The following is a 56,234-nucleotide window of genomic DNA, read 5'->3' as shown; positions in this document are numbered from 1 at the left end:
CGCGGCTCGTTCGAACTGTTGGCCCTCAAATGCTCCGCCGAGAGCGGAGAACATTCGGGCAGATCGACGGTAAATCCACCGACGTGGCGGACCTGAGCTGCTACATCGGCCTTATCCTCCTGCTCGAGGTTGAAGCCCGGCCGTGCGGCGTGTCTTCTTAAGGCATCCCTGATCCAGTCATGCTGCTTATCCGCCCATTCCAAAAGTCCAACTTCGGCCATTCCTGTCCCCCGAATCTTGTTATCATTATACTTGTTGATCTGTTCCGATTCTGTAAATTCGCGCGTCGGGACAAACTTTCCTCGCGATGGCGCATAGGGTGCTGAAGATGCTCCAGGTAAATGAGCTGCCTCACCCCGCCACGTCAGCAAACAGCCGGAATGCTTTTGGCAGCCGGCGACGCGCACGGGGGAATAGAGCTGGAAGTGCGTACCTTTTGACAGTTTATGGGCGGACTTCGACCGCCACTCACCGATAGGCCTATAGAGGCTCGCCGTCCTTGTCGGGCTAGGCCCCGAGTCCGCGATAGGCGCCACGACCGACAGTCTGAAACGCGGCAGAGACGCATCGTCATCGAGCTGCGATGGCACTCGCGCAGGCGCGTAGCGCTTTGTCCATGGCGACCCTTATCTGGGCGGTACCATTTTTAGAAATCCATGCCGCTGGGCATAAGCAGCGACCATACCAAGAATTTACTTTCAAATTCTGGCCGCAAAGTTCTATCGTAAATGAAATAGGGGACGGGGCATGGAAACGAGTTCGGAGACTGGCGATGCCGCCGGTATATCAGCCGCGCCCGTAATAGAAGTCGTGGCCGACATCGCCGTCAGCTTTACATATGCATCCTTCCAAAATGCTATTCCGGTGATCCGGTCTATCGCGCTCAACAACCCAACCCAGCAGAGTTTCGAAAAATGCACTCTCGAGCTGACATCAAACCCGCCATTTTTGCGCGCCAAGAGCTGGACGATTGATCGAATCGTTGCTGGCGACCGGCTTCCCTTAAGCGACCGAAAAATCGATCTCGACGCCAGCTATCTGGCTGGCCTCAACGAGGCTGAGCGCGGGGAGATAACGATGCGCCTGACCTCAGGAGGCGCAGTGCTGGCCGAACAGCGCGTTGCGGTGCGCCTGCTTGCTCGCGACGAATGGGGCGGCGTCATCGATATGGCGCAACTGCTGCCTGCATTCGTCATGCCGAACGACCCCGCAATCGCAGGACTGCTGCGTTCCGCAGCGGAGCGGCTCGCAGCGCATGGTCATGCCTCCAGCCTCGATGGCTATCAAAGCGGCAATCCGCAACGCGCATTCATGCTGGCGGCCGCAATTTATTCGGCCGTTGCTGGTCTATCCCTGCATTATGCAGAGCCTCCTGCAAGCTTCGAAAGCCGAGGCCAAAAAATCCGACGTCCCTCAACAATTACGGCGGAGAGGCTGGCTACCTGTCTCGATGCCAGTCTGTTGTTCGCCTCTGCCCTGGAGGCGACAGGCCTGCACCCAGTCGTGCTTATGTTCCAGGGCCACGCTGCCGTCGGCGTCTGGATGACACAAAAGACGCTCGCCAACGCCATCGAGACCGATGCCATGGAGATCCGCAAGGCGCTGGCATCGCGCGAACTGATCGTGTTTGAGACGACCGGCGTAACGCATCGGCCAGCGATGACGCTGGAGGCTGCGCAACGGGCAATCGAGCAGCGGCTCGATGAAACGGAGGTAGGCACCTTTGTCGCCGCTATCGATATCCGCCGCTCGCGCAGCGGCGGCATTACGCCGCTTGCCTCGCACGAACCGATGCGTCGCAGCGCGGATACCGAAGTGGCAACCGAGATCGCGCTGCCGCTGCCAGCGGCACCGGCCGTGACAGCCCTGCCTGCCGACATCGCCGAGGTGAAGCCGACGACAGCTGCCGGGCGGATCGACCGCTGGCAGAAAAAGCTCCTTGATTTGACACTGCGGAACCGCCTGCTCAGTTTTCCGGACTCCAAGAAGACAATTCCATTTCTTTGCACTGACGTCGGCTATCTCGAGGATCGCCTGATGGCGGGCGCTTCGATCAGGCTCATATCACTGCCCGAACAGAATCCATTGGGCGAGCGTGATGCTGCCCTCTATCGCGAAGTCCATGGACGTGACCTGCAGCGCGGTTTTGCAGCAGAAGCGCTCCTGCGCGACGAGCTCCCCTCGACGCTCGATGGACACCAATTGGAATCCCGCCTGATCGATCTTTACCGCCAAGTTCGCAACGACTTTGCCGAGGGTGGCGCGAATACGCTTTTCCTGGCGGTCGGCTTCCTGCGCTGGAAGAAAAAGCCGGAGGACGAGCGCAGCTATCGCGCGCCATTGTTGCTCGTACCGGTCAAAATCGAGCGCCGCAGCGCAACATCGCGGTTTACCTTGCGCTTTCATGAAGATGAGCCGCGGTTCAATGCGACCTTGTTGCAGTTTCTCGAGCGCGACTTCGAGCTCAAACTGCCACAGTTCTCCGGTGAGCTGCCCGAAGACGAAAGCGGCGTTGATGTGCCGCGTCTGCTAAGTCTCATGCGTCAGGCAGTGCGCGACGTTCCCGGCATGGAGGTGGTGGACGAGACGGCGCTCTCGACCTTTTCCTTCGCCAAGTTTCTCATGTGGAAGGATCTGGTCGAGCGTACCGATGCGCTGCGCGAAAACCGCGTCGTACGACATCTGATCGATACGCCGGAGATAGCGTTCGAGGGCAGTGGCGCATCATTCCGGGACGAGCGCGAACTCGACCGGCACTATGCCCCGTCCGATATCGTTTCGCTACTGCCGGCCGACTCTTCACAGACCGCCGCGAGTCTTGCCGCCGCTGAGGGCCGCGACTTTGTCATCATCGGTCCTCCCGGCACTGGCAAGAGCCAGACCATTGCCAACATGATTGCCAACTGCCTTTCAGTTGGCAAAACCGTGCTGTTTGTGGCCGAGAAGACGGCGGCGCTTGATGTGGTGTACCGCCGCCTGCGCGAACATGGCCTGGGCGCGCACTGCCTCGAACTCCATTCCAGCAAGGCGGACCGACGCAACTTTCTCAACCAGATCAGGATCAGCTGGGAAAGCGGCGTGCGCGTGGACGGAGCGGAGTGGATTGCGATCAACGAGCGGCTTCGCGTCCGTCGCGACGAACTGAATGCCTATGTCGAAGCGCTGCATCGGCGCCATATCAATGGTCTCACGCCCTATCTGGCGCTCGGCATCGCTCTCAAGAACAAGCAACAGCACGCTCCGGGATTATCGTGGCCATCGCGCGATGGCCATGACGAGGCAAGCCGGCTGGTGCTGGAGCATATCGCCGCCGAAACAGGTCTCGCGTTTCAGTCAGTGGAGATGCGACCGGTCTTGCGTCTCATAGATGTCATCGAGTGGACGTCAGGCTGGCAGGATAATTTGCTCGAAGGGGCAAAGACCCTCAAGAGTGCGTCCGAGGTTCTAGCGACCGCACTTGACGCCTTCCTGGTGAGCATCGGCCTGCGCGCAAAAGGCGATGCGTCAACAGCAGAGCTCGAAGCGCTGCGAAAACTAGCAGGGGCACTCCAGGACAGTGCCGGCTATGACCTTAGCATCGCCTTTGATCGAGATTTCGCCCAGTTACGGGGAGCCCTCGCGACTCTAAATGATGCAATCGGGGACTATCGCACGTCTCGTACAGGCCTGTCGGCACACTATGACGAGGCTGCTGTTGCGCTCATACTGGTAGAGGACATAGACCAGCAATGGCAACAGGCCGCTTCTGCGTTCTGGCCAAACAGTCAGTTGGGCAAACGCAAAGTCCAGAAGCTGCTTCAAGGCCATGTGACAGAGGGCGTGGCCGATCCTCAGCACGACTTGCCGCTGTTGCGCATGATGCAGGACCGCCGCGCCACTGTCGAAGCCAATATCCTATCTGGCAAGTCGATCGGATTTGCCGCACTTGATACCGACACCCACCGTATCGATCAGATACTCTCGATCGCCGAAAGGCTTCGACAGACGCTACGCCTGCCCGGCCTCGGCACGGAGGATCTCAGAGCGCTCCTCCAAGCAACGGCCCCGAGCCTGCGAAGTGGTGCAACAGATAGCACGATGCGCAATGGGGCAGCCCGCTTCCTTGCGGCTTCTGCTGCATTCGAGGCTGCGAGGACCCAATTTGCGATCGTTGCTGGAAAAACGCCTTCGTGGGCAGGACATGATAACCCGCTGACCGAATTGACGACCGCGATGGGAGATTTGCTCAATGCCCGCCATCTTCTGCGGGACTGGACTTCGTGGTGCGGCATACGTCGCAGAGCTGTCAGTCAGAATCTGGGAGCGTTGGTCGACGATATCGAGGCGGGTCTAGTTCGACCAACCGAAGCTCAATCCGCGTTCCGCCTGGCCTATGTACGCTGGTGGCTGCCGGCCACGCTGGACGCCGATCCGGTGCTGCGAGATTTCCGTCGCTTCCAGCACGAGCACGCCATCGAAGATTTCCGGGAGATCGACGATCTTGTCCGCGCTCAAGCAAGCCTTCGCGTCATCAGTGCCATCGCTCATGGTTTGCCGGCTGTGCAAAGCGTCCCGCGCAATTCCGAGTTGGGCCTGTTGCGCCATCAGATGGAATTGCAGCGGCCCAGCAAGTCAATCCGCGAGATGATCGGCGCTATGCCGTCGAGCTTTGCGAAGCTCGCGCCCTGCATGCTGATGTCGCCTCTTTCCATCGCTCAATACCTACCTCCCGACCAGGCGCTGTTCGACGTGGTGATTTTCGACGAAGCATCGCAGATCACCACTTGGGACGCCGTCGGTGCTATCGCGCGAGCCCATCAAACCATTATCGTAGGCGATCCCAAGCAGTTGCCGCCCACCAATTTCTTTGGCCGCAACGAGGAGGACGAGGAAGTCGTCGAGCATGAAAAGGATCTCGAAAGCATTCTCGACGAAGCCAAAGCGGCCGGCATCCCCGTGCGTGACCTGCGCTGGCATTATCGTAGCCGCAATGAGTCGTTGATCGCCTTTTCCAACCATCACTACTATCAGAATCGGCTCATTACCTTCCCTTCCCCAACGGTGGAAGATCGGGCAGTGCAGCTGCGAAAAATCACGACCGGCATCTACGACCGAGGAAAAAGTCGCACCAACCGCATCGAAGCCCAAGCGGTCACCGACGAGGCAGTCAGCAGGATGCGGCGTTGGCTGGCCCTTCCAGAAAGGGACCGACCCACGCTCGGAGTCATCACCTTCAACGCTCAACAGCAGTCGCTCATCCTCGACCTTTTCGACAAGGCGCGACAGATGGAGCCGGAGCTTGAATGGTTCTTTGCCGACGATCGTATTGAACCCGCCATCGTCAAGAATCTGGAAAATGTCCAGGGCGACGAGCGCGACATAATCCTGTTTTCGATCACTTTCTCGCAAGATAACGCCGGCAAGCGCTCCATGGATTTCGGCGCGCTGAATCGGGACGGCGGCGAACGCCGGCTGAATGTCGCGGTGACGCGTGCGCGGCAGGAACTGATCGTATTTTCAGGTTTTACCGCCGACCAGATCGACCCCAACCGGACCAAGGCAATCGGTGTACAGCATCTTAAAACCTTCCTCGATTTTGCCGAGCGCGGCGCCGTGGCATTGCCAGCGCAGGAACGCGGATCGGTCGGGGCCTTGGAATCCCCTTTCGAGGAGGCTGTAGCCGCCGAGCTTGAGAAGCGCGGATGGACCATCGTTCCGCAAGTTGGCATTTCTGGCTTTCGAGTGGATATTGGGATTCGGCATCCCGATCTCGCCGGCGCCTATCTGGCTGGGGTCGAGTGTGACGGCGCGACCTATCACAGTTCTGCCACGGCGCGAGATCGAGACAAGGTCCGCGAGCAGGTCCTGCGAGGCCTCGGGTGGAACATCGTCCGGGTATGGTCAACCGATTGGTGGTTTGATCTCGAAGGTTGTACCGAGAGGCTTCATGCCAGCCTGGCCGCGCTGCTCGAGGAAAGCCGTCGCAAACAGGCTGAACAACAGGAAAGTGAAGCGACGATCCAATGGGACATGGGACATAAGGTCGACCCCATAGACCCATTGCCAGCCGAAGAGTTTGCCTCGATCAGCGAACCTGAAGACTTGTCGGTGAAATTAGAGCCAGAACTTGTCGCCGCTCCCGTGGCAACGATAGAGCACCCATCAGCATCTGGAGCAATTTTGCCTGCTGCCGCGAATTCGACGCATAATTCAGAACCGTCGGACGATCGTTATCGCCTCACTGACCTATCAGCATTCGCTACCAGCCCGGATCATTTTTACGACTTCGCCTACCGAGGCACCTTGCGGACCATGGTCGACGCAGTGATCCAACAGGAAGGTCCGCTGCGAGAAGACGTCCTTGCGCAGCGCATCGCACGGGCGCATGGCTGGCTCAGAACGGGCAACAAGATTCGGGAGCGTATCGACCTGCATCTGCGCGATTTCGATAGAACTGAAGAATCCAGCGGCAGCTTCCTATGGAAGAAGGCGGCAGTGGTCGATCTGCTTAATTATCGCATGCCGATTGACGCCCATGCCCGCCGGTCCATTGCCGACATTCCAATCGCCGAGCTAGCCGCTGTCGTTGTCGTGAACAAAGACGTTCTGGAACAGTCCGACCCCGCTCTCGACCTTGCACGTCTGCTCGGTGTCGAGCGACTTGCGGCGATATCACGCTCCCGGCTGGATGAAGCCATCGATCGCGCCCGGCGCAACCTGGCATCGACATAGTCTCGGAGACTCCATGTTTCGATTCATCCACAGCTCCGATCTTCATATCGGCAAGCGGTTCGGCAACATGCCGGAGGATCTGCGCGGGCGGCTCCGTGAAGCGCGCCATGGCGCGATCAGCCGGCTGGCAGAGCAGGCACGCGTCCATGGTGCATCTACGATACTTCTGGCCGGCGATACGTTCGATACCGAAACGCCCACTCCAGCGATGTTGCGGCAGGCCATAGCCGAGATGAGCCATAGCGCGCCCCTGCGCTGGATATTGCTGCCCGGCAACCATGATTCCCTGTTGGCTGATCAATTGTGGAGTGCAGCGGGCAGCGTTGTGCCGGACAATGTCCTGCTGGCGATCCGGCCCGAAGTCTCGACCATTGCCGCAGGCGTGGCGCTGCTGCCTGCCCCGTGCACGACCCGCCGGCCCGGTCGCGACCTCACCGAGTGGATGGACAGCGCCGTGACGCCGCAAGGCGCCGTCCGGCTTGGCCTTGCTCATGGCGCCATTCAGAACTTTTCCGAGGATTCAGCAGCGTCCGACATCATTGCACCAGATCGCGCGGCCAAGGCCGGCCTCGATTACCTGGCGCTGGGCGACTGGCACGGCCCTGTCGCCATCAATGAGCGCAGCCGCTATAGCGGTGCGCCAGAACCTGACCGTTTCAAACATGACACACCCGGCCAGGCCCTTGTCGTTTCCATTGCCGGGCCCGGCGCCATGCCCGAGATCGCGGCCGTCGAGACAGCCAGCTTTTCCTGGAAAACCGCTCCCCTGCATCTGCTGTCTGGTGACGACAGCGCGACGGCATTTGAAGCGTTGCTTCCACCGGCAGACTTGCGGCGTCAGACCTTGCTGCGAATTGTCGCGGCCGGCCGGGTACGGGTAAGCGGACGAACCGCCCTCGAAGCGGCGGTCGCGGCAGCCGCGCCTGACTACGCCTATCTGGAGCTGCAAGGGGACGGGCTCGCGACCGACTGCACAAGCGGCGACTTGGATCGGATCGATCTCTCGGGTGCCCTTCGCGAGGCAGCGCAGGCACTGTTGGATGAGAGCACCGACGAAACCCGGTCGGCTGTCGAACGCGACATATCGCGAGAAGCACTGGTTCGGCTGTTCAGCTATTGCGAGGCGATGGGATCATGAAACTTACGGCCCTTCGGCTCCACAACGTCAAACGGTTCGCCGGGCAGGGCGTCGCCATCGAAAACATCGGCGACGGCGTCAACGTGCTTTGCGCGGTCAATGAGTTCGGCAAATCAACCTTCTTCGAAGCGCTGCACGCACTCTTTTTCCAGCCCCACACGGGAACGCCCGAAGGCGTGAGACTGCTACGACCTTATAGTGGGGGCAATCCGGTGGTGGAGGCCGACATCACCACTTCAGAAGGACGCTATCGGCTTACCAAGCAGTTTTATGGAGGCAAGCTGGCCAGCGTTATCGACCTCGATCGGGGGCGACTGTTGGCTCAAGCGGACGAGGCCGAAGGGTTTATCGGCAAACTAATCCATGGCGGAACCGCGGGGCCGGCAGGATTGCTCTGGGTTCGCCAAGGGGTCACCGGCATCGAAAAGCGCAGCAAAAGCGAGGAGGATGGCGAAAAACGCGTGCGCGAAAGCCTACTGTCCTCGGTTCAGGGGGAAGTTGAAGCCCTGACCGGCGGGCGACGCATGGCCGAAATCGCCGCCGCATGTGAAGAAGAACTCTATAGCCTGGTTACGTCAACGCTGCGTCCCAAGAGCGGCGGTCTCTATGCGGCGGCGCTCGATGAGCGTGACAAACTGCTGAAAGAGGAACTGCGCCTCAGCGCCGAAGTTGCCGGTCTGCGCGATGCGCTCGACAAGCGGCGCATGGCGCTGGCGCGTCTGTCCGAGCTTGAAAACCCCGAAGAAGGCGCTACCCGGCGGGAAGGCATCTCGGCCGCCGAAGCCGCGGTCGAGGCCGCCAAATCGCACAGCGAAGCCCTGAAGGCTGCTGAAGCGGAAGCTGCGCTGGCGGCAATTCACCACGACGCGGCGAAGCAGGCCCTCGATAGTTTTCGGACCGCGCTCAAACGAGCCGCCGATTTGCGCGAGCAGTCGACGATTGCGCAGCTTCGCCGCAGTGAGGTTCTCGATCGTCGCGCTTCTGCCATAGCCGAAAACGAACAAGCGATGGCCGAAGTTCAAGCAGCCGAGCAGGAAGAGCGCGAAGCTCGCGAACTGCTGGCGCGGCTGGATGCGACCCTCTTGGCGCGCGACGCAGCCGAACAACTGGCCAGCCTACACAACCGGTTGAAACAAGCCGAAGTCGCCAGAACCCAGATCGCAGACGGAGAGGCAGCGCTGGCGATGCTGGCGGTGCCGGAACAGGCTGTCGAGCAGCTGCAAGCGCTCGAAATCGAGATCACCAGCCTTCGTGCAGCTCACCTGGCAACCCTGCCGACGCTATGCATGGAATACCGGGACGGCGCCGCCGATTTGGTGACCATCGATGCCAAGCCTTTGGCCCATGCAGAAGACCGAAGCTTTGCTGGCACCGTGCGCCTGGATATTGCCGGCATCGGAGCTTTGACCCTGCGCTCAAATCGGCCGCAGCAAGCCGACCGGACCATCGAAGAAACCGAAGCGAAGCACCGCAGTCTGCTTGCGGCCCTTGGTGTCGACAGCCTCATGACGGCACGCCAGCGCCTGGTTGAAGCGCGCGACAAGGCCGCCGAAGTGGGCTTGGCGCGTCAGCGGCTCGGCGATCTCGCGCCCAAGGGAATTCAGCAATTGCACGAGGAGCTTGCCCGACTGAGCGCCCTCGCCGCCGGGGACCTCGAACTTAAGGTCGATTCGCAACAAATCCGGCAACACCATGCAGCTGCCCAGCAGCGTGTGACGACAACACGCAACAATGTGCGCGAGGCCCTGCCCTTGCGCAGCCATGCCGACGAGGCCGTCATGGCCGCGGAGACGGCTTACGTGACCATCCAAGCGGAACTGACCAGCCTCGAGGTCATATTGGGACCTGATGCAGCACGCGAGGAAAGGGAGCGCTTGCTCCTCACCGAAGCCACCGCCCGACAAACTCTGCGCGAAGCGGCCGAAATGCGCGCTGCGCCCCTGCGCGGAGTCGCTCACGATCTCACCAGCGCCGAAGCCGTTCTGCGCCGTGCCCGCTCGGTTCAGGATGCCGCCACGCAGGAGGCAGGTCAGTTGCGTGTAACTCTTGCCGATCTCAACGGCCATATTCGCACCCGGTCCGAGGACGCGGTGGAAGAAGCTTGGCGCGAGGCCGGAGAAAAATTGGAAATCGCTGAAGAACGAGTGAGACGCTTCGAAAGCGAAAAGGCCGTCCTCGACAGGCTGCGCACGACGCTGGTCGCTGCGCGCTCGACGGCACGCGATCTTTATCTGAAGCCGGTCATGTCCGAGCTGCGACCGCTGCTTGGATTGCTATTCGATGACATCTCCATTGTGTTCGACGAGAATACACTGTTGCCGCAGACCGTTCGTCGCAATGGTCAGGACGAGGATGTCGAGAGGTTGAGTGGCGGCATGCGAGAACAGCTTTCGGTTCTGACCCGGCTGGCTTTCGCCCGTCTGCTGGCCAGCGACGGCCGACCCACACCGGTTATTCTTGATGACGCGTTGGTTTATTCCGATGACGACCGCATTGAGCGCATGTTCGACGCATTGCATCGTCAATCACGCGATCAACAGATTCTCGTTTTCTCCTGCCGCCAGCGCGCGTTCGCAAAACTCGGCGGAAACATTTTGCGGATGAGCGACTGGCAACCGGATCGATCATAAGTGGAGATCGCGCAGCCTCAGCTAGGGCGACGGCAACTCGTATCGTGTTACGATGGCATTGCCGTTTTCGATCTCGATTTCGATGACCTCATTAATCAGGAATTCCTCTGGGCCAAAATCTTCGAGGAGAGCATCGAAGAGCTCTCTCTGCTTTTCAGGCCCGACCTGAGGGACGACGATGATCAGGCCGGCGTGAACCTGTTCTTTGGCATAGAGCTTCCTGAAGTCCTTGGCATTGTTGGTGACGAAGGTGAAATCCTCCTCGACAATGAGGGGCATGAGGTCCCAGTCGGTTTCGCCGCTTAGCCCAAGCCAGTTAACGTGGTTTGCTTCATGGCCTCGTTCTTGGGCTACCGCAACCAGAGACGTGTGCAGGCATTCATCGATCAGAAACCTCACGAGGTCACACGCGTCTGGACCTGGCCGAAGGACGTGGGTCGCCCTTCAAGACCACGCGCTTCGACGACTTGATTTTCACGTCCTTCTCGAACAGCTTCTTGGGGCGCCCACGAACCGGGTGCGCGGCGACCCACATCCTGGCGAGCTCTATCACGCGCGGCGTGAGCTTTGGATATCCCTCCAGAACCTCCGCTTCATCTGCGCCTTGCGCTAGCATCGTCGTGATCATGCGAACAGGGATGCGGGTTCCTTTGAACACAGGCTCTCCGCCCATCACCCCTTTAACGCGGCCGATGGCAGCCTCTGCCTCATCGAGATCGACAATGCGCGCTTTCAGTTGTTTACGCGCCTCGGCGACGTCGACGATCAGCAGGTCGTCGGCCCTTACGGTCTTGGCCTTTGGGGCAGCTTTGATTTCCTCGAACAGGCGGTGGCGACGATCAGCGGGCAATGTCGCACCCACGCCATACCAAAGCTTGAGCCGCAGCAAATCCTCGCCGGTCAACGCCCGTCGAACCACCCCACCGACGCGCCGAGCAGTGCTCGGCACAGTATCGACAATGCGTTTGTCGATCGCATTGTGTACCGCCTTGATGCCGATCCCGCTGACGGCGGCAGCTTCTGCGGGGGTATAGATGCGAGCAAGCGCGCCCATTATTCTTCTCCTTGCAAAGAATAATATAGGCCGTTCGACTTCCTTCGTAAAGGCACGCGTCTTTGGAACCACGGGGGTTAGCAAAGGCGGCGGCGAGCCAAGAGGCCTCACAAACCCGTAAGGCTCGAGGCGCAGATCAAGTCTTCAGAATTCAAAGTTCCCCACTACCAGCGCCTCCCGATCTTCCAGCGCTTCTTGATGCCTACCGCGTATCGTGAATGCTAATTGCGCCTGCGCCATGGCAGCGTCAGATACGCGATCGCATTGGCCTGATCCGTCTCAGTTTGCATCCAATGAACCAATTGCAGTCGATGTTCCGCAAACTCCATCCGATTGGGGACAGTTTTTTGAAATACGCTCTCTCTTTTAATTCTATGGAATCGATAGAGTTAAGTGGCGCTGATCGCTTTGAGGAGCCAGAAATGTCGAAAAAGTTCGTGATAGGGGTGTCGGGCAATCTTACTCGTCCTTCGAAGACGAGAGCATTCGTCGGCCACATAGTCGGGCAGGTAGCGAAGAAGATCGGCGCATCTTCGGCTACTTTCGATATCGAGAATTTCGGCCCCTCCTTCGCACAGGCCAGGCGGCTTAGCGATCTCGATCCATCGGCCCGAAACATCGTCGAACAATTGACGGGCGCCGCTGTCCTGGTGATCGGCTCGCCGACGTTCAAAGGCAGCTACACTGGGCTATTCAAGCATTTCTTCGATCTGCTCGAGCCGACCTCGCTTAAGGGAAAGCCAATCATCCTCGCGGCGACTGGGGGCGGCGAACGTCATTCCCTCGTCGTGGAACATCAGCTTCGGCCGCTCTTCGGCTTCTTCGAGGCGTTGACCATCCCGACAGGAATCTACGCCTCTGACCGGGACTTCGCCGATGGCGTCATCATATCCGAAGCCATCCGCAACCGCACGGAACAAGCCGTGGTCGAGGCATGTCGGCTGGTTGGAGAGACGGGCAGCATCAGCCTGGCCGCCTAGGCATTGTACGGCCGAAAGACGACTCCGGCAACTTGTTGGCCGACAGCAACGCCGCCGAAATCCTGACAGATCGCACACTCCCGTAAAGCGTCGTCCTCATCGTGAATTTCTATTGTTGACTGAAAAGGAGACTGAAGGTGAGCAAGGTTGGAAAGCTGCGGCTTGGCGCCTTTATGTATCCAGCTGGCCACCATGTGGCGGCATGGCGCCACCCGGACACGGCCGCGGATGCGACGACGAGCCTCAGGCAGCGCATCGCATTTGCCCAGGCGGCAGAGCGCGCGAAATTCGACCTGATCTTCCTGGCTGATGGGGTCGCGGCCCATACGGATGATCTCAAATCCCTCTCCCGGACTGATGAATGGGCGGTCGGCTTCGAGCCTTTGACGCTGCTGTCGGCGCTCGCCGTAGTGACGGAACGCATCGGCCTGGTGGCAACAGCCTCCACCACGTTCAATGAGCCGTTCAACCTGGCACGCAAATTCGCCTCGCTCGATCAGATCAGTGACGGCAGGGCCGGCTGGAACCTCGTGACCTCATCCAATCCGCTCGAATTGCAGAATTTCGGCAACATCAGCCAGTTCGCCCATCAGGACCGCTATTCAAGGGCGGAAGAGTTCGCCGATGTCGTGCTCGGCCTATGGAACAGCTGGGAGGATGATGCCTTCCTGCGCGACAAGGATAGCGGCCTGTTCTTCGATCCGGAGAAACTGCATGTCCTCGGGCACCGCGGAAGGCATTTCCGAGTACGCGGGCCGCTGACGGTCTCGCGCTCGCCGCAGGGTCACCCGATTGTCGTCCAGGCGGGCTCCTCGGAGGCGGGCAAGGAGCTGGCGGCCCGCACCGCGGAGGTTGTCTTCACCGCCCAGCGGACACTACCGGAGGCACAGAGCTTCTATGCCGACCTCAAGGGCCGCCTCGAAAAGTATGGTCGCCGTCCCGATGATTTGAAGATCATGCCGGGCGTCTTTCCGGTGGTAGGACGAACCGAAGCTGAGGCGCGCGAAAAGTTCGAGGAGATCCAGTCGCTGATCCATCCCGACGTCGGGCTGGAGCTGCTGTCAAACCTCTCTGGCGGGGTCGATCTTTCCGCCTATCCCCTCGACGGGCCGCTACCGGACTTGAGCGAGACCGAGCGCGGCAAGAGCCGCCAGCAATTGATCATCGATCTCGCCCGGCGGGAAAATCTCACCATCCGTCAGCTCTACGAGACCATCGCCGGGGCACGCGGCCATTGGCAGCTTGTCGGAACGGCTGAGACCATCGCAAACGAGCTCGAAGAGCGCTTCAACAAAGGCGGTGCCGACGGCTTCAACATTATGCCGCCGACCGTGCCCGGCGGGCTCGACGATTTCATCGAGCTGGTCGTCCCCGAGCTGCGGCGCCGCGGACTGTTCCGCACCGAATATGAGGGCCGTACCCTTCGCGAGAACCTCGGGTTGAAGCATCCCGCTCATCGTGCCGCTCACCGCGAGCCTGACAGTCAGGCGGCCGAGTAACCCCCATTCCCAGTCAACGAACCCGGCAAAGGGCCGAGCCACGCCGGCGGCCCAACCAAGGAGCAGTCCATCATGACCACATCAACCCAAGCCACCGCATATACATCCTCGCTGACGATCAAACCGGTCGCCGGCCGGATCGGCGCCGAGATCGCCGGCATCAAGCTTTCGGGCGACCTTTCCGACGAGACGATAGCAGCCGTCAATGCCGCTCTGCTACAGCACAAGGTGATCTTCTTCCGCGACCAGGATCAACTGACCGATGCCGAGCAGGAGCGCTTTTCCAAGCGACTCGGCAATCTCGTTCCACATCCGACCGAGCATGTACGCAACGGCACGACGTCGATCCTTGAACTTGACGCGTCACGAGGTGGCCGCGCCGATGCCTGGCACACCGACGTCACCTTCGTCGACGCCTATCCCAAGATCTCGATCCTGCGCGGCGTGACCATTCCCGAGGTCGGCGGCGATACGGTTTGGTCCAACACCGTGGCCGCCTACGAGAGCCTGCCACCAGCGCTCAAGGCGACCGCTGAACAGCTGTGGGCAACCCATAGCAATGCCTATGACTATGCCGCACAGCGCCCGCATGCCAGCGAGGCCGATCGCCGCCACTATGAAGAGGTTTTTGCTTCCACCGTCTACGAGACCGACCATCCCGTGGTGCGCGTCCATCCGGAGACCGGCGAGCGCTCGCTCATCCTCGGCTCTTTCGTGCAGCGTTTCGTGGGCTATTCGAAGAGCGATTCCGAGCAGCTCTACGCCCTCCTCCAGTCTCATGTCCTGCGGATTGAAAACACGGTGCGCTGGCGCTGGCGAGCGAACGACGTCGCCATTTGGGACAACCGTGCCACCCAGCATTACGCCGTCAACGACTATGGCGACCGCGCCCGTGTCGTGCGCCGCACCACTCTCGACGGCGACGTACCGGTGAGCGTCGACGGCCGCCGCAGCGTCACCCGCAAGAAGCTAGTTCGCGACGCCGTCGCCAACGCCGCCTGACGCTTCCCTCCAGCAAGGATCCTCGCTCATGAAATTCGCGCATATCGCAGCCCTGATCGCCGGCCTTCTCGCCACCGCTCCCGCGTCGGCCGAGACCCTCATCCGCATCGGCTATCCTGGAACCGGCATCGACGACCGGCCCTATGCCTATGGCGACTACGTCGCCGTGGCCAATGTGCAGCAGCTTGTCGAGGCCGAGTTCAAGGACGTGCCGGACACAAAGATCACCTGGACCTTCTTCCGCGGCGCCGGCCCGGCCCTCAACGAGTCGCTCGCTGCTGGACAGCTCGATTTCGCCGCCGGCCTCGGCGACCTGCCTTCGATCGTCGGCCGCTCGCGCGGCCTGCAGACGAAATATCTGGCCTCAGCCGGCAGCCACGATGCGCTGTATCTCGCAGTGCCCCCGGATTCGCAACTCAAGACAGTGGAAGATCTGAAGGGCCATAAGGTGGCGCAATTCCGCGGCACCAATTTGCAGATCGCCACCGACCGCGTTCTCGAAAAGCACGGCCTCACCGAAAAGGACATCCGCTTCGTCAGCCTCGACTCGAATGCCGCCACGGCCGCGCTCGTGTCGGGCAATGTGGAGGCTTCCTTCGGCGGCTCGGAATATCTCGACCTCGCCAAGCGCGGCGCGGTCAAGATCATCTACTCGACCAAGAACGACGACCCGACGCTTGGGCGCAACTCCGGGCTCCTCGTCACCGCGGAGTTCGAGAAGGCCCACCCGGAATTCACCGCCAAGGTCGTGCGCGCCTTCGTCAAGGCCGCGCGGTTCGGCTCAGACGAGGCCAATCGCCAGGCAGTCTTCGAGCTCTGGTCGAAGGCCGGCCTGCCAGTCGAAAGCTTCGAAGCCGATTTCAAGGACGAACGCCTGGCCCATCGCCTGTCGCCGATCGTCGATGACTTCATCATCGCGCGCTACAAGGACCAGGCCGAGCGCGCCAAAGCCTATGGCCTGGTCAAGAAGGACGTCGACATCGACAGTTGGTTCGAGACCAAGTACCTCAAGCAGGCCCTGCTAGATCTCAAACTCGAAAACTATTGGTCCACCTTTGACGCAAAGGGCCAGAAAGTGGCCGAGGGTGAGGTCGAACACACAAAAGCGGCGAGCAATTAAGATGAGCGGCGGCCAAGCCGCGGTCCAGACCGGGCATGAGGACAGCACCAGTGCTGCCCCCACTCGCCGGCGCATTCTCCCGGCCGCTGGCGTCCTGGCTCTCGGCCTCGTAGTGCCGCTAGGGCTTCTGACGGCTTGGACCGTCGCCGCTCTGCTCGACCAATTGCCAGAGCAGATCCTGCCGCCTCCGTGGATCGTGTTCGACACTTTGTTGGAAGGCCTCCAGGACGGCTCGCTGCTTTCCAGCACGGTGACGAGCCTTGAGCGCGTTGCGGAGGGATTTGCTGCCGGTGCGCTGGCGGGCCTCGTCTTCGGCACGGCGGTTGGCCTGTCGAAGACCCTTCGCGAATTCGTCGACCCGCTGTTCCTGACCCTCAGCCAGGTCCCAACCCTCGGCTGGATGCCGATCGTCATTCTCATCGTCGGCATTGACGAAGGCTTGAAGATCATCGTCATCGGATGGTCAGCTTTCATTCCAGTGGTACTGAACACATCTCAGGGCGTGCGCGACGTTCCGGAGGCTTATGTGGAGCTTAGCCGTGTCCTTTCGTTCAGCCGCTGGTCGAAACTCACGATGATCGTGCTGCCCTCCGCCGTCCCGTCGATCTTTACAGGGCTGCGAGAAGGCCTTGCCAACGGCTGGCAAACCTTGGTTGCGGTTGAACTCATCGCATCGTTCGAAGGGCTCGGATACCTGATGGCCTATGGCCGCCAGCTCTTTCAATTGGAACTCGTTCTTTCGGCCATGATCGTGGTCGGCCTGATCGGATTGGTGATCCATGGCCTGCTCACGCTTGCCGAAAACCATCTGCAACGTTGGCGTCCGGAGACCCCACAATGAGCCTGATCGCGATTGCGGGTCGGGAGCGGCTGTCGCACATCGCACCGCCGCCCCTCCGCTTCATCGGCCGACATTTGCGGCCGCTTGCGGTACCAATCGCGCTGCTTGTGATTTGGGAGTTGCTCGCCCGTGCCGGCGCTGCTGACCCGCGGTTTCTACCGTCACTGGAGGAGGTGGTGGCCCGCGGCGTGGCAGAGTTCAGCCGCGGTGGCCTGGGGTTCAATCTTCTGGCGAGCCTGGAGCGTGACCTGATCGGTTTCGTGTGTGGAAGCGTGGCCGGAATCGCGCTTGGTCTGGCGATCGGATTTTCCCGCCTCATCGAACGCCTGCTCGGGCCGGTGCTGCTGGTACATCGCCAGATCGCCCTCTTCGCTTGGGTTCCCCTGATCTCGATGTGGTTCGGCGGAGGTGAGGCCGGCAAGATCGTCTTCATCGCGCTCGCGGCGTTCCAGCCGACCTTGATCAACACCTGGCAGGGCGTGTCCGGCATCCCACGCAGCTATCGCGAGCTTGCCGACGTGCTGACCTTCAGCTGGTTCGATTTCGCCCGGATCATCGCCCTTCCGGGTGCGTTGCCGCAAATCTTCACCGGCCTTCATGCCGCGCTGATCTACGCCTGGACCGCGACGGTGGGGGCCGAGCTTTTGCTCAACATCGCACCAGGTATCGGCGGGCGCATGAACGAGGGCCAGCACCTGTTCCACATGGATCTATTGCTGCTGTGCGTTCTCCTCCTCGGTGGCGTCGGCGTGGTCTTCAATGTCATCGCCGGCTCCCTGGAGCGTCGTCTTCTGCGCTGGAGGATCCCATGAGCCGCCCTGTCGCCATTTCCGAACGGGGACGTGGCCAAAGCCACGCATTGGAGATTGCCGACGTCAGCAAGAGGTTCAGTGTCGCCGGCCGTCAGGTTCAGGCGCTGTCCCATATCCATCTTGCCGTCGACAAAGGGGAGTTCGTCAGCATCGTGGGAGCCTCGGGTTGCGGCAAGTCCACCTTGCTGCGGCTCGTGCTTGGCCTCGACACTGATTACGACGGCGACATCCGGGTCGATGGACAGAGGGTGGAACGGCCGGGTCTCGACCGCTCGATCGTTTTCCAGGAGCATAGGCTATTGCCCTGGCTCAATGTCGAGGCCAATGTCGCGGCCGCGCTGCGCCAAAGCCGGTTGGGCGCTGCCGAGAGAGGCGAACTCGTTCGCGATCATCTGCATCTCGTCGGCCTCGATCAATTCGCCAAAGCCTATCCTGCCCAATTGTCGGGCGGAATGGCACAGCGTGTGGCAATCGCCCGTGCGCTCGTGACGAAGCCGCGCTTTCTGCTGCTTGACGAGCCGCTGGGGGCCCTTGACGCGCTGACCCGGCTGCGCTTGCAGGACGAGCTTCAGCGGATCGTCCGGCACGAGGGCACGACCGCCGTGCTCGTCACGCACGACGTCGATGAAGCGGTCTATCTCGGAGATCGGATCGTCATCATGCATCCCCACCCTGGGCGGATCGCCACGATTCTGCCCGTGACCGAGGCCGTGTCTCGCGACCGCTCCGATCCGAATTTCATTCGGCTTCGCGACGAGGTTTTGTCCTGGCTTGGCGTGGCGCGGACTGGAAACGATGCTGACGCCGAACTCGCTCGCCGCAGTGCCTGACCGTCGACATGGCTTCAAGCAGCGCCTCAGCCTCGTTGACCTCCGGGCTATCGCAGCCCTAGCCGGCAACTGCCCTTGTGCGGATCCTTCCAGACGACCGCATAGATCTCGGTCGGACAGGAGTACATCGCATTCTCGGCCGACTTCTTATGATGTCAGGCCGCGCAAGCAAAGGCTTCGACATTCCTCATCCTACGACAGGTATTGGCCTATCGGCCCAAGCTGTAATCTTGGCCAATTTTAAGGACGGATACGGAGCCCACAGATTCCCGAGTTCATGAACCGTTGAGGTTCGCCCGGATGGCGACTGTCAAGACTGCCTCGACACTCACTCACAAGCCCAAGGGAGAAAGCCGGGGCAAAGTATCCGCTCGTCTGTCACTGTGAAGCAGATGCAGGCAATGCTGTTTCAGGCGCATGAACTCGCCCGAGGCGATGATCTCGGTCATGCGCGGCCTCTCGAAAGGCACGGTGATTTCCTCGTGGATCCGGCCGGGCTGGGCCTGCATGACGATGATCCGGTCGGCGAGCAGCAGAGCTTCGTCGATATCATGGGTGACGAATAGGATCGTCTTGCGGAATTGCTCCCAGATATCGAGCAGCAATTCCTGCATTCGAAGCCGTGTCAGGGCATCGAGCGCCCCGAAGGGCTCGTCCATCAGCAGCAGCCGTGGCTGATTGACGAGAACACGCGCGATCTCGACGCGTTGCTGCATGCCGCCGGACAGCTGGCTTGGATAGCGCCCAGCAAAGCCGTTCAGACCGACGAGATCGAGCATTTTCTCCGCCTCGAGACGCCGTTGCCCGCGCTTGACGCCGCGCATCTTGAGGCCGAAAGCGACGTTGTCGCGCGCATTCTTCCACGGAAAGAGCGTGTGGTGCTGGAAAACGATGCCGCGTTCCGGATGGGGGTCTTTTACGGGCTCTCCATCGACCGAAAGGACGCCGGCAGCTGGCTTGATGTGTCCCGCCAAGGCGCCGAGCAGGGTCGACTTCCCGCAGCCGGATGGCCCCAGAAGACAGACGAATTCGCCGGGAGAGACTTCGAAGCTCGCATCAGTGACGGCTTCGAACGCACTGCTGCCGCGACCGAGCCGGATCGAAACATGATTGGCCTCGATACGGCCGGTTGCCGCGCGAAAGCTGCGCTGATGGGTCGTCATTTGCTGTCCTTCGTGTACCATGGAAGAAGTGCCGCCCCTGCCGCTCGCAAGAGGGCGCTGCTTCCCATGCCGAACAGCCCGATCAGGATCATGCCGACGATGATTTCAGGATAGTTTTGCAGCGTGTAGGATTCCCAGGTGTAGTAACCGATACCGAACTGGCCGGCGATCATCTCGGCGGTGACGAGACAAAACCAGGACGTGCCCATGCCGATGACCAGGCCCGTGACGATGTTCGGCGCGGCGCCTGGAATAATGACTTCCAACAGCATCGCCGTCCGGGTGCTCCCAAGGCTGCGCGCGGAGGCGATCAACCTTGGATCGACGCTTTCCACGCCATGGACGGTGTTGAGCAGGATCGGAAACAACGCGCCCGTGAAGGTGATGAAAATCATCGAGAGTTCCGACGACGGAAACATCAGAACCGCAAGCGGAATCCAGGCGACGGCCGGGATCGGCCGCAGGAGCTCGAGCGGAGCTTGCAGGAAATCTCCGAGCCACCGCGAGCGACCGATGACGAGGCCGAGGCCGATACCGATCACGGCGGCGATGCCATAGCCCGCCAGAACCCTTTCCAGGCTGCTCGAAATATGGGCAAAGAACTTGGGCGAGCGCAGGAAATCCAATGCTGCCGACCCGACATCCACGGGCAATGGCACATTCTCGAACGTGACAATGCCGAGATTCAGTCTGAGGCTCGATGCCATCTGCCAGAGAATGAGGCAGATGGCGAGGGATCCGGCCCGGCGCAACCAGCGCCCAAGGTGGAAACGCGTCATGGCCAGCCTCAGTTGCTGGCTATGATCGAGGCCTTGGCGGCAGCGAAATCCAGCACCTTGCCACCATGATCCCTGGCCCATTTCTCGGCGTTTTCCTTTAGCAGGAAGGCGCTGACTTCACCGCCGTCGGCACGCACGAACCAGGCCTGATTGCCGAGCAGCTTGATGCCGCTTTCACGGTCCTGCGCATAAAAAACCCGGACCGGTTTCCCCTCGCCTTCAATGGCCTTGAGCGCCTTGAATGCGTTCTGCGGCGACGCATAGTGTCGGACGAGCGGCTCACCCTGGACCCAGATCTCAGCAACGCGCTTGGGATCGCTGATCGCCTCACCGGTGGCAGCATCCTTGGCGTTCAAAGGCAGTTGGGCATAGTTCGTGAGCGAGGCATCATAGTCGAGCCCAGACGCCTTGAATGCGGCCTTTATGAACCGGTCATCGACAAAGCTGTTCACGTCGAGCGACTGGTCGGTCTTTTTCAGGAGCCTCAAGGTGTCGATCGCAGTGGCGACAGCCTGGCGGTATTCCGGCTTCCAGGTGAGATCCCGGGTCTGAAGCCCGAGCGGTCCATGGAACAGGTATTCGACCTCGGCTTCGACGCCCGTCACCCTGGCGATCAGCTCACTGTATTTCTCCGGCTCCTTGGCGATCAACTGATTGGCCTCGATTGCGGCGCGAAGATAGGCAACAACGATCTCGGGATATTTTTCGGCATAGTTGCCATCGACCAGGGCACCGTGGAAAGTGGGCGTCTTTGCCTGCGATCCGTCATAGATCTTGCGGGCGAAGCCGCGCCAGGGGAAGAGTTCGGCAAAGGGGACAAAATCGGCATGCGCCTCGATCTGGTTTGCCTGGAGGGCCGCGCCGGCAACTTCAGGCGCCTGGGTGATGATCTTCACGTCGCTTTCGGCGTCCCAGCCCTGTGCCTTGACGGCACGCAGCAGCATGCCGTGTGAGGTCGATGCGAATGGGACGGAGATGGTCTTGCCCTTGAGCTCCGAGAGCGACTGGATGGGCGAAGCGGTCGGCACGACAATGCCATTGCCGCTGCCGTTCACGCTGCCGGACAGCACGGTGATGAACAGGCTCTTTCTTCCTGCCTTGATATGGGCGAGGCCGTTGAACGAGCCGGGGAAATCCGCCATCACGCCGAAATCAAGCTTTCCGGCGATCTGCTCATTGGTGATCGGCGCGCCGCTCGTGAAGTTCTTCCACTGAATATCATAGGTGACGTCTTTATACTTGCCGTCGTGCGGCAGGTATTTGTCGAGCAGCTTCAACTCACGGATCAGCAATCCGCCCGTGGCGGTATTGATGGTGGTGTCCTGCGTCCCAATCGCCACGCGGATGGTTTCGGCATCCGCGGAAGAAGCAAAGCCGGCCGCCACAAGGGCAAGGGCAAGGGCAGCCAAATGTGTGCGAAAATTCATGGTTCCTACCTCGTGATTTGATGCCGGCATTCAGCGGCTGGATTTGCCGACGCAGTGGCGATTGCCAACCGCTGTCCCGCAAATTTAGGTGCCGATCGGCTGAAGGCATAAGCAATTACTTGCACGATTTCGGAGCCGGTCTTGGATGCGCGGGCATCCGGCCGGTTTTCGCACGAGTTAAAATCGTCGTTCTAAAACCAGTGGTTAGATGCGCCGTTCGAAATTGGGGCACAAGAATCATCTACGTCAGGCATGGACGGCGCAATTATATTCCTTTTTTGTCTATAGAATTTATATACTTTTTACGCGTTTTCACGACGTGCAAGGAGCCGGATATGAGCCTCGAAATGCTTTCGACCGATTTGGAAGCTGAGCGTAAGAAACATGAGCCGGTGCTCGAACTGCCCGAGCAGGACGTACTTCCCGGCGATCGGGCGCTCTTTCTCAGCGAAAGCGTGGAAGGGCTCGACGACGGCGCGCATTTTCTCGATACACTGACATCAGACGAGTGGGCGAAACTGAGGACGCATAGCCGACGTCTTGCTTTTGCGACCGGTCAGGCGATCTTCACCCAAGGCGATACGCACGGTGGCATTTTCATCATCGAAAGCGGCAAGGTTCACGTCTTCTATACGGCACCGTCAGGACGCGAAATCACCCTCGCCTACTGGACAGCGGGGCATTTCATTGGCGGCCCCGAAATGACCGGCGGTGGAATCCATATCTGGTCCGGAGAAGCACTGAGTGAATGCCGGATGCTGTTCATACCGGCCAATGCGTTGAAGAAGCTCGTCGTCGAGCTTCCGAATTTCGCGCTCTGTCTTCTGCAGGGGCTTGCAGCGAAGGGCAGATGCTATTCGGCGATGGCTCAGATGCTCGGCACGCGTTCGGTGATCGAACGTCTGGCGCAGTTCCTGATGAACCTCGGTACCCTTCATGGCGTGCGCGACGGACGGGCAATCGTCATCAATGCCAAGGTGACGCATGACCAGATTGCGGCCATGGTCGGTTCCACACGCCAATGGGTGACGATGATGATGAAGCGCTTCCAAAAGGAAGGGCTGGTAACGGTGACGCCGCGCCATATCCGCATCGAACGCCCGCACGCGCTGAAGGAAATGGTTTCGAAGCGCGCGGCCGGGTGAGGCCGCGTTTCGGCTTCCACTAACCGAGCCGGGTTAGCGCCCAGCGAACGGTCTTGCGTACGTCCGGATCGGCGTCGCCGATATGCGCCATGAGAGCATCCCGCGACGATGGATCGGCGATTTCACCGAGCGCCGCCGCAGACTCCTTACGCAGTGAGGCCATGTCGCTCGTCAACAGCACGGAAATCAGCCGTACCGCCGATTGCGCCTTGAGCTTGCCAAGCGCATTCAGGCATTTTTGCCGAACCTGCCAGTATTCGTCGGAAAGGCCGGCGCTCAGTCCGTCGACGGCCGAGGTCTGCCCGATACGGCCGAGGGATTCGGCCGCCGCAGCCCGTACCTGCCAGTTCTCGTCGTCGAGGGCAGCCGTCACGGCGGCCGCTGCGGCGGGCTGGCTCGTGAAGGACAAGGCGTTGACCGCAACGGACCGAACGGTGGCATCGGCATCGCGCGTTGCGGCGATGAGGGACGGCAAGGTCTCTTCCAGCTTGAGATAGGCAACGACGCCGAGCGCCTGTGCGCGCACATTGGCATCCTCATCCCGCATCGCCGCCAGAGCGGGGCCGAGTGCCCCACGCGAACGCAACGCTTTCAGCCCGCGAAAACCGGCAGCCCGGACGAAGGCGCGCCCATGACTGACGAGCGGCAGAATGGATACAGCGACCGCCGGATCCTTCAGCTCAGCAAGGCTATCGGCTGCCGCCTGGGCCACCGTCAAATCCTGATCCGTCGCAAGACGGGCAAGGCCCGCAGCCGCCTCAACGCTGTCGAACTCGGACAGTGCAATCGCCAGCTGCAACCGCACGGTCGCGTCGGGGTCGGCAACGGCAGTCAGGAGATGCGGCAGCACATCCGCGCTCGCGGTCTCGGCAAGGTCGATCACGGCAAGCCGTCGCACGGCCGCGTCTGCATCGTTCAGACGCTCGCCGATTTCCTCGATGTCGCCAAAATCTTCGAAGGGATCGAATGCAGTCATGTCAGCGCAACAGATAGGGGATGTTGACGGTTACAGCGCCGGTCGGACAATCCTGCTCGCACGGCATGCAGTACCAGCACTCGTCGAATTTCATATAGGCTTTGCCGGTGAGATTGCTGATGCGCAGGACATCCAGCGGGCAGACATCGACGCAGACCGTGCAGCCCTTGTCGGCGATGCATTTCGCCTCGTCCACGACGACGGGAACGGTTGTGGGTGAAAGCGCAAGCGGCATGGCTTCCTCGTCAGGCTTGATTGGAAACGCGCAGACGGTCATAGGCCGTCCGCTCCTCGTTCTCGATCGGAACGATGTAGGGTTGGATTGGCCGCTTCTCAGAAACCGAGCGGCCGCCGACCTTGCGCAGAAGCGTATGGCAGAACCAGTTGTCGTCATCCTTTTGGGGATAATCGACACGGTTGTGATAGAGCCCCCAGCGGCTCTCCGTCCGGAAGAGCGAGGCGTGGGCCGCCATGTCGGCGCAGTCGAGAATGGACGACACTTCGAGCGAACGCATCAGTTCATGTGCGTCGCGTGCGACAAGGGCGTTTTCGAGATCATCCCTGATCTCCGCGAGCCGCGCCTGGCCGATCTGCATCCTGGCCGTCACCTTGGGCGGCTGCAGATAGTCGTTGACCAGCCGCCGGGCCTTGTATTCCAGCTGGTTGGGCGGGATGCCATCCTCGCGCCGCGTCGGTGCCAACACCCGCTCGCGCTCCGCCCGGACAAACTCGCTGTCGAAATCCGCAAGGTCGGTTTCCAGCGCGACTTCGGCAGCGTGCTCGCCGGCGACAGCTCCGTTGGTGAAGGCGCCGAGCATATAGTTGTGGGGAACGCTCGCCATGTCGCCCGCGGCGTAGAGGCCCGGGACCGTGGTCCGGGCGAATTCATCGACGAAAACGCCCGACGCGCTGTGACCCGAACAGAAGCCGATTTCGGAGATGTGCATTTCGATCATCTTTTCGCGGTAATCGGTGCCCCGTGCCTGATGGAACCGGCCGCGCGACGGGCGCTCGACCTTGTGCAGGATCTCTTCGATCTCGCCGACCGTGTCGGCATGAAGGTGGTTGAGCTTCAGGAACACCGGCCCCTTGCCCGACTGTAGTTCGTTGTAGAATTCCTGCATCATCTGTCCCGACCAGTAGTCGCTTTCGATAAAGCGATTGCCTTCACTGTTGGCGGTATAGGCTCCGAACGGACCGGCAACGTAAGCGCAAGCCGGGCCGTTATAGTCCTTGATCAGCGGATTGATCTGATAGCATTCGAGATTCGCGAGCGCGGCACCCGCATGATAGGCCATGGCATAACCGTCACCGGAATTGGTCGGATTCTCATAGGTTCCGAAGAGATAGCCGGAATGCGGCAATCCGAGCCGGCCCGCCGCGCCCATGCACAGGATCACGGTCTTGGCGCGCAGCACGAGGAATTCAGCCGTGCGCGTGTTCACAGCAATGGCGCCCGCGATCCTGCCGTCGCTGGCGGTCAACAGGCGCGTTGCCATGAAGCGGTTGGAGACCAATATCCTTTCGCGCTTGATCTGCCGGTAGAGCGCCTTCTTGACGGTATCGCCATTCGGCATCGGCAGCACATAGGTTCCGAGATGGTGGACCTTCTTCAGGTCGAAATCGCCATTGGCGTTCATCTGGAAACGGATACCGAAACGATCGAGTTCCTGGATGATGTCATAGCAGCGCGAGGCATATTTGAAGACCGGCGCCTGATCGACTATGCCGTCATTGGCGATGGTGATCTCCTTGGTGTATTGCTCGGGCGTCGCATATCCCGGGACGACGGCGTTGTTCAGCCCGTCCATGCCCATGCAGATAGCTCCGGAACGCTTCACATTGGCCTTTTCGAGCAGGACGACATTCAGAGCGGGATTTTTCTGCTTCGCCTTGAGCGCCGCCATCGGTCCGGCCGTGCCGCCGCCGATCACCAGCACATCGCAGGTGACTTCCGACAGCCCTTCGACAAAATTATCCATTCTCGTTCCTCACGCCTCAGAATCGGCGATTTCGCGCAAATAGCTCCAGGGATAGATGCCCCGGTCGTGACCGTCGGAGAAAACCAGACGTATGGCATATGAACCGATCGCCTCTGCGCTCGTCACGGTGACAGTCTCGAACGAATGTTCGTCGCCCTCGATGTCTGCCCGGACCTGCTGCGCCGCCCGGCTGCGCGCTCGCAACATGGACGCCGGGATGAGCGAGACCGCACCGTCATCCCATGTAACGCAGAGATGGCTGCGCGCGGCGGTGACCTTGAGCTCAAGAGGTATCACGGCGTTCCCTGATGGTTCGCCCCCATCTTAGGGACCCCCGGAACAGAGACACGCAATAAATTGCCTGCGGCCAGCATGCTTATTGAAACCGGGATAAATCGGGGCGGAACAAGAGCTGTTCCAATCTCGGACGGAACGCGCCGCACAGTCCTTCGCTGATGTCGTTCACGGCAACAGTGGTGGCAGGCGGCGCCCTCGTCCTCGATGCGCGGATATGCGGCGAGCTCGGCCTGGCTGTTGAACTGCTTCGGATTGACGAAGAGCGTCACGATTAACCGGTCGGAGCCGTTCCATGGCCCAGCGACGTCCGCACGAATGGAAGGCCCATCGTGACGTTGACGCCGCTGTCGACATCTAGGTCTTCAGAGGGATATCTCCGTTCCTCTCGCCCATCGTCAGCGCGACAGGCTTTTCGTGTACATCATCGTAGCGGTCGCCGGAGCTGGCGAAGCCGTCAGTAATTTGCGCAGTATCTTCCGCAGGCCCGAGAGTTCCTCAGTCTTCCGGTCGCTGGCCTCCAGCTTGGCCAATGCGATCGACTTCACATCTGCGCGCTCCCGGTGTGCGTCGCTATAGAGCGACAAAGGTTGCCTGTATCCCTCAACCGAGAGGCCAAGGCCAGGCGCCCGCTGCAACGAACCGCAGGCGATGCACGTCAACGGCTGAGAGGCTCTTGGTCGCGGTTGAAAGCGCGGTCGCGTTTCAGAAGGTCGATCTACTCATAAAAGGAAACGTCTTAGGCGGAAGGCCGCACTTAATGCCGCTATCCCTATATTCACTGGCGCCCGATCGAGTTCCCGGATTGAGCAAATCCGGATCACTATTTTATGCCGCTGCCAGCGTTGTGTCGGCCATGTGCGCGCGCGCTGCCGCCGCCAGCAGGTCGGTCTGGGTGATCAGCCCAAGAATGCGTCGCTCGGCATCGACGATGACCACGGCATGGCTGCGGCCGTCGGTGAGCACCGGCAGCAGGCTCATCGCCGGCGTGTCCGGAGAGGCGGTGCCAGCCTTCGACATCACAGCCCTCACCCTGTCGGTCGCCTTCGTCAGCTCGCGCAGGCCAACTACACCGACCAGCCCGCCTTCGGTGTCGGTCACCGGCAGCGTCCGGATGTTGTGATCGAGCAGCAAATGACGCGCCTGGTCGGCAGGCGCATGTTCATCGACCGAAATCACATCGCGCGACATGATGTCCTTGCACAGCAAGGTCCGGTGGGAGCGCACCATAGCCTGCAACTCGACCTGCCGCAGCAGCCGCTCGAGATCGTTGCGGTCGATGTCGAAGGTTTCCTCGAGAGCGCCGAGCGCGGCATCGATATCCTCGGGCCGGAAGCCGACCCGCTGCCGCGCCGGCGGATCGATGGTTCCATGCGTGCTTTTGAGGGCGGCGGCCGCCACATGCGGATAGTTGCGCCGCGACAGTTTGTGGATGCCGTAGCCGAGTGCGACCAGCACGATCGAGTTCAGTGCTACCGGAACGAAGGGAAACAGCAAGCCGGAGCTGAAGACGGCCGGTCCGCCGAACACTGCGGTCAAGGCGGCGGCGCCGCCCGGCGGATGCAGGCAGCGCGTGAACGACATGGCGGCGATGGCCAGCGCCACCGCAATGCCGGTGGCAAGGACTGGTTCATGCACGAAATGCGCCACGATCACCCCGACCAGCGCCGAAATCGTATTGCCGCCGATAATCGACCAAGGTTGCGCCAGCGGGCTTGAAGGCACGGCAAAGAGCAGCACGGCCGATGCTCCCATTGGAGCAACCAGCAGTGCGACATGTGGGCCAGACCCGTTCGCCAGCGCACTGATCACGCCGGTCAATGCGATGCCGATCATGGCCCCGATGCAGGCGAGCAGCCGCTCGTGCAGCGTTGCACCGGCAAGGATCGGAACAAAGAGACGAAAGGCCATGGCATGTCCTTGGGCGAGTGGTCGGAACTCCGCGATCCGCAATGCAGGCAAAGCCACAAATTTGGAAGTTAAGCCAATTCGGAAAGTCGGCTCAGTGGGGAATACTTTTGCGCCAAGCGGCCATTCCCAAATGAGTGCAGACATTTGATCAGCCAGAGGAAACTGTGCCGACATCAACCGCATGGACTGCATTCACGGAACGTCCTTGCCCTGAGTGAGCCTGCGCGTCGGACATCGTCTGGATCAGGTCCGCTCCAAACTTCGTCATTTCGCTCATCTCTTGCTCTTGTTCACTGCCTTGATCGCTTTCGCGAACGCGGCTACGGCTTGGCCTCTTCCGGCTTCACGTCGGTTTTCTCGTTCTTTTCATACGCCAGAAGCGCATAGATTGGCGCCTCCTCGCTGTACCAGTAGTAAATCACGCGGGCTCCACCGCGTTAGCCCTTTCCCCTGGCGCCGAAACGCAACTTGCGAACACCAACCGCACCGGGAATTTCATCGCCCGCCTGGGAAGATGACCGCGTCCTTGATGGTGATGCGCATCAGGCGTCAGGATGTTGACGACACACAGGCCCCACCGCTTGCCGGCCCCGAAGTCGTTGAACCATGCGCTGGGGTCATCTTCACTGCACCCGTACCGGCCGTCGGATCCCGATACTGATCGGCGACAATCGGGATGCGGCGGCCGACGATCGGCAGGACCACATGCTTGCGGACGATGGACTTGTAGCGCTCGTCATCCGTATTAATTGCAGCGCCGGTATCGCTCAGCTATCTGTCTCCCGATTATTGTCTTGGCGGCGCCGACAGGGGATGTATGAATCTGGGGCAGCGCGCAATCTAGACAATCCGGACAATCCGGACTATATATGCGACATACGCAATGGAGGCGATCATGGTCGCAACAGTTCGGAAATCCGAGGCCGCCAAGCAGGTGAATGTGAGCAGCGCTGCGGTTGCCGACATTCTCGACGTGCTGGCACGGCATAATCCGGGAATTTCCAGGTCGGTGCTAAAAGGCAAGAGCAGGGTCGTGGCCGCGGTCACCGCGGCCACTGTTCGGCTTTCGGACCAACAGCAGCGCCAAATTCTCGCCCATCGGAAGAAGCTGGTCGAGGCGATGGGCACTGTCGCAGCGGATCTTGCCGGCCATGACGATCAGGGGCTGATTCAGTTCGACGTCAAGTTGCCCGTCGAGGTTAGCCAAGGCGCTGGCCGCGGCGAGGTGGTGGATATCGAAGAGGGTCGGCGGCGGCTTTTCGCATATACGACGCCGGTTCGCCTCGAAGATTGGGCGGGACCAGTCGCTGGGCCAAGCGAGATCGAGAAGTCCTTTGGCACGCGCCGGTCGACATTGCACGACTGGCACAAGCGCGGCGCGGTCATCGGACTGCTCAAGGGAGAGCGAAAGCATGTCTTCCCCCTGGCCCAGTTCGTCGACGGCCGGCCAGTCGAGGGAATGTCCGAAGTCACGCGGATTATCAGCAATCCCCGTGTTGCATGGCATTGGCTGATTCAGCCCAAGCCCAGCATCGGGGGGACGCCGCTCGACCGGCTGAAGCAGGGGCATGTTCCCGAAGTTCTCGCTGCAGCCGCACGTGATTTCGCCTGACCGTGAAGCTGGATCCCAAAGTCGTTGCGGACCTTGCGCTTCCCTTTTGGCCCAAAGCCTATTTGCGCGTCATGCCCAAATCCCATGCCGCCACGCCGCTCGGCATGGGGTTCGGGCAGACGCGCTTCGCTGCGCCCGACAACTCGTTCCAGTTGATCTATCTCGCACGCAATCTCACCACAGCTATCGCTGAAACCGTGGTCCGCGATAGATTCGAAGGGAGAACCAAGCGCGTTCTCGACATTACGGAGGTCGAGGACTGGGTCGTGTCGGAAGTATCGGCCATAGAGCCGCTCACGGTCATAGACCTGCGAACGACGGGTCTGGTAAAGCTCGGTGTGACGACCAACGCCGCCCGTGCCAAGCACCAGGCCGCCGGCCGTCGACTTAGCAAGGCGCTCTATGATCGCTTCGCTGTCGACGGCGTGCTCTATTCTTCTCGTCTGACGTCGGCCGAGTGTCTCGCAGTTTACGATCGCGCCGTGAAGCCCAAATTGCGATCAAATGCGGCAGTAGGCCTCGTGCGGCACGCCGGACTGATCTCGGCATTGACGGCGATAAACGTATCGGTGAGGGGGCTTGCATAGGCATTCATTTATAGATGCGCCCAATCCGCTTTCCCGCGGACGACGTGATAGTCCGTCAAGTTAGATAACTTCGTAAAGCGCGAGGCTTAGACCTTGCCGGGAGCACGACCTCTCGAGCAATCAGACTGCCAACATGACATTGATCACTGCCTATACAGCCTGACGACGGTCAAGATCGTTGATACCGATCCGCAAATGACCAAGCGTCACAGATTGTATAACGCGTTCGCCAATGAACAGAACAATCGTCGGGCGCGCACCCACATCGTTGCCTTCATCCGCAAGGCGATGAAGCCGGAGCGCTTCGCCCGTGAACCGGAACGCTTCGAACCTATGCGGCTTAACCTCAACCGCGCCTTGGCGTTCGCCGGGTTGGCCGTCGGCGCTTCCGGCGCACTGGACGCCGTCGACGCGGCCGAGACGCTTTCGCAAGCGACGCGCCGTGCGCTCGAGTTGAGGGCCGATCTGACAAGCCGCGGCGTTCACCCCGATGTCCTGCGCTTTTGCCGAGAAGAGTTGCTTTCGGACAATTATTTCCATGCCGTTCTCGAGGCCGTGAAGAGCGTCGCCGACAAGATTCGGCAGCGGACCGGCCTGCCGGACGATGGGGCAGCCCTTGTCGATCGCGCCTTCGGCGGCGACCAACCGATGCTCACGATCAACACGCTTATGCGTTGCTCAACAGCGTCGGCCTGTCGCCGACACCCTTTCTTCCCAACCTGCTTCATGAGAAGGAGATCGGCTTCGACGTCGGCTTCAAGGACAAGGGCCGCGTGGTAATCCTCCAATTCAAGCTGGGGCACTTGCTGCAGCGACTCAATCGTGCCTCGCCAACACAATCCATTCCAGAACTGGAGCGACCGTTCTGGCGCTTCAATGTCGACAGTGCAGCTCATCAGTTGATGAGGTTGGCCGAGTTCGAGGTGGCCGGCGCCGAAACCTATTATGTGGCTCCGAAGGTCTCGATGTGGGAGCAGTTCAAGTGAGCCTTCCAAACCGGCAGAGTTAGGAGCGGTCTGTTCTGATTAAACTTCAGAGATTACCGCCGGGGTCGCCATACATCGGCGCGAAAAATCGCAATCATGCTGAGCTCATGCAGTGAAATGCAGTGAACTCGCAGAGAAGAGCAGATGGTGCGATCGATCGGTTCAAGCGCGGACACTCCGTCAGTTCCAGTCGCCATTTAAGGTCGTGGCCATGTTAGGGACACGCGTTCCGGAAGCCATTTTGGCCAGTAGCCATGTGCGACCACACTCAAATCGAACGGCGATCCCACTGGCGAGCGCTGATCAACGCGAAGCGATTTTGGCCAACCAAGTCGGCTTTCCGGGCAGCCTTACCCGGATCATGTTCATCGCTCTGACGATGGCGGCAGCAGCCTGACGAATGATGGCAAGAAAGAAAGTGACTTCTGAACGCTCAAACCTGCGGGGACCATACCGTGAACAGAGCTAAGTTAGACATATTGGGACGTCCGTCGGCGCCCATTTCGGCGGCCTATGTGTTTTCCAGCCTCATCCTGTCGTAACCCTTCGCCCGGTAGACAATTACCGAGGCTAGCCAGCTCACAATGAAGATGCCGACGACGGCGTATCCGAAATTTGCGAGGTTGTCGTTCATCTCGCCGACAAAGACCCAGAATCCACCCCGCAGTCCAAGCTTGTCGGCGATTAGGCCAAGCGCTTCGAGACCGCCAATGAAGACGGCGACGGCAACCGAAGCCGCAGTGATTGTGAGATTGTACCACAGCTTGCGGATCGGGTTGACATAGGCCCAGCCATAGGCGCCGGTCATCAGTACGCTGTCGGTGGTGTCCATCAGCGACATGCCGACGGTAAACAGTGCAGGAAAAATAAGAACCGTCCAAAACGACATTCCTTGCGCGGCTTGCGTCGCTGAAATACCGAGCAGGCCAATCTCGGTCGCAGTGTCAAAGCCGAGGCCGAACAGGAAGCCGATCGGGTACATGTGCCATGAGCGCGAAACGATGCCGAACAGCGGGCGGAAAATGCGCGCGATGAAGCCACGCCCGGCGAGCAAAGCATCAAGGTCCTCGTCGACGATCTTTTGACCGTGGCGTGCACGGGTGAAAGCCGCCCATATGGCCCTGAGGATGAAAAGATTGGCGAGGCCGATGGCCAACAGGAAGAGCGCCGACACGCTGGTGCCAACCACACCGCCAATGTCACGAAATTCCTCCAGCCTGCCCTGCATCATCGTTGCAGCCGCAGCGATCGCGATCGAGGCTAGGATGACGATGCTTGAATGGCCGAGCGAAAAGAAGAAGCCGACCGAAAAGGACTTCTTGCCCTCCTGCATCAGCTTGCGCACAACATTGTCAATGGCCGCGATGTGGTCGGCGTCGAAAGCGTGCCGAAGGCCGAACATGTAGGCGAGCAATGCGGTCCCAAGCAGCGCGGGCCGGTCGGCGAAGGCAACCCAGGCCCAGATCCAGGCGGCGATATTAGCGCCGATGAGCGCGGTATAGGTTATCGCCACCTTGGTCTTGAGCCGCGTCGGTTGATCGTCGAATGGATTCGGGAATCGTCGTTCAGGCGCTCGCGGGGGCTTCGGGGGCGCAGATGCGCATGCTTCCCTCATGTCTTTTTCCTCCCAAATCCAACGCCGCTTTGGCATAGTTGTTCCTGCGCAGTCTTGCGCCTTAAAGCCTTGCTTCCGCCGCCTCGTGGTGAAGCCAGTCGTACCAGCCACCGAGCCCCTCTCCCGTCCTTGCCGACAAGCTGAGCGAGACGATCTCGGGGTTGACCTGGCGCGCGTTGGCGATCGCCACCGCGACGTTGAAATCGACATGCGGCAAGAGATCGATCTTGTTGATGACCATGATCTCGGCGGCCCGGAACATATGCGGATATTTCAGCGGTTTGTCGTCGCCCTCGGTGACCGAGAGGATGACCACCTTGGCGTGCTCGCCGAGATCGAACATTGCCGGGCAAACAAGATTGCCGACATTCTCGATCATGACGACGGAACCGAAGGCCGGCCTGAGTTCAGCAAGCCCCTTGGCCACCATGTCGGCTTCGAGATGGCAGCCGGCGCCGGTGTTGACCTGGATGGCGTCGGCACCGGCAGCTCGGATGCGCTCGCCGTCATTGGCTGTCGCCTGATCGCCTTCGATGACCGAGATCGGTATCCTGTCCTTTAGGTCACGGATGGTGCGTTCGAGCAGCGTCGTCTTGCCCGAGCCGGGCGAAGAGACGAGGTTCAGCGCCAGGATTTCACGGCCGGCGAACCAGCCGCGATTCCTAGCCGCGAGCGCATCATTCTTGGCCAGGATCTGCGCTTCGAGTCCGACCACCGTAGTGGGGCCATGACTGTGCCGTTCATGGCCGTGGCCATGGTGGTGATGACCGTCCGCGTGGTCGCGACCAGGGTCATCATGGTCATGCCAATGATCGTGATCATGCCCGAGCAGCTCAGCGTCGTCGTGGGGATGATCGTGATGATGGTGGTGCTCGTGTGCATGCTCCGACGCGTGGTCGTGCCCGTGTTCATGGCCATGAGCATGGTCATGGGCATGGCTGTGTGGATGCGCGTGATCGTGGCTATGACCGTCGTCATGGTCGTGCGGATGCGCGTGGCTGTGGTCATGACCGTGACCGTGCCGATGCGTCACGTCGCCATCGTGCGCATGGGTATGACGATGCTCGTCGCCGAGAGCCGTTTCCTCACCGGTCTGCAGGTTGAGAATGCGGGTTTCGGTCTCGGTGCCGCAGCCACAGGTTCCGCACATCAGGCAGCCTCCTCAATTTCCATTTCCCGGATCTTCAGCTCCTCGCCCGCCAACCGGTCGATGGCGCGGGAACCGCAGGCGCAAGCCTGGTAGAGGGTCGCCGGCTCGAAAGACTCGCCGCAAGTGCGACAACGCGCACGTCCAGCTATTTTCTGGATGTCGAGCCGTGCGCCGTCGAGCAGCGTACCCTTGGCGACGATGTCGAAGCAGAACAGGACGGCGTCGGGCATCACCCCGGAAAACTGCCCGATGTCGAGCGTCACGCGTTTGACGCGGCGGCCTTTCGCCGCCTCCTCGACGATCGAGACGATATTGCGGGTGATGCCGAGCTCGTGCATCAGTCATTCCTCGTTTCGAGCATGACCTTGTCGAAAAACCGGGATCTACTTTTTCGGGTCATGCTCAGCAAATCCGCGGCAGTTGTTCGCCGACCAGCATGTCGACGATGCGCCGGCCGCCGAAGACAGTCTCCATGGTGACGCGGCCCGCTTCACCGCGGCCGGCATGGCCAATGATCGACGAGCCGTGCCCCAGCGGATGCATGGACAACGCGGCAAGTGCGGCGGCACTTTCCTCGGCTGGCACCGCGATGACGATTTTGCCTTCATTGGCGAGGTAAAGCGGGTCGAGACCAAGAATCTCGCAGAAACCGCGCACTTCGTCGCGCAGCGGGGTCAAGGCCTCCTCGATCTCGATCGACACGCCGGAGGCCTCGGCTATTTCGTTGAGCACAGTGGCAACCCCGCCCCGCGTCGCGTCTCTGATACAGCGCGTGCCGGGCGCAGCTGTGAGCAGCACCTCGATCAGCCCGTGCAAGGCCGCGCAATCGCTTGCGATCGATGTCTCGAGTTCCATGTCGCCGCGCGCGCATAGGATCGCCGCGCCGTGGTCGCCCAGCAGTCCGTTGACCAGAATGGCATCGCCCGGTTTCACCAGGTCGATGCCGAGATTAAGCCCCGGCCGGATGATGCCGATGCCGGTGGTGGTGATGAAGATCTTGTCGCAAGCGCCGCGCTGCACGACCTTAGTGTCGCCGGTGACGATGGTGACGCCGGCTTCGTGCGCGGCCTCGGCCATCGAAAGCGCAATACGGCGCAGCATCTCGACCTTCATGCCTTCCTCGATGACCACGGCGCAGGACAGATAGAGCGGCTTGGCGCCACCGACCGCGAGGTCATTGACCGTGCCGTAGACCGCGAGCTTGCCGATGTCGCCGCCCGGAAAGAACAGCGGGTCGACCACGAAAGAATCGGTGGTGAAGGCCAGCCGGTCGCCATGCGTTGCCAGCATCGTCAGATCGAAGCGGGCCTGGTCTTCCAGCACTTCCGGAGCGGCACCGGCGAAGGCACTGATGAAGACGTCGTCGATGAGATCCTTCATCGCCTTGCCGCCACCACCGTGGGCGAGCGTCACTGTCGGAATGAAGACACGCCCCAGCACGCGTTTGGGTGGAGGTGGTCGCATGTTCATGACACGGCCACCGGCTGGGCGTTGGGCCGGGCAGCGGTATGCTTCTTGACACCGCCATACTGGTAATAGGCGGCGCAAGCGCCTTCGGACGAGACCATCAAGGCGCCGAGCGGCATTTCCGGGGTGCAAGCGGTGCCGAACACCTTGCACTGCCACGGCTTGATGACGCCCTTCAGCACTTCGCCGCACTGGCAGGATTTCGGGTCCGCAATTTTAACACCTGGGATCGCGAATTTTCGCTCGGCATCGAAACTGGCGTAATCGTCGCGCACCTTGACGCCGGAATGATCGATCGAGCCCAGCCCCCGCCATTCGAAGAATTCGCGCAGCTCGTAGACCTTGCCGACGGCAGCGAGGGCTGCATTGTTGCCTGCTTCCGGCACGATGCGGGCATACTGGTTTTCAATCTCGGCACGGCCATCCTTGATCTGCTTCAGCACCATCCAGACCGATTGCAGCACATCCAGCGGTTCAAAGCCGGCGACGACCATCGGCCGCTTGTAAAAGTCGGCGATGAACTCGTAGGGCGCGGTGCCGATGACCATCGACACATGGCCCGGTCCGAGGAAGCCGTCCAGATGCAGATCGGGACTGTCCAAGATCGCCTTGATCGTCGGCACGATGGTGATGTGGTTGCAGAATACCGAAAAATTCTTGATGCCGTCGGCTTCGGCCTGCAGCACGGTCAGCGCCGTGGAAGGCATGGTGGTCTCGAAGCCGAGGCCGAAGAACACCACTTCACGGTCCAGGTTCTTCCTGGCCAGCGACAATGCGTCCATCGGCGAATAGACCATGCGCACATCCGCGCCATCGGCCTTGGCTTGCTGCAGGCTCTTCTTCGAGCCGGGCACACGCATGGCGTCGCCGAAAGTAGTGAAGATGACTTCGGGCCGCTCGGCTATCGACACGCAATCGTCGACCCGGCCCATCGGCAGCACGCAGACCGGGCAGCCCGGTCCATGCACCAACTCGACGGCGTCTGGCAGCATGCCTTCCAGCCCGTAGCGGAAGATCGAATGGGTGTGGCCGCCACAGACTTCCATGATGTTGATCGGCCTCGTCCTGGCGATCTCGATGGTGGCGGCGAGCTTGTCGATTTCCTTGATCAGGACTTTCGCTTTCTCGCGGTCGCGGAACTCGTCGGTGTATTTCATTGGACGCTCCCTTTTCCGGCGGCGGAGCCGCGTTCGTCGGCGAGCAGCGTGTGCACGAGGTCCCACAGGATGTGATAGGCGGCGACGTGGCATTCCTGGATGCGGTGGATCGAGGTCGATGGCACGACCAGCAGATGATCGACAGTACCTGACGATTTCATGCGACCGCCATCGCCGCCAGCTAGCCCGATCGTATGAACGCCCATCTCCTTGGCCTTGGCAAAGGCGGAGACCAGGTTCTGCGAATTGCCGCTGGTCGAAATGCCGATCAGCGCATCGCCCTTGCGGGCATGAGCAAGCAGCTGCCGGACGAAGACATGGTCAAAGCCGAGGTCGTTGCCGACTGCTGAAATCATCGCCAGATCGGCGACGAGATTGGTGGCGGCCAGCGCCGGCCTGCCGGCCGTCACGGGATGGACGAACTCGACCGCGACATGGGACGCATCGCAACTCGAGCCGCCATTGCCCATGGAGAACAACTGACCGTGTTTCCGGTAAACCTCGGCCAGCGTATGCGCGGCGGCGACAAGAGTGGCAGCCTGATCGCCGAAGAAGCGCTCGTTGGTTTCGCGCGTATCGCGCGCCTTCTCGGCGACGGAATGCAGCAGTGCGGCATTCATTTTTTCTGGGTCCTGGGCCTTGCCGTGTAGGAACGGATAGAGACCTTTCAGTTCGCTTTCGCTGGACATTTCATGTCCTCCTAATGGACCGCCGACAGCCGCATGGACTCCATCTCGGCTTGCGCTTCGCCGAGTTCGGTGAGGATTTTCAGGGTTTCGGCTGCTTGATCTTCATCAATGCGGCTCATAGCGAAACCGACATGGACCAGCACCCAATCCCCGACGCAGTCGTCTACCGAATGGTGTTCGTTGACGATGCAGGCGATGTTGATCTGCCGCCTGACGCCGCTGACATCGACCGTCGCCAGCTTTTTTGCGTGGTCATCGATCTTGAGGATCTTTCCGGGGATGCCAAGGCACATGATCAGCTCGCTTTCTGCCGGACATTGCCGGCCTCGATGAGATGGGCGGCGGCGATCGCTGCCTGGCCAAACGCGACTCCACCGTCATTGGCGGGAACGTTGGTGTGCGTCAGGACGTTGAAATCCATTGCCTCGAGCCGGCCGATGACCTGTTCGAACAGCACCTTGTTCTGGAAGCAACCCCCTGACAGCGCGATCGTGTCGAAGCGCGGCGGGGCGTCTTCATCCTCGCGGCGCGCCAGCTTCAGCGCCATGGCGGCAATCGATTTAGCCAGGCCTTTGTGGAAGCGCGCGGCGATGATGGAGGCCGGCGTCCCTAAGATGAGGTCGCCAAGCAGGGCATTCCACATGCCCAGCGGCTCGATATAAGGCAGGCCAGACCTTTTTAGATTCGGGATAGGCAAGGGATAGGCGAGATGATCGCCCTCCTCGGCAAGCGCCTGCGCCGAGACGATCGCTTCCAGCCGGGCAGCGGCCTCGCCTTCATAGGCCTGGCGGTCGAAGCAGAGACCGAGGGCGGCTGCGACCGCATCGAACAGCCGGCCGCACGAAGACGCCTTGGGCGAATTAAGCGATGCCTTGATCATGGCGTCCAGCGTCGCCAACGGTTTGGCGGAGAGCGCGGCAAACAGGTCCAGTTCTTCAAAATTCATGGCGAACGCCGGCCAACCCATCTCGGCAATGAGATGCGCATAGAGGTTGCGCCACGGCTCGCGCACCGCTTGCGCACCGCCAGGCATTGCGACCGGCTTGAACGTGCCGAGCCGTTCGAAGTGACGATAATCCGCAAGCAGAAACTCGCCGCCCCAGATCGCGCCGTCTGAACCGTAGCCCAGCCCATCCAGAACGATTGCCAGAACCTGCGCGGCCGCAAGCGGGCGTCTGTTTTCGGCGAGACATGCGGCAGCGTGCGCGTGATGGTGCTGAACCTCCAGCAGCGGAAGGTTTTCACTCGCAGCGGTGGCACGTGCCAATTTTGCCGACAGGTACTCGGGATGCCGGTCGGCAGTCAGGGCAACTGGGTGGTGATCGAAGAGACTGCTATAGAGGGTCAGGTTCTTGCGGTAGTCGTCGTAGGTCAGCGCGTCTTCGAGATCGCCCTGATGCTGCGACAGCACCGCACGGCCGTTCTTGATCAGACAGAAGGTCGATTTCAGCTCGGCGCCATAAGCGAGGATTTCCGGCGCCTGTTCGAAGCCGTCCGGCAGTGCGATCGAAGCCGGAGCATAACCGCGCGCGCGGCGCAGCGCGCGCAGCCTTCCGCCCATGTGGCGTACCACCGAATCGTCGATCCGGTTGGCGATGTCGCGATTATGCACCAGGGCATAGGGTGCGATCGCAGACAGTTTTTTCGCAGCCTCGGCGTCATCGATCACTTGCGGTTCGTCGGACAGATTGCCGCTGGTCATGATCACCGGCCGGCTCATGCGCTTGAGCATCAGCAGATGCAAAGGCGTCGACGGCAGCATGAACCCCAGCGTGTTGAGGCCAGGCGCGATCTGATCCGGCAGCTTATCCGGCCCGTCGGCGGCAAGCAGGACGATCGGCGCCTCTCGGCTTGTAAGCGCGACAGCTTCGTTTTCGCCAACGGTTGCGTAGCGCCTGATCACATCCAGGTCGCGAGCCATCAGCGCGAAGGGCTTTGCATCGCGGCGCTTGCGTTGGCGGAGCATCGCGACCGCGTCCGGTCTGGTCGCGTCGCAGGCCAGCTGGTATCCGCCGAGTGCCTTTATGGCGACGACTTCTCCCTTCTGGATCAGGCTCAAAGCCGCATCAACATCGTCGAGCATCGAATGCTGCTCGAAGGAAAAAGCGCGGCCATCGAAACGGATCAACCGGGCTCTTGGTCCGCAGACATGGCAGGCCGTCGCTTCGGCATGGAAGCGGCGGTCGGCAGGGTCGCGATATTCCGCGCCGCATGCCTCGCAGAGCGGAAACGGCGCCATGGTGGTCGTTGCGCGGTCGTAGGGCACGCTGCGAACAATGCTCAGCCGCGGGCCGCAATGGGTGCAGTTGGTGAAGGGGTAACGGAAGCGCCGCAGGAACGGGTCGGAAATCTCCGCCGCGCAGGCATCGCAGATGGCAGCGTCGGGCGATATTTCGGTGAGGGCAGCGCCTGCTTTGCTCTCGACGATGGTGAAGCCCAGTCCGATATGACCGGAATGGTCATGGGTTTCGATGCTGGTGATTTCGGCCAATGGCGGTGGTGATGCCCGCAACTCGTTCACCAGCGCGGAAATGTTGGAAGAGGCGCCGCGCAGACGAATCAGCACGCCTTCGCCATCGTTTAGCACCTGGCCATCGAGACCAAGCCGGCGGGCGATCCGCCACACGGTCGGCCTGAAGCCGACGCCTTGCACGCGGCCACGGACCCTGACCTCGACGGTGACCACCGGGTCGGCCATGGTCAAGCGCAACTGCGTGTTCATGACCCCGCCTCCCACAACAACACCCGGTTGTTGCCGGTATCGGCGACTGCCAGCGTTGTGCCGGAGGCCGCCAAGGCGAAGGGCCAGCAGACGCTGTCGCGCGCAGCGAAACGCCAGCGGTTGTCGCCCTTGTCAGAAAAGCCAGGCTGCGCTGCGAGACCGGTGGCGGCGCGATCCATGCCGAGGTCATCGAGTGGATAGCCGACCAGCCGGGAATTAGCTGTGTCGGCACAGAAGACGGTGCCGTTATGGATGACCATGCCATACGGCATGTTGAGCGCACGGTCGTTTGGATAATAGCCGGCCCGATTGTGGTCGTTGCCGTCGAAGCTCGATTGGCCGAGTACGAAGCTGCAGGGTGCGCCGTCGGCGTTGGGCATGGAATTCCACACCATGATGCGGTTGTTGCCGGCATCAGCGACGAGAATCCGGTTGTTCTCCACAGCGACGCTGTGCGGCCATCTCATGCCGATGGCCGCACCGACGCCCGACGCGTTGTCGTCGCGCGTCGTAGCATCCGCCTGGCCGAGCACCTGATCCGCCGGTTGGCCGTTGCATTGGGGAAGCGAGTTCCAGACCAGCACCCGACGATTTCCGGTATCGGCGACGAATAGCCGTCCCTCGGCGATGGTGACGCCGTAGCACCAATTAAGCGTGTCGGCGGCCGCAATGGCGTCTCCGCGGTTGGCGATGCCGCTAGAAAAATCCGCCTGCCCGAGCACCAGGTCCGCCGGCTGGTTCGAATGCTCGGGCAATGTGCGCCAGACCAGCACACGATGGTTCCATGCGTCTGCGACAGCCAGCATCCTCCCGTCAGTTGAGAGTCCGGTTGGCATGTTCAGGCTCGCCGCGCCGACCCGTCCATGCGCGTTGCGGCCCTCGGAAAAAAAGTCGGGTTGTCCGATCAGCAGATCGGCGGCGGTGTTGTCTTCTTGCGGCACGCTGTTCCAGACCATCAGGCGATGATGACCGGTGTCGGCAACGAAGAACGGCCCCCCGTCGGGCGCGAAGCACAGACCGCGCGGGCCAAACAGCGTGTTCGGTTTTGGTGCAACCGGGACCGGCAATCCGTTGGCATCGACCTGGTCGCCCAGGACGACCCGCGCGCCAGCCGGGTTGAGCATCGGCACCGTCGGCTGCCCCATTCCGGCGAGCGGCAGGCTGCGGCGATAGTGCGGCGCCAGCGAGATCCGCATCATGACGACAGCCTGACTTCGACGCGATTGCCGACGATGCGGACGGCGTGCGACTGAAGCGCCACTTCCGGCGCCGTCAGGCATTCGCCGCTGGATAGGTCATATCGAAAGCCATGATGCGGGCAAGTGATGATGCCCTCGTCTATGTCGCCGCCGTCCAGCTCCATGCCAAGATGGGCACAGGCGTTGTGGAAACACGTAACGACAGCGTCCTGGCGCGACAGGATGACATTTTGCCCGCCGACGACAACGGCGCTGATACCGCCTTGCGGAATCTCATCGAGGCGGCACACTAGATGCCAGCCACCAACGGCGCCAAGCGCGAAAGGGCTGATGAAGCGGACGCTGTCATTGTCGGTGGCGTTACTCATCCCTTTGATCTGGATAATGTCGGTGATCTCCGGACAGGCCTGCTCGACCGCCTTCTTCACACCGGCATGGAAGGTCAGAGCCGATGCCGGGCAGCCATCACAGGCGCCGACAAAGCGCACCTCGATCGCGGGCGGCCGGACATTGACGAGTTCCACGTCGCCGCCATGCGAGGCCAGCATCGGGCGCACGCCGTCGAGCGCCGCCTCCACCCGTTCACTGAGGCTGGGCTTCAGGATGTCGTGGCGGCGCAGCACCGCATAGACAACCTCGTCGGCTGCCGCCTGTTTCATTGCGGCGAGTGCCGCCGGCTCATCCTTTAGCGCCCGCACCAGACGACGTATGGCCTCGCCATTCAGGTCCTCGATGGCGCGGCGGTAGGCCTCGACCGCGCCGCGCTGCGTTTCATCCCAGGTGGAAAAGATCGCCTCGACCTGCTCGATATCGCCGACCAGGCCAGCGAGGTCCTCGCGTTTGGTCGCGATCAGATCGACGGCGTTCATGTCAGCGGTACTTCAGGTTCTTGAACAGATACGGCTGCAGCGCGCCGCCGATCAGGCCGGCGACGAGAGCTGCTGCTGCCAGTGGTGCACCGGCTTTGACAAGGACGACGAGCAACACGGCGGTCACGGCCGCGCCTAAAGCCGTCTGGCGATAGACTTTTCCCGGGTCGGCGAAGAGCTTTCCCCGAAAGAAGAGAACGATCGAGCTTCTTACCATTTCCAACATGATTGCACTCAGCCCACTAGCGCCAGAACGATCAGTCCGACCAGGATCCCTGTCACGCCGCCGATTGGTCCGTAAAAACCACCCATCATGGCGGCGAGCTCGTTGCCCAATGACTTGCCGCCGGTCATGATACCGCCGATTGCTCCGCCGATGCCGGACGCTACCAATCCAATAATCAGCGCGAGCACCGCACCGGTTGCCGTTAGTTCAACTCCTGCCACGTCAATGCTCCTTGAGGTCAGTTTCAATGCGATCTCGAGTTTCCCCACCATTCTTCCCAGCCGGTTTGCTCGGCGGCGTGGAGAGAAGTTCACGCTGGATTTGCTCCAAAGCCTCAGCAACCGTGCGGGCCTTGTCCACCTCGCCGCTGGTGCTGAAAATTTCGCGGCTCTCCCGGTAATATTCGCGCGCGGCAAGCAGATTGGCGCGGTTGCCGTCTTCTGGTCGCTCGGGGTCATCGGGCAGGTTCCAAAGACAGTTCGCCTTATTGGAGACCGTGTTGGCATATTCGAGCGGCATCGTCGCGCGCACACGCACTTTCAGCGCCTCGTCATAGGCATCGAGCGCGCGCAAGTTGTTCTCGAGTGCATGGCTCGAGGAGGCATATTGCAAGGCATTTCCCAGGTTGTTCTGCAACATGGCATATTCGGTCGGATGATCGATCAGACTGACGGTCTTTAGCCCTTCTTCAAAGGCCTGGACCGCGAGTGCCTCGCGCATTTTGGCTCTGGAATCGGTAAATGGCATCGAGAGGAATGCAGTCGCCAGATTGTTCTGGAGAATTGCGAATTCCTTGGGGAAACGGACCTTGTCGAAGGTGCGCAGCGCCCGCTGATAAGCCGATATCGCGTCGGTGATGCGGGCCTTGTGGTGACCAGCCAGATTCTGGATGGCGAGGCCGAGGTTCATTTCCGCCTCGGCCAGCTCCTCGGGGCGGCCGAAGTCGATGAGGTGTGGTATGGCCGCTTCGAAGGCGGCGCGCGCTTGCTGCAGCGCTAGAGTACCCTCTTCCGGCAAGATCAAAAGCGCCGAGCCCTTGCGCGCAGAGATTCGTGCAAGAAGCAGTCGTTCGTCTTGCGGGCAGACCCGCAGTGCCCGATCGTAAAGGTCTATCGCCGATAGGATCTGCTCGGATAGCTTGGGGCGCTGCTGGAGTCCCATGGCAATTTCCATGAGCATCTCGGCCCGCTCGGCGGGGTTCGCCGATTCGTCCTCCGCCGCAGCGAGCGCCGCGCGCACCTCATCGTCAGCGCGAGTGCTTTCCAACTTGGGTTCCTCCACGGCTGCTTTGCGCAGCTTATTATCTTAGCAAAGATGCTAGTTGAGTTTTTTATGCCTGTCTACTTAAATTGCTAAGTGTAAACTTACTTTGCTTTGAAGGCCGTTTTGGCCACCAGGGCGGCCTGCGCCGAATCCCAGCCCACGCAAAATTCGCCATCAAAATCGTCCTCTAGCCCGTGTTCCCGAAAGAAATCCGGTGCGAAAACCACACGGTCCCCGGCTGCGCTGAGTCGCTTGAGGAGATAGCCGCCAGAAGCGGCGTGATGGACAGGCAAAATGACAAGATCATTTTCGCGCCGCAGCAGAACCACCGTATCGAGGCCCGCGAAGTATCGGTCGTATGTCGCAACGGACAGATAGAGCCCGCCGCGCCGGATCTGGACGCAGTCAGGTGGTATTTTCATGCTGGCAGCCTTGCCAGCCGTTCGACTATGAGCATCTCGACGCGCCGTGAAACCTTGCTTGCCGATGCCGCGACGTCATCCGACAATCCAATACCGAAGCCAAGTTCCTTGGCCTCGATCAGAAAGACCGTCACGTCATCAGGGAAGTCTTGCCGAAAGATTTGCCGCCCGGCATGGAGGGCGGCGTCCCAGCGAAAATCATGGAGATTGAGACCTGGGGTATATGACCGCTCAAGCGCGGCGCCAGGCACCTCGTAGATCGCGCCTGGTTTCACCCCTGTTTTCGCGGCATCGACAACAATCAACGAAGTGCAGCCCCGTGCAGCGAACATGACCGACATGCCGTCTGTACCGGCGTCCAGCAATTTGACTTTCGGTCCTTCGAGATTGCGGTGTTTGAGCTCGCGTATGACCTGCAGGCCGACGCCATCGTCCTGACGGTTTGGATTCCCGCAGCCGATGACCCCGATCATGTTTGTCCGCTCATATCCGCCAAAGCCGGCATGACCATTGCGGCTCGACCGGGACAGCAAGTTCCGGCAGTTCGCAAAAGTGCCGATGGATAAGGTAATACATGCATGTCCCGCAGGCCTGCTCCATTCCGCCATGCTCCACCGGGTGATCAGTGAAGCCCGCGATCACCAGCAGGGCTTTGATATCCTCGTCCGCCGCCCGCAACCGATCGATGATTTCGGCGACGTTCTCATGGCTATCTGCGCGTGGAAAAACCTCTGTCTTCAGGCCGCCGGCAAGCAGGGACCGAATTTGTCCGGGCACATCCTCATCAGTCGTTATCTTCGCTACCATGGCAGTATCCAGCTGAACTGGTTCGATCTAACTCCATTCGGTCTAAATACGCCAAAGCCTGCACCACCAATCAGCATCGACCGGCACGGCCAACTCCGGCAGGTCGCACCATTCCCGGTGGACGAGATAGTACATGCATTCCATGCAGCGCTGCCTGTCAGGACCATAAGGCTGGTCCAGGAAACCGCTGATTATCATCTTGCCCTCGATGTCATCTGGCTTAAGCTGACGCAATTCAGCCAGTATCGCGGCGAACTCCCTTTCCGTTTCGGGAAAGGGCTCTGTCTGCGTCTTCAGCCCATTCTGCATCATTTGGGCCATCTTGCGCAGCAGAGAATGCTGTTGCTCGCTATTCATTGCCTGCGGTCCCGAGTTCGTTTGCAGCGGATCCGATCGCCCGCCACGTAGCGAGGCGATCGGGGCTGAGAGCGCCCGACAAATCGCGTCGGGTCAAGCCGTGCGAAAACGCGCGAGTTCGGTCCCGGTGCTGGCGTCATGGGCATGCACGGTACAGACAAGGCAGGAATCATACGAGCGGCAGACATGCCCAACCTCGACGGGATCGCTGGGATCAGCGATCGGCGTGCCGATGAGCGCCTGCTCGATAGGGCCAAGCTCGCCGCCATCCGATCGCGGCCCGACGTTCCAGGTCGTGGGCGCGATGATCTGGTAATTCTTGATCTTGCCGCCCTGCACCTCGATCCAGTGACACAGCGCGCCGCGGATAGCCTCGGTGGCCCCCCAGCCGCGACCGTCCTTTTCGGTCGGCTTGATGTACCAAGGATCATTGAGGCGGAATTCGCGCAGTGCATGTTCGGCCTGGCGATAGAGTTTTACGCCCTCGTGCATGCGGGCGAAGTGGCGCAGCATGACACTGGCCCCGCCAAGCTTTTTGTACATGTCCAGCACGAGCGGGTCGTGATGCTGCCAGCTTTCTCCATGCCCGCCGCCCGCGATCAACTGCCGGGCCAATGGTCCGGCTTCAAGCCGACCATTGTCATCGTGGCGGACCGCGGTAGCCCATGAATACTGATTGTCATATTCGACGGGGTTCTTGCCGACTGCCTTTGTCGAACGGTCGAACGGATGCTTGCCGCTCGGCTCGTCGTACCAGGCATGCACAAGGTCCTCCCGTGTGTGGACCTGGTCCATCAGCTTATGCGTATCCGCCATCCCGTCATAAACACCGCTTTTCATGATCAGTGAGGCATTGCGGTTTTCGATGGTCGGCCGGTTGTATTTGTCCTCGTGCGGCAGGTAACCCCACGAAACATATTTTCCGTGACCTTTGCCGTATTTGTCGACGCCAACATCCATGCTCATGCGCCAGAACATGCCCAAGTCGGAATTCGCGTGTTCGGGGCGTTCATCCAGCCAGGCCATGAAGTCGTCATAGGACCGAATTTGCTCATAGCGCTCGAAGGAGCAGCCAAGCCATACCGGCTCCATCCAGTTGCGGCGGAAATGTTCCAGGATCGACCATGCCCGGGTTACGTCGGTTAGTGTCGGCGCACACATGACACCGCCGGGCACCATGTAGCTCGAATGTGGCCATTGGCCTCCAAGCAGGGCATAAATTTCGACCGGCCGGCCGGAGATGGTCACTCCAAGCTCATAATTGGTGCCGGTGAAGGGCGACCAGCGTTTGACGGCTTCCTCGTAGAATTTCGAATGCGAATAATTCTTGTGGGTGTAGTCGATCATGAACAGGCCGTAATGATGCCTGGGCAAGCTCTGCAAGCTTTCGACGATCTGACCGAGATTGCGCGCCAGGATGGCGTTGCGTGGGACCTCGGCTTTCCAGGCGGTGTCGAGCGCCCAGGCTGCGCAAGTCAGGTGCGAGGCGCCACAGATTCCGCAAGCACGAGGAGTGACGACCAATCCGGCCTGCGGATCCTTGTCGCGCAGGATGATCTCGAACCCGCGGAAGAGTTCGGCTTGGGTCCAGGCGTTTACGACAACGCCGTCCTGGATATCGACACGGACGTCGAGATCGCCCTCGACGCGGCCAACAGGAGAAATATCAAGTGTTTGAACTGCGGCTGACATGGCCTTTCGGACCTCCCTAAAAATCAGTTCTTGTGCTCGGTGGCTTCAGACGACGAATATGTCTTCCTCGGCCCAGCGCGGCGAGGCAGCCTTGGCTGCGGCGGTGAGCTTGATGTAGCCGGTTTTGTCGACGCCGCTCGGCATGTCCTTTGGGACGCCCATGACGGTCTGGGTCTTGAACACGGTCCCCGGAGCCAGATCGAAGAACGGGAATTCGGGCTCGGTGCAGCCCATGCAAGGCATGCCGGCACGCGTCTTCGATGATTGCCGGTTCCACAGGATGCGGTTGCATGGCGAATGCGTCATCGGCCCGCGGCAGCCCAGGTCATAGAACAGGCAGCCTTTGCGTTGGCCAAATTCGGTCGCCGACACCTTGTAGGCGAAATGCATGTTGCGCGTGCAGCCGGTCTGGGTGAAGGAGGTAAAGAATGTCTTCGGTCGCTGGAATTCATCGAGCGTCAGGTCACCACCACGTCCCGTGGCCACTGCCACGACGATCTGCGTGATCCAGTCCGGATGGGCCGGGCAACCTGGAATGTTGATCACTGGCAGGCCGGCCTTGGATTTGAAATCCTTGCCGAGGAAGCCGCCATGGCTGCGTTTGAGGAACTGCAGCCCTTCGCTTTCCGATGGGTTGGGCGCTGTTGCAGGAATCCCTCCCCAGGTCGCGCAGTCACCAACGGCGACGACGAAGTTGGCGACCTTACAAAGGTCAACTACCCAGTCGCGCATCGGACGGCCGGCGAAGCGGTTCCATTCGCCCGTTCCGTTTGGCGCATTCACGACCGTGCCCTCGAAGACGAAGATGTCGAGAGCCAGCGTGCCCGACGTGAGCGCCTTCAGCATCTTCTGAAGGTTCTCGCCGAGCTCAAGCCCAAGCGATGGATGCCAGAGCACATTGATGCCAAAGTCGGTAACCAGATCGCACGCGCTCGGTTCCTCCGCATTGAGGAATGACATCGTATTGCCCGAGCAGGCTCCGCCCTGGAGCCACAGAAGATTGGCCATGAATTCCTCCCTGGATAACTCTAAGCGCTTGGCGAGCACTCACAGGAAGGGAAAAGCAAGGTCCATGCCACTTACAGGAGGCTAGGAAAACGCGTTAAAATCAAACATTTAATCGCCGTGCGATATGGTGCAATGCAGCAAAGGCCCCATCCGCTCCTGCAAAGTTTGTTTGCACGTGAAAAGAAGGTTTCGAAGGGTTCAGCCTTGCCGGTTGCCGCAAACCGGGCAGGACACTTCAGACAGATAGCCGTACCAGATGCCGCGACAGCGACTGCACCAATGACCGGTGGTCTGGCGCTCGGAAGCGCCGATCGCCCTGGCGATCTTCCCAAGGCCCAGATTTCTCGTCGGGTTGTTCGCTCCTGGCGGCGTCACTTTCGACTGCGGAAAACGGACAACTGGGGCTTCATAGGTAGTGCCGGTGCTGTCATCCTTGGCCATTTCAGCCACCTTCAACAATATTGTAGCGTTTGATCTTATTGGCTAGTCCAACACGCGACAGGCCTAGCTCGGCTGCCGTGCGGCTTTGGTTCCAATGATTTCGCAGCAGAGAGGTTCCAACAATCTGCCGCTCGAGGCTCTCGACCTGATCCTTGAGCGTTGTCCCTTCGGGCAAGAAGCCTCGCACGCCATCCGGAACCTTGCGCAATGCGGCTGCCGCCAGCAGCGCCGGCGACATGTTGCGAGTGGTGATGTACTCGCCGTCCTTGGCCAGAGCCACCATTCGGCGGATTTCATTCTCGAGTTCTCGAATGTTGCCGTGGAATTCGCATGCGCTTAATTTTTCGAGCGCATTGGCGGTGATGCCCAGGATCTTCCGGCCAATTGCGTCGGCATGCTTGGCTGCAAAGAACTCCGCCAGCGGCGCGATGTCGTCGCGACGTTCCCTGAGCGATGGAACTTCAAACTCGAACCCCTTGAGCCGGAAATAAAGGTCCTGCCGAAACTCTCCCCTGGCAACGAGATCCTTCAGCGGTCTGTTCGAGGCTGCAATAATGCGGACATCGCAGTGAAGCACCTTGTCTGCGCCCAAGGGCTTCACCTCGCCCTCCTGTAAGAATCTCAACAAGCTGACCTGAAACGAGGGCGATACATCAGATATCTCATCGAGGAAAACCGTTCCGCCGTCAGCTGCACGGAACAGTCCCAACCGGTCGGAGATAGCTCCGGTAAAAGCCCCGCGTTTGTGGCCGAAAAGTTCGGACTGCAGGAGTTCGTCTGGCATGCCGCCGCAATTCTGGACGAGCAATGGGCTGCTGCTACGCATCGAATTGTAGTGGATTGCCCGCGCGAGTAGTTCCTTGCCGGTCCCGGTCTCGCCTTGGATCAATATTGGCAGCTCCGTCGTGGCGGCTTGACGTGCCAGGTCACAAAGCTCGGCCATCTTCTCGCTTATATAGATCAGCTTTTCGAACCTCTGGCTTTCCGGCCGAAAGGTTGGGCCCTTTCGCTCGCCCAAAATGAAGGAATCACCCGAGATCTTGAATTCCCTCGACAGGAGGCGGTGCCGACGCGCAAGCTCGCGGGTCTCCAGCGCACGCTCGACGACGAGGCCAAGCTGGGCAGCGTCGAGTGGCGCCAGCAGAAACTGGTAGATGGCAGCCTGCGAGAGGGCCTGCTCGGAAGCGTAACTCGAGGCGGCAGTGACATAGACCCGAACGATGTCAGGATGGGAAACCCGCAACCGCGTAAGAAAGTCCAGACCTGCCGCCTCGCCCGCACCATCTTCGGCAATCGCCAGATCGACGTGGATGGCGCCCATGGTCGTAAGGGCTTCGGCGACCGAGGCTACAGGAATTACGCGGTATGCATAACGCTCCGACAGGACGTGAAGAGCCGACGACCAGTCGCTTCCCGGTCGTGAAAGGACGATAATTGTGCCGGCGTGTTCCATCAAAGATAGTTTCCACTCTGCCTATCTTGTTAGCAGGGTAAAACACTGTCTTCAACCACGCCGGCTCACGCAAGCTTGGGCAAACCGGCGCGGGCCGAATTTCCAGATCGCCCCGATAGCGGCTTCACATTCACTTAGGTCAGCGATCGTTAGATCGGCATCGGCGGCTTCTTCAGCGCTTTTCAAATAACCGTTCCTAACCAAGACAATCGGCAGGCCGGCGCTATGCGCGGCTACGATATCGATTCCACTGTCGCCGATCATGACCGCATCGCCCCGCCCCATTTCTAGCCGGCCCAAAGCGAGCAGGAGCATATTTGGCGCCGGCTTTGCAGCTATCCCAGCGCCTCCACCGATGACAGCGCTCATGAAGGGCAATAGCGCGAAATGATCGAGGATACGCTCTGCCAGATCCTGCCGCTTGTTGGTCACGACGCCCAGGCGGAACCCGTCCCCGTGAAGCGCTTGGACAACCGCGCGAGCATAGGGCATTGGCCGGGACAATGTCGTGAGCTGCCCACGATAAATCTCGAACATCGCGTTGTATTTTCCCTCAAGTTTTTCGCCGTCAAGTGAATATCCGCAGCTGTCAAACGCGTTTTCCACCAGCGCCTTTACGCCGTTGCCAATCATCCTGCGCACCTGGTCGAGCGAGAGCGGCCCCAACCCATGCATGGAAAGCAATTGGTTCACGGATGCCCGAAGGTCGGGTGCTGTGTCGATCAGAGTGCCATCGAGGTCGAAGAGGACGGCACGAGGACGGTGCCAGCCGGGATCGCCAGCGTCGGCTTTCATAAGCCGGTCCTCCATTTGATGGAGCAGCCAACCGAGGCGATCTGCTCGTCTGGTCCATACCCGCAATTGGCGATCTGGGTCATCGCTTGATAGAGATCGCGCCGAAGACCCGGTGGGCCTTCCTCCTTTCGCGACGCATCGAGCCGCCCCCGATACTGCAGCTTGAGTTCGGCGTTGAAGCCGAAAAAGTCCGGCGTGCATGTGGCCCCGTACGCCCTTGCTGCCACTTGGTCGGCGTCGTGCAAATACGGGAAGTCGAATCGATGTTCTCGAGCGAAAAGCTTCATGTTCGGAAATGAATCTTGCCGATAGATTTTGGCGTCGTTCGCATTGATGGCAACGAAGCCGACGCCGAATTGTCTGAGGTCACGAGCATCGCGCACGATGCGGCCGATGACAGCCCTTACGTAGGGGCAGTGATTGCAGATGAAAGCGACCACCAATCCGCGCGGCCCAGCGCTGTCTAGGACACGATGCGGCTTACCGTCGAGGCCGGATAGCGTTGCGTCCGCCGCCGACAGTCCGAAATCGCAAACCGGGGAAGAGAATGCCATCGTGGAACCCTTAAGCCGCCCTGTGGGCCGCCCCGTCGGCGGCCTTTCTGATAGCGGAGATGTTATGCCGGTAAGCTGCCTCGGTTCCGCCGCTGAACACCGCAGAGCCTGCGACCAGCACGGTTGCCCCGGCGGCGGCAACCAATGGAGCGGTCTCGGATGTCACCCCACCGTCGACTTCGATATCAATCGGCCGGTCGCCGATCATGGCTTTCACCCGCTTCACCTTCTCGACGATGGAGGGGATGAAGGCCTGGCCACCAAAACCCGGATTGACGGTCATCAGGAGCACGAGGTCGAGGCGATCAAGCACATACTCTATTACATTCTCGGGCGTCGACGGATTGAGCGAGACGCCGGCCCTCTTGCCCAGGTTCCTGATTGACTGAAGCGACCGGTCGAGGTGCGGACCTGCTTCCGCATGCACGGTTATAATGTCACAACCGGCATCGGCGAAAGCGGCCAGGTAGGCATCGGCCGGCGCAATCATCAAATGACAATCGAAGATCCTGTTCGTGCGGCTGCGGACGGCCTTGATCACAGGTGGGCCAAAGGTGATGTTAGGTACGAAATGGCCATCCATCACGTCGAGATGGATCCAGTCCGCGCCAGCCGCAATCACGGTCTCGATCTCCTCGCCCAATTGTGAGAAATCGGCCGATAGAATGGAGGGGGCGATGATGGTTGGTCTCGTCATGGGGTTTCCCTAACGCTGTCTGGCACGCCATTGGCGAACACTCGGCTTGCCCTGATGTCTTCTGCGCGGATGGTGGAAAGCTCCTCAGTGTCGATCGGGCCCTTCGCCTGTTCGAACAGGCGGTTCGCCTGCCTCAGTCGAGCCCGGTCCAGCGCGTTGCGGATCGACCGCGCATTGGCGAAATGCGGCTGCCGACGCCTCAGATCGATATAGTCGGCCATGACGTTGCGCGCCTCGTTGTCGAAGATGTAGCTCTGTCTTGCAAGCATCGTCTCCGCGATCGAGAGAAGTTCGCCATTGTCATAGTCAGGAAAGTCGATGTGGTGGGCGATGCGCGAGCGGAAGCCGGGATTGCTCGCAAAAAACTTGTCCATGCGGTCGGCATAGCCGGCGAGGATGACGACGAGATCGTCGCGCTGGTTTTCCATGACTTGAAGTAGAATTTCGATCGCCTCCTGGCCATAGTCGCGCTCGTTGTCGGGGCGGTAGAGATAATAGGCCTCATCGATGAACAGCACGCCGCCCATGGCCTTCTTCAACACGTCCTTCGTTTTCGGTGCGGTATGGCCGATATACTGGCCGACGAGGTCATCCCGCGTCACCGAAACGAGGTGACCCTTGCGGACATAGCCCAGACGGTGAAGCAAACTCGCCATGCGTAGCGCCACGGTGGTCTTGCCGGTACCGGGATTTCCTGTGAAACTCATATGCAGCGTCGGCGTTTCATGCGCCAGGCCAAGGCGCTTGCGTGCACGATCAACCAGAAGCAATGCCGCCGTCTCGCGAATGCGCTGCTTCACCGGCCTCAGTCCGGTAAGTTCGCTGTCCAGTTCGTCGAGGATTTCTGCGACCCCCGACTGGCGAAAGTCCGCCGCCAAATCAACGCTTCGTGGGGGGGCGGTGTTCGTTTCGAGGGCGGCAAAATCAGCCATAGCGCAATCCTTCTTAGCGTACCGCCGTCATAGAGATGTTGACGGTTCGTCCGGCCACCTCGGTGCGGGTCATGTGGAATGTTGGCTCAGCCTTTGGCCGGTTGACGATGAACGACATCCGCACCGTCTCGAAACCGCGCGTCGAATCGAAGGCGTTGATGCGAACATAGCTATCGGGAAATGCCTTGCGGCAGGCATCGACCTCCATCATGACGCCAGCAGCATCCCTGAGGTCGAACATCGGGTTTCCCCACATCTCCCAGTAGGTGTTCCGGGGATGCGGGTCGTGAGTATATTCGACACCGATCGCCCAGTCGCTGCGCAGGCAATATTCGACCTGTATCGCGATCTGCTCGTCGGTGAGGTCCGGAAGAAAGGAAAAACACCCCTGGGTGATGCGCATGATCGTGTCTCCTCTTCTCAGGTCACATCGCGACTTGCGGCGTCGGCGCAAAATCCGACGTATCGGTTGATTCGTAGTTGAAGGTGATGTTGCCCCAGGTATCCAGCGCAGCCTCCAGCGGCTTGCACCACTTGGCAGCGGCGCGCAGGATTTCCGGCCCTTCACGAGCGATGTCGCGCCCTTCGTTGCGGGCGAACACCATCGTCTCCAACGCGACGCGGTTGGCTGTAGCGCCGGCCTGAATACCCATCGGGTGCCCGATCGTGCCGCCGCCGAATTGAAGCACGACGTCGTCGCCGAACAAGTCAAGCAGCTGATGCATTTGGCCGGCGTGGATACCGCCCGAGGCTACCGGCATGACCTTGCGCAGATCACCCCAGTCTTGCTCGAAATAGATGCCACGCTGTAGATCGACTTTGTTATGCGCCTCGCGGCAGACATTGTAGTAGCCCTGTACGGTCATGGGATCTCCCTCGAGCTTGCCGACCGCCGTGCCAGCATGCAGGTGGTCGACACCTGCAAGCCGAAGCCATTTGGCGATGACACGGAACGAGATGCCGTGGTTCTTCTGCCGCGTATAGGTTCCATGGCCGGCCCGGTGCATATGCAGGATCATGTCGTTCTCGCGGCACCAGTTGGAGATCGACTGGATTGCCGTCCAGCCGATGATCAAGTCGACCATGACGATGACGGAGCCGAGTTCCTTGGCCAATTCGGCACGGCGATACATCTCCTCCATCGTGCCGGCGGTGATGTTGAGATAGTGGCCTTTCACCTCGCCAGTCTCCGCGGACGCACGATTGACGGCCTCCATGCAGAAGAGAAAACGGTCGCGCCAATGCATGAAGGCCTGGCTGTTGATATTCTCATCGTCCTTCATGAAGTCGAGCCCGCCCTTCAGGCCTTCATAGACGACGCGACCGTAATTCTTGCTGGACAAGCCGAGCTTCGGCTTGGTGGTGGCGCCCAGCAATGGCTTGCCGAACTTATCAAGGCGCTCGCGTTCGACGACGATCCCTGTCGGGGGACCCTTGAAGGTCTTCACGTAAGCGACCGGCAGCCGCATGTCCTCCAGGCGCGCGGCCTTCAACGGCTTGAACGAGAAGACGTTGCCAATGATCGACGCGGTGAGATTGGCGATCGAGCCTTCCTCAAACAGGATCAGATCGTACGCGACGTAACAGAAATACTGACCTGGGTTGTTCGGCACCGGATCGACCCGGTAAGCCTTGGCGCGATACTGGTCGCAAGCCGTCAAGCGATCAGTCCAGACAACCGTCCAGGTCGCAGTCGAGCTTTCGCCGGCCACGGCCGCCGCCGCCTCGATTGGATCGACGCCATCCTGTGGGGTGATGCGGAACAGCGCGATGAGATCGGTGGCTTTCGGCTCGTAGTCGGCGTTCCAATAGCCCATCTGCGCATATTTGAGCACGCCGGCCTTGTAGCGTTCCTTGCCCTTGAGTTCTGCAGGTTGAATGTTCACGGCTGGTCTCCCTTCCTGGAGGCGGTTTCACGCTGCGCGTGCGGTGGCGATACGCGGGTCGAGCTCGCCGGCGGCATAGCGCCTGGCCATCTCGTCCATGGGCAGCACCTTGATTCTTGAGGCGTTGCCCGCCGTGCCAAAACGTTCGAAACGATCGAGGCAGAGGTCGCGCATCGCATCCATTGCCGGTTTCAGGAATTTGCGGGGGTCGAACTCGCTTGGGTTTTCGCTTGCGATCTTCCGCAACTGGCCGGTCATCGCCATGCGGCAGTCTGTGTCGATGTTTATTTTGCGCACCCCATGGCGGATGCCGCGTTCGATCTCTTCGACAGGGACGCCGAAGGTCTGCGGCATCTCCCCGCCGAAGCGGTTTATGACGTCCTGCAACTTCTGCGGGACCGACGACGAACCATGCATGACGAGATGCGTGTTCGGCAGCTTCTGATGGATCGCCTCGATGACATGCATCGCCAGAATGTCGCCGTCGGGCTTTCGTGAAAACTTGTAAGCGCCGTGGCTGGTACCCATTGCAATGGCGAGCGCATCGACCTTGGTACGGCCAGCGAAATCGACCGCCTGCTCCGGATCGGTGAGGAGTTGGTCATGCGACAGGGCACCTTCCGCGCCGTGACCATCCTCGGCCTCTCCGTGGCCGGATTCCAGCGAACCGAGTACACCAAGCTCGCCCTCGACAGACGCACCTACGGCATGGGCCATGCGGGTCACGCGTTCGGTGATCGAAACGTTATAGTCGTAGCTGGCCGCCGTCTTGGCGTCGGATTCGAGCGAACCGTCCATCATCACCGAGGTGAACCCGTGACGGATTGCCGACAGGCAGGTCGCTTCGCTGTTGCCGTGATCCTGGTGCACGCATAGCGGAATATCAGGATAGATTTCTGTCAATGCCTCCATCATCTTTGCAAGCATGATGTCGTTAGCATAGCTGCGCGCGCCTCTACTGGCCTGGATAATCACCGGCGCGTCACAGGCCTTGGCAGCCTGCATGATCGCGAGCCCCTGTTCCATGTTGTTGATATTGAAAGCAGGCACGCCGTAGCTCCGCTCTGCGGCGTGATCGAGTAGTTGTCGAAGTGTGATGCGGGCCATCAGGCGTTCTCCGGATTGCGGGCCTTGGTTTGCAGGATTGCGATGCCGGGCAACTCGCGGCCTTCCAGCCATTCAAGAAAGGCGCCGCCAGCAGTTGACAGGTAAGTGAGGCGGTCGGGGGGCCCCGCCCCGGCGGGGGGGGGCGCGGGGGGGGGGGCGCGCCGCCGTGGTTCGGGGTTGGGGGGGGGGGGGGGGGGGGGGGCCCCCCCGCGCCCCCCCCCAGAGGGGGGCGAGCATTGGGGGGTAT

General features: G+C 60.6%; 56 protein-coding genes and 2 pseudogenes (1 of these 58 running past the window's edge). 15 read left to right on the top strand and 43 right to left on the bottom strand.

Features of this window, described 5'->3' with window-relative positions; genetic code table 11:
• Positions 1 to 221, bottom strand: the start of a protein-coding gene (locus NKH02_RS23885; protein WP_352881958.1) for an AAA family ATPase. It extends 2,464 nt beyond the left edge of the window; the window shows 221 of its 2,685 coding nt (coding positions 1–221); its start codon is at positions 219 to 221; the stop codon falls past the left edge of the window.
• 526 nt (positions 222 to 747) lie between these two features.
• Here NKH02_RS23885 and proA point away from each other — a divergent pair.
• From proA to NKH02_RS23870, 3 genes are read left to right on the top strand one after another with little or no spacing between them, the layout of a single operon-like run.
• A complete protein-coding gene (gene proA, locus NKH02_RS23880) occupies positions 748 to 6,711 on the top strand; it encodes an anti-phage protein ProA (RefSeq protein ID WP_352881956.1) in 5,964 nt (1,987 codons plus the stop codon).
• 13 nt (positions 6,712 to 6,724) lie between these two features.
• Positions 6,725 to 7,849 carry a metallophosphoesterase family protein gene (locus NKH02_RS23875; RefSeq protein ID WP_352881953.1) on the top strand — a complete coding sequence of 375 codons (1,125 nt, stop codon included), beginning with the start codon at positions 6,725 to 6,727 and terminating at the stop codon, positions 7,847 to 7,849.
• Entirely contained in the window at positions 7,846 to 10,479 is a 2,634-nt protein-coding gene (locus tag NKH02_RS23870) for an AAA family ATPase (protein ID WP_352881951.1), read from the top strand. Before NKH02_RS23875 ends, NKH02_RS23870 begins: the two co-directional genes overlap by 4 nt.
• Before the next feature lie 21 nt (positions 10,480 to 10,500).
• Here NKH02_RS23870 and NKH02_RS23865 read toward each other — a convergent pair whose 3' ends face one another.
• Together NKH02_RS23865 and NKH02_RS23860 are read right to left on the bottom strand one after the other, a co-directional pair.
• Positions 10,501 to 10,878, bottom strand: coding sequence for a DUF5615 family PIN-like protein (locus NKH02_RS23865; RefSeq protein WP_352881949.1), 378 nt, complete (start codon positions 10,876 to 10,878; stop codon positions 10,501 to 10,503).
• A 4-nt stretch (positions 10,879 to 10,882) separates the two neighbouring features.
• Complete coding sequence (locus NKH02_RS23860; protein ID WP_352881947.1) at positions 10,883 to 11,533, bottom strand: DUF433 domain-containing protein; 651 nt, start codon at positions 11,531 to 11,533, stop codon at positions 10,883 to 10,885.
• Between the two features lie 422 nt (positions 11,534 to 11,955).
• Here NKH02_RS23860 and msuE point away from each other — a divergent pair, with 422 nt between their 5' ends.
• From msuE to NKH02_RS23825, 7 genes are all read left to right on the top strand, one after another.
• Positions 11,956 to 12,513, top strand: coding sequence for an FMN reductase (msuE, locus tag NKH02_RS23855; protein ID WP_352881981.1), 558 nt, complete (start codon positions 11,956 to 11,958; stop codon positions 12,511 to 12,513).
• 173 nt (positions 12,514 to 12,686) lie between these two features.
• Positions 12,687 to 14,012, top strand: coding sequence for an LLM class flavin-dependent oxidoreductase (locus NKH02_RS23850; RefSeq protein WP_352881979.1), 1,326 nt, complete (start codon positions 12,687 to 12,689; stop codon positions 14,010 to 14,012).
• 72 nt (positions 14,013 to 14,084) lie between these two features.
• On the top strand, positions 14,085 to 15,014 hold the full coding sequence (locus tag NKH02_RS23845) for a TauD/TfdA dioxygenase family protein (protein WP_352881945.1): 930 nt from the start codon (positions 14,085 to 14,087) through the stop codon (positions 15,012 to 15,014).
• A 28-nt stretch (positions 15,015 to 15,042) separates the two neighbouring features.
• Entirely contained in the window at positions 15,043 to 16,134 is a 1,092-nt protein-coding gene (locus tag NKH02_RS23840; RefSeq protein ID WP_352881943.1) for an ABC transporter substrate-binding protein, read from the top strand.
• A gap of 1 nt (position 16,135) precedes the next feature.
• Entirely contained in the window at positions 16,136 to 16,975 is an 840-nt protein-coding gene (locus NKH02_RS23835; protein ID WP_352881941.1) for an ABC transporter permease, read from the top strand.
• On the top strand, positions 16,972 to 17,787 hold the full coding sequence (locus NKH02_RS23830) for an ABC transporter permease (protein WP_352881939.1): 816 nt from the start codon (positions 16,972 to 16,974) through the stop codon (positions 17,785 to 17,787). The genes NKH02_RS23835 and NKH02_RS23830 overlap by 4 nt, the downstream gene beginning before the upstream one ends.
• Positions 17,784 to 18,617 (top strand): ABC transporter ATP-binding protein, encoded by an 834-nt coding sequence (locus NKH02_RS23825; RefSeq protein ID WP_352881938.1) that lies wholly within the window; start codon positions 17,784 to 17,786, stop codon positions 18,615 to 18,617. Before NKH02_RS23830 ends, NKH02_RS23825 begins: the two co-directional genes overlap by 4 nt.
• Positions 18,618 to 18,949: 332 nt before the next feature.
• Here NKH02_RS23825 and NKH02_RS23820 read toward each other — a convergent pair whose 3' ends face one another.
• From NKH02_RS23820 to NKH02_RS23810, 3 genes are read right to left on the bottom strand one after another with little or no spacing between them, the layout of a single operon-like run.
• Positions 18,950 to 19,780 (bottom strand): ABC transporter ATP-binding protein, encoded by an 831-nt coding sequence (locus NKH02_RS23820; RefSeq protein WP_352881937.1) that lies wholly within the window; start codon positions 19,778 to 19,780, stop codon positions 18,950 to 18,952.
• Positions 19,777 to 20,559: an ABC transporter permease gene (locus NKH02_RS23815; RefSeq protein ID WP_352881934.1), complete on the bottom strand. Its 783-nt coding sequence runs from the start codon at positions 20,557 to 20,559 to the stop codon at positions 19,777 to 19,779. Before NKH02_RS23815 ends, NKH02_RS23820 begins: the two co-directional genes overlap by 4 nt.
• A gap of 8 nt (positions 20,560 to 20,567) precedes the next feature.
• Positions 20,568 to 21,986 carry an ABC transporter substrate-binding protein gene (locus NKH02_RS23810; RefSeq protein ID WP_352881932.1) on the bottom strand — a complete coding sequence of 473 codons (1,419 nt, stop codon included), beginning with the start codon at positions 21,984 to 21,986 and terminating at the stop codon, positions 20,568 to 20,570.
• A 20-nt stretch (positions 21,987 to 22,006) separates the two neighbouring features.
• On the opposite strand from NKH02_RS23810, the gene NKH02_RS23805 reads away from it, so the two are divergent.
• On the top strand, positions 22,007 to 23,131 hold the full coding sequence (locus NKH02_RS23805; protein WP_352881928.1) for a Crp/Fnr family transcriptional regulator: 1,125 nt from the start codon (positions 22,007 to 22,009) through the stop codon (positions 23,129 to 23,131).
• Positions 23,132 to 23,150: 19 nt separating this feature from the next.
• Here NKH02_RS23805 and NKH02_RS23800 read toward each other — a convergent pair whose 3' ends face one another.
• The 9 genes and pseudogenes from NKH02_RS23800 to NKH02_RS23760 form a co-directional block, all read right to left on the bottom strand.
• On the bottom strand, positions 23,151 to 24,107 hold the full coding sequence (locus tag NKH02_RS23800; protein ID WP_352881925.1) for a HEAT repeat domain-containing protein: 957 nt from the start codon (positions 24,105 to 24,107) through the stop codon (positions 23,151 to 23,153).
• Position 24,108: 1 nt separating this feature from the next.
• Positions 24,109 to 24,342 carry a 4Fe-4S dicluster domain-containing protein gene (locus tag NKH02_RS23795; protein WP_352881923.1) on the bottom strand — a complete coding sequence of 78 codons (234 nt, stop codon included), beginning with the start codon at positions 24,340 to 24,342 and terminating at the stop codon, positions 24,109 to 24,111.
• Between the two features lie 10 nt (positions 24,343 to 24,352).
• Positions 24,353 to 26,089, bottom strand: a complete 1,737-nt coding sequence (locus tag NKH02_RS23790; protein WP_352881920.1) for a fumarate reductase/succinate dehydrogenase flavoprotein subunit — start codon at positions 26,087 to 26,089, stop codon at positions 24,353 to 24,355.
• Positions 26,090 to 26,098: 9 nt separating this feature from the next.
• Positions 26,099 to 26,386: a gamma-butyrobetaine hydroxylase-like domain-containing protein gene (locus tag NKH02_RS23785; protein WP_352881917.1), complete on the bottom strand. Its 288-nt coding sequence runs from the start codon at positions 26,384 to 26,386 to the stop codon at positions 26,099 to 26,101.
• A 127-nt stretch (positions 26,387 to 26,513) separates the two neighbouring features.
• Positions 26,514 to 26,670, bottom strand: a pseudogene (locus tag NKH02_RS23780) (pantoate--beta-alanine ligase); the annotation flags it as partial.
• On the bottom strand, positions 26,658 to 26,714 hold the full coding sequence (locus NKH02_RS23775; RefSeq protein WP_352726026.1) for a hypothetical protein: 57 nt from the start codon (positions 26,712 to 26,714) through the stop codon (positions 26,658 to 26,660). The pseudogene NKH02_RS23780 and the gene NKH02_RS23775, both read right to left, overlap by 13 nt.
• Before the next feature lie 67 nt (positions 26,715 to 26,781).
• Positions 26,782 to 27,021 carry a MerR family DNA-binding protein gene (locus tag NKH02_RS23770; protein WP_502913858.1) on the bottom strand — a complete coding sequence of 80 codons (240 nt, stop codon included), beginning with the start codon at positions 27,019 to 27,021 and terminating at the stop codon, positions 26,782 to 26,784.
• 190 nt (positions 27,022 to 27,211) lie between these two features.
• Positions 27,212 to 28,294: an HPP family protein gene (locus NKH02_RS23765; RefSeq protein ID WP_352881913.1), complete on the bottom strand. Its 1,083-nt coding sequence runs from the start codon at positions 28,292 to 28,294 to the stop codon at positions 27,212 to 27,214.
• Positions 28,295 to 28,835: 541 nt separating this feature from the next.
• Positions 28,836 to 29,065, bottom strand: a pseudogene (locus NKH02_RS23760) (hypothetical protein); the annotation flags it as partial.
• A 112-nt stretch (positions 29,066 to 29,177) separates the two neighbouring features.
• On the opposite strand from NKH02_RS23760, the gene NKH02_RS23755 reads away from it, so the two are divergent.
• From NKH02_RS23755 to NKH02_RS23740, 4 genes are all read left to right on the top strand, one after another.
• A complete protein-coding gene (locus NKH02_RS23755; protein ID WP_352881911.1) occupies positions 29,178 to 29,906 on the top strand; it encodes an antitoxin Xre/MbcA/ParS-like domain-containing protein in 729 nt (242 codons plus the stop codon).
• 2 nt (positions 29,907 to 29,908) lie between these two features.
• Positions 29,909 to 30,493, top strand: coding sequence for an RES family NAD+ phosphorylase (locus NKH02_RS23750; RefSeq protein WP_352881908.1), 585 nt, complete (start codon positions 29,909 to 29,911; stop codon positions 30,491 to 30,493).
• A gap of 195 nt (positions 30,494 to 30,688) precedes the next feature.
• A complete protein-coding gene (locus NKH02_RS23745; RefSeq protein WP_352881906.1) occupies positions 30,689 to 31,273 on the top strand; it encodes a TIGR02391 family protein in 585 nt (194 codons plus the stop codon).
• Entirely contained in the window at positions 31,168 to 31,479 is a 312-nt protein-coding gene (locus NKH02_RS23740) for a hypothetical protein (protein WP_352881983.1), read from the top strand. The genes NKH02_RS23745 and NKH02_RS23740 overlap by 106 nt, the downstream gene beginning before the upstream one ends.
• A 511-nt stretch (positions 31,480 to 31,990) precedes the next feature.
• On the opposite strand, the gene NKH02_RS23735 is transcribed toward NKH02_RS23740, so the two are convergent.
• The 28 genes from NKH02_RS23735 to fba all read right to left on the bottom strand — a co-directional run bounded on the left by NKH02_RS23735 (position 31,991) and on the right by fba (position 55,987).
• Entirely contained in the window at positions 31,991 to 32,992 is a 1,002-nt protein-coding gene (locus NKH02_RS23735) for a HoxN/HupN/NixA family nickel/cobalt transporter (RefSeq protein WP_502913857.1), read from the bottom strand.
• A gap of 163 nt (positions 32,993 to 33,155) precedes the next feature.
• Positions 33,156 to 34,244 (bottom strand): hydrogenase nickel incorporation protein HypB, encoded by a 1,089-nt coding sequence (gene hypB / locus NKH02_RS23730; RefSeq protein ID WP_352881901.1) that lies wholly within the window; start codon positions 34,242 to 34,244, stop codon positions 33,156 to 33,158.
• On the bottom strand, positions 34,244 to 34,582 hold the full coding sequence (gene hypA, locus NKH02_RS23725) for a hydrogenase maturation nickel metallochaperone HypA (protein ID WP_352881899.1): 339 nt from the start codon (positions 34,580 to 34,582) through the stop codon (positions 34,244 to 34,246). Before hypA ends, hypB begins: the two co-directional genes overlap by 1 nt.
• Positions 34,583 to 34,646: 64 nt before the next feature.
• Positions 34,647 to 35,714 (bottom strand): hydrogenase expression/formation protein HypE, encoded by a 1,068-nt coding sequence (hypE, locus tag NKH02_RS23720; protein WP_352881896.1) that lies wholly within the window; start codon positions 35,712 to 35,714, stop codon positions 34,647 to 34,649.
• Positions 35,711 to 36,868, bottom strand: a complete 1,158-nt coding sequence (gene hypD, locus NKH02_RS23715; protein WP_352881893.1) for a hydrogenase formation protein HypD — start codon at positions 36,866 to 36,868, stop codon at positions 35,711 to 35,713. The genes hypE and hypD overlap by 4 nt, the downstream gene beginning before the upstream one ends.
• Positions 36,865 to 37,557, bottom strand: a complete 693-nt coding sequence (locus tag NKH02_RS23710; protein WP_352881890.1) for a D-sedoheptulose-7-phosphate isomerase — start codon at positions 37,555 to 37,557, stop codon at positions 36,865 to 36,867. The genes hypD and NKH02_RS23710 overlap by 4 nt, the downstream gene beginning before the upstream one ends.
• An 11-nt stretch (positions 37,558 to 37,568) precedes the next feature.
• Positions 37,569 to 37,850 (bottom strand): HypC/HybG/HupF family hydrogenase formation chaperone, encoded by a 282-nt coding sequence (locus NKH02_RS23705; protein WP_352881887.1) that lies wholly within the window; start codon positions 37,848 to 37,850, stop codon positions 37,569 to 37,571.
• A gap of 2 nt (positions 37,851 to 37,852) precedes the next feature.
• The gene (gene hypF, locus NKH02_RS23700; protein ID WP_352881884.1) at positions 37,853 to 40,279 is read right to left on the bottom strand and encodes a carbamoyltransferase HypF; all 2,427 of its coding nucleotides are present in this window, start codon (positions 40,277 to 40,279) and stop codon (positions 37,853 to 37,855) included.
• A complete protein-coding gene (locus tag NKH02_RS23695; protein WP_352881881.1) occupies positions 40,276 to 41,478 on the bottom strand; it encodes an NHL repeat-containing protein in 1,203 nt (400 codons plus the stop codon). The genes hypF and NKH02_RS23695 overlap by 4 nt, the downstream gene beginning before the upstream one ends.
• Positions 41,475 to 42,347: a NifU family protein gene (locus NKH02_RS23690; protein ID WP_352881878.1), complete on the bottom strand. Its 873-nt coding sequence runs from the start codon at positions 42,345 to 42,347 to the stop codon at positions 41,475 to 41,477. The genes NKH02_RS23695 and NKH02_RS23690 overlap by 4 nt, the downstream gene beginning before the upstream one ends.
• Position 42,348: 1 nt before the next feature.
• Positions 42,349 to 42,573: a hypothetical protein gene (locus NKH02_RS23685; RefSeq protein ID WP_352881875.1), complete on the bottom strand. Its 225-nt coding sequence runs from the start codon at positions 42,571 to 42,573 to the stop codon at positions 42,349 to 42,351.
• An 8-nt stretch (positions 42,574 to 42,581) separates the two neighbouring features.
• Complete coding sequence (locus tag NKH02_RS23680) at positions 42,582 to 42,794, bottom strand: hypothetical protein (protein ID WP_352881872.1); 213 nt, start codon at positions 42,792 to 42,794, stop codon at positions 42,582 to 42,584.
• Position 42,795: 1 nt separating this feature from the next.
• Positions 42,796 to 43,839: a hypothetical protein gene (locus tag NKH02_RS23675; protein WP_352881869.1), complete on the bottom strand. Its 1,044-nt coding sequence runs from the start codon at positions 43,837 to 43,839 to the stop codon at positions 42,796 to 42,798.
• A gap of 98 nt (positions 43,840 to 43,937) precedes the next feature.
• On the bottom strand, positions 43,938 to 44,258 hold the full coding sequence (locus NKH02_RS23670; RefSeq protein ID WP_352881867.1) for a hypothetical protein: 321 nt from the start codon (positions 44,256 to 44,258) through the stop codon (positions 43,938 to 43,940).
• Positions 44,255 to 44,731, bottom strand: a complete 477-nt coding sequence (locus NKH02_RS23665; protein WP_352881865.1) for a hydrogenase maturation protease — start codon at positions 44,729 to 44,731, stop codon at positions 44,255 to 44,257. The genes NKH02_RS23670 and NKH02_RS23665 overlap by 4 nt, the downstream gene beginning before the upstream one ends.
• A 10-nt stretch (positions 44,732 to 44,741) precedes the next feature.
• The gene (locus tag NKH02_RS23660) at positions 44,742 to 45,065 is read right to left on the bottom strand and encodes a hypothetical protein (RefSeq protein ID WP_352881863.1); all 324 of its coding nucleotides are present in this window, start codon (positions 45,063 to 45,065) and stop codon (positions 44,742 to 44,744) included.
• Between the two features lie 42 nt (positions 45,066 to 45,107).
• Complete coding sequence (locus NKH02_RS23655) at positions 45,108 to 45,422, bottom strand: hypothetical protein (RefSeq protein WP_352881861.1); 315 nt, start codon at positions 45,420 to 45,422, stop codon at positions 45,108 to 45,110.
• Positions 45,423 to 45,515: 93 nt separating this feature from the next.
• A complete protein-coding gene (locus NKH02_RS23650) occupies positions 45,516 to 47,114 on the bottom strand; it encodes a nickel-dependent hydrogenase large subunit (protein ID WP_352881860.1) in 1,599 nt (532 codons plus the stop codon).
• A 45-nt stretch (positions 47,115 to 47,159) separates the two neighbouring features.
• Positions 47,160 to 48,122: an NADH-quinone oxidoreductase subunit B family protein gene (locus tag NKH02_RS23645; RefSeq protein ID WP_352881858.1), complete on the bottom strand. Its 963-nt coding sequence runs from the start codon at positions 48,120 to 48,122 to the stop codon at positions 47,160 to 47,162.
• Positions 48,123 to 48,320: 198 nt separating this feature from the next.
• A complete protein-coding gene (locus NKH02_RS23640) occupies positions 48,321 to 48,563 on the bottom strand; it encodes a hypothetical protein (protein WP_352881855.1) in 243 nt (80 codons plus the stop codon).
• Position 48,564: 1 nt separating this feature from the next.
• On the bottom strand, positions 48,565 to 50,016 hold the full coding sequence (locus tag NKH02_RS23635) for a sigma-54 dependent transcriptional regulator (RefSeq protein ID WP_352881853.1): 1,452 nt from the start codon (positions 50,014 to 50,016) through the stop codon (positions 48,565 to 48,567).
• A gap of 51 nt (positions 50,017 to 50,067) precedes the next feature.
• The gene (locus NKH02_RS23630) at positions 50,068 to 50,811 is read right to left on the bottom strand and encodes an HAD family hydrolase (RefSeq protein ID WP_352881851.1); all 744 of its coding nucleotides are present in this window, start codon (positions 50,809 to 50,811) and stop codon (positions 50,068 to 50,070) included.
• On the bottom strand, positions 50,808 to 51,365 hold the full coding sequence (locus tag NKH02_RS23625; protein ID WP_352881850.1) for a thioredoxin family protein: 558 nt from the start codon (positions 51,363 to 51,365) through the stop codon (positions 50,808 to 50,810). Before NKH02_RS23625 ends, NKH02_RS23630 begins: the two co-directional genes overlap by 4 nt.
• 10 nt (positions 51,366 to 51,375) lie before the next feature.
• On the bottom strand, positions 51,376 to 52,062 hold the full coding sequence (gene rpe / locus NKH02_RS23620; RefSeq protein WP_352881848.1) for a ribulose-phosphate 3-epimerase: 687 nt from the start codon (positions 52,060 to 52,062) through the stop codon (positions 51,376 to 51,378).
• Entirely contained in the window at positions 52,059 to 52,994 is a 936-nt protein-coding gene (gene cbbX / locus NKH02_RS23615; RefSeq protein ID WP_352881847.1) for a CbbX protein, read from the bottom strand. The genes rpe and cbbX overlap by 4 nt, the downstream gene beginning before the upstream one ends.
• Positions 52,995 to 53,007: 13 nt before the next feature.
• Positions 53,008 to 53,397 carry a ribulose bisphosphate carboxylase small subunit gene (locus tag NKH02_RS23610; RefSeq protein ID WP_352881845.1) on the bottom strand — a complete coding sequence of 130 codons (390 nt, stop codon included), beginning with the start codon at positions 53,395 to 53,397 and terminating at the stop codon, positions 53,008 to 53,010.
• Between the two features lie 22 nt (positions 53,398 to 53,419).
• Positions 53,420 to 54,880, bottom strand: coding sequence for a form I ribulose bisphosphate carboxylase large subunit (locus tag NKH02_RS23605; protein WP_352881843.1), 1,461 nt, complete (start codon positions 54,878 to 54,880; stop codon positions 53,420 to 53,422).
• 27 nt (positions 54,881 to 54,907) lie between these two features.
• The gene (gene fba / locus NKH02_RS23600; protein ID WP_352881841.1) at positions 54,908 to 55,987 is read right to left on the bottom strand and encodes a class II fructose-bisphosphate aldolase; all 1,080 of its coding nucleotides are present in this window, start codon (positions 55,985 to 55,987) and stop codon (positions 54,908 to 54,910) included.
• Positions 55,988 to 56,234 lie beyond the last annotated feature (247 nt).

It is taken from the genome of Mesorhizobium sp. M1396 (assembly GCF_040317725.1).
GTDB lineage: Bacteria > Pseudomonadota > Alphaproteobacteria > Rhizobiales > Rhizobiaceae > Mesorhizobium.
Note: the sequence above shows the minus strand (reverse complement) of the source record. Positions and strands in the feature narration are given on the sequence as shown.

Excerpts from the sequence above, each read along its gene's own strand:
- NKH02_RS23830 (WP_352881939.1), top strand. The coding sequence starts at position 16,972 with ATGAGCCTGATCGCGATTGCGGGTCGGGAGCGGCTGTCGCACATCGCA.
- NKH02_RS23705 (WP_352881887.1), bottom strand. The coding sequence starts at position 37,850 with ATGTGCCTTGGCATCCCCGGAAAGATCCTCAAGATCGATGACCACGCA.
- NKH02_RS23630 (WP_352881851.1), bottom strand. The coding sequence starts at position 50,811 with ATGAAAGCCGACGCTGGCGATCCCGGCTGGCACCGTCCTCGTGCCGTC.
- NKH02_RS23645 (WP_352881858.1), bottom strand. The coding sequence starts at position 48,122 with ATGGCCAATCTTCTGTGGCTCCAGGGCGGAGCCTGCTCGGGCAATACG.
- NKH02_RS23875 (WP_352881953.1), top strand. The coding sequence starts at position 6,725 with ATGTTTCGATTCATCCACAGCTCCGATCTTCATATCGGCAAGCGGTTC.
- msuE (WP_352881981.1), top strand. The coding sequence starts at position 11,956 with ATGTCGAAAAAGTTCGTGATAGGGGTGTCGGGCAATCTTACTCGTCCT.
- NKH02_RS23625 (WP_352881850.1), bottom strand. The coding sequence starts at position 51,365 with ATGGCATTCTCTTCCCCGGTTTGCGATTTCGGACTGTCGGCGGCGGAC.
- NKH02_RS23610 (WP_352881845.1), bottom strand. The coding sequence starts at position 53,397 with ATGCGCATCACCCAGGGGTGTTTTTCCTTTCTTCCGGACCTCACCGAC.
- NKH02_RS23790 (WP_352881920.1), bottom strand. The coding sequence starts at position 26,089 with ATGGATAATTTTGTCGAAGGGCTGTCGGAAGTCACCTGCGATGTGCTG.
- NKH02_RS23815 (WP_352881934.1), bottom strand. The coding sequence starts at position 20,559 with ATGACGCGTTTCCACCTTGGGCGCTGGTTGCGCCGGGCCGGATCCCTC.
- NKH02_RS23860 (WP_352881947.1), bottom strand. The coding sequence starts at position 11,533 with ATGGGCGCGCTTGCTCGCATCTATACCCCCGCAGAAGCTGCCGCCGTC.
- hypA (WP_352881899.1), bottom strand. The coding sequence starts at position 34,582 with ATGCACGAGCTCGGCATCACCCGCAATATCGTCTCGATCGTCGAGGAG.
- NKH02_RS23825 (WP_352881938.1), top strand. The coding sequence starts at position 17,784 with ATGAGCCGCCCTGTCGCCATTTCCGAACGGGGACGTGGCCAAAGCCAC.
- NKH02_RS23810 (WP_352881932.1), bottom strand. The coding sequence starts at position 21,986 with ATGAATTTTCGCACACATTTGGCTGCCCTTGCCCTTGCCCTTGTGGCG.
- NKH02_RS23795 (WP_352881923.1), bottom strand. The coding sequence starts at position 24,342 with ATGCCGCTTGCGCTTTCACCCACAACCGTTCCCGTCGTCGTGGACGAG.
- NKH02_RS23685 (WP_352881875.1), bottom strand. The coding sequence starts at position 42,573 with ATGTTGGAAATGGTAAGAAGCTCGATCGTTCTCTTCTTTCGGGGAAAG.
- NKH02_RS23835 (WP_352881941.1), top strand. The coding sequence starts at position 16,136 with ATGAGCGGCGGCCAAGCCGCGGTCCAGACCGGGCATGAGGACAGCACC.
- NKH02_RS23635 (WP_352881853.1), bottom strand. The coding sequence starts at position 50,016 with ATGGAACACGCCGGCACAATTATCGTCCTTTCACGACCGGGAAGCGAC.
- NKH02_RS23695 (WP_352881881.1), bottom strand. The coding sequence starts at position 41,478 with ATGATGCGGATCTCGCTGGCGCCGCACTATCGCCGCAGCCTGCCGCTC.
- NKH02_RS23820 (WP_352881937.1), bottom strand. The coding sequence starts at position 19,780 with ATGACGACCCATCAGCGCAGCTTTCGCGCGGCAACCGGCCGTATCGAG.
- NKH02_RS23650 (WP_352881860.1), bottom strand. The coding sequence starts at position 47,114 with ATGTCAGCCGCAGTTCAAACACTTGATATTTCTCCTGTTGGCCGCGTC.
- NKH02_RS23870 (WP_352881951.1), top strand. The coding sequence starts at position 7,846 with ATGAAACTTACGGCCCTTCGGCTCCACAACGTCAAACGGTTCGCCGGG.
- NKH02_RS23850 (WP_352881979.1), top strand. The coding sequence starts at position 12,687 with ATGTATCCAGCTGGCCACCATGTGGCGGCATGGCGCCACCCGGACACG.
- NKH02_RS23765 (WP_352881913.1), bottom strand. The coding sequence starts at position 28,294 with ATGGCCTTTCGTCTCTTTGTTCCGATCCTTGCCGGTGCAACGCTGCAC.
- NKH02_RS23690 (WP_352881878.1), bottom strand. The coding sequence starts at position 42,347 with ATGAACGCCGTCGATCTGATCGCGACCAAACGCGAGGACCTCGCTGGC.
- NKH02_RS23805 (WP_352881928.1), top strand. The coding sequence starts at position 22,007 with ATGCCGGCATTCAGCGGCTGGATTTGCCGACGCAGTGGCGATTGCCAA.
- NKH02_RS23845 (WP_352881945.1), top strand. The coding sequence starts at position 14,085 with ATGACCACATCAACCCAAGCCACCGCATATACATCCTCGCTGACGATC.
- NKH02_RS23840 (WP_352881943.1), top strand. The coding sequence starts at position 15,043 with ATGAAATTCGCGCATATCGCAGCCCTGATCGCCGGCCTTCTCGCCACC.
- NKH02_RS23745 (WP_352881906.1), top strand. The coding sequence starts at position 30,689 with ATGACCAAGCGTCACAGATTGTATAACGCGTTCGCCAATGAACAGAAC.
- fba (WP_352881841.1), bottom strand. The coding sequence starts at position 55,987 with ATGGCCCGCATCACACTTCGACAACTACTCGATCACGCCGCAGAGCGG.
- NKH02_RS23710 (WP_352881890.1), bottom strand. The coding sequence starts at position 37,557 with ATGTCCAGCGAAAGCGAACTGAAAGGTCTCTATCCGTTCCTACACGGC.
- cbbX (WP_352881847.1), bottom strand. The coding sequence starts at position 52,994 with ATGGCTGATTTTGCCGCCCTCGAAACGAACACCGCCCCCCCACGAAGC.
- NKH02_RS23800 (WP_352881925.1), bottom strand. The coding sequence starts at position 24,107 with ATGACTGCATTCGATCCCTTCGAAGATTTTGGCGACATCGAGGAAATC.
- hypE (WP_352881896.1), bottom strand. The coding sequence starts at position 35,714 with ATGAACATGCGACCACCTCCACCCAAACGCGTGCTGGGGCGTGTCTTC.
- NKH02_RS23640 (WP_352881855.1), bottom strand. The coding sequence starts at position 48,563 with ATGGCCAAGGATGACAGCACCGGCACTACCTATGAAGCCCCAGTTGTC.
- proA (WP_352881956.1), top strand. The coding sequence starts at position 748 with ATGGAAACGAGTTCGGAGACTGGCGATGCCGCCGGTATATCAGCCGCG.
- NKH02_RS23665 (WP_352881865.1), bottom strand. The coding sequence starts at position 44,731 with ATGATCGGGGTCATCGGCTGCGGGAATCCAAACCGTCAGGACGATGGC.
- NKH02_RS23655 (WP_352881861.1), bottom strand. The coding sequence starts at position 45,422 with ATGAATAGCGAGCAACAGCATTCTCTGCTGCGCAAGATGGCCCAAATG.
- NKH02_RS23670 (WP_352881867.1), bottom strand. The coding sequence starts at position 44,258 with ATGAAAATACCACCTGACTGCGTCCAGATCCGGCGCGGCGGGCTCTAT.
- NKH02_RS23660 (WP_352881863.1), bottom strand. The coding sequence starts at position 45,065 with ATGGTAGCGAAGATAACGACTGATGAGGATGTGCCCGGACAAATTCGG.
- rpe (WP_352881848.1), bottom strand. The coding sequence starts at position 52,062 with ATGACGAGACCAACCATCATCGCCCCCTCCATTCTATCGGCCGATTTC.
- hypF (WP_352881884.1), bottom strand. The coding sequence starts at position 40,279 with ATGAACACGCAGTTGCGCTTGACCATGGCCGACCCGGTGGTCACCGTC.
- NKH02_RS23755 (WP_352881911.1), top strand. The coding sequence starts at position 29,178 with ATGGAGGCGATCATGGTCGCAACAGTTCGGAAATCCGAGGCCGCCAAG.
- hypD (WP_352881893.1), bottom strand. The coding sequence starts at position 36,868 with ATGAAATACACCGACGAGTTCCGCGACCGCGAGAAAGCGAAAGTCCTG.
- hypB (WP_352881901.1), bottom strand. The coding sequence starts at position 34,244 with ATGTGCGGAACCTGTGGCTGCGGCACCGAGACCGAAACCCGCATTCTC.